Below are 53600 nucleotides of genomic sequence, written 5' to 3' on the forward strand. Positions count from 1 at the left end.
TACGTCACTGCAATCGGTGGAGGCAAAGAATCCAATTTTAGCAGAGGTGTCCCTACAGCTCCGCTCGCTTCCCAGTTACCAACAGCTTTGAAAGAACAATTGTATATGGAGAAATTAAAGAATATAGATGTTCTTCCTCAGAAAACAACAGTTGAGTACAATGACGGCTCTCTAGCCCGTGAAACCATTGTTTATGATACCGAAAGCGTAGAGATTTCGGAGTTCAATGAAACGAATATTCCTTTTCATGTTAAAGGAACGGCTCTGAAAAGCTACGTGCGCGTAGAGAATGTAACTCAAGCAGATTTGGAAAAACTTGCTCAGCAAACCGTAGCCGAGTCCAGCAACGGACTGGTGGAACCGAAGAATGATACACCTTACGTCCCTGCACCTGATGTGCCAACGATCATCAACAATCATGATGCACCTGAGTCTGCAACGGAAACAGAAGAAGCACCAGCTTCGGAAACTCCAACTACAGAGTCCACAACCGATACGGGAACGTCAGAAGATTTAACTGATCCTCTATCTACTGAGGCTTCTAATGATACTTCTGATAATTCTTCAGATATGGCTTCTGAAGAAACTTCTACCGAAACACCTGCTCCAGCTCCCGAAGCTGAAGAAAACAATCTAGTAGATGAGCAGAAATCGAATACACAGCAAAATGTAGAACAAGGTAATCAGGAAACCGTGCCTCAGCCTGCTACAGGCGATGCAATGATCAATGCAGATTCCGCATTGGAAGAAGTTTTAGCCAAAAACATGATTGCGGCACAAGATAAAATTTCGTTAAAAGCTTTCCCCGAAGCTCAAAATTTCACGACACTCTCGGATGTTGTTCTGAAAGTGATGTACCAGAATCCCTTGATTCTTGGTGTGGAAGGTTTTGAATACAACTATGGTACGCTTACCCTTTCGATTCATTATAATGAATCGGCTAGTGGTATCCAGAAGAAGCAAGATGAGATTATTGCCAAAGCAAACGAAGTGGTGGCTTCCATTATCAAGAATGGCATGAACGAAGACGAGAAACGGAAAGCCATCTACGATTATCTGAACGATAACGCGAAGTATGATGATGCAGCGCTGGAAAATGCGGAGCAAAACAACTTCAAAAATGTCGATCCGCAGTTCAATGACTCGTTTACCACATACGGTATTCTGGTCAAAGGAGTTGGGGTATGTGCCAGCTATGCCTCCGTCTACAAATTGCTCTCCGATCTCTCGGGACTGGAAAGCATCGTTGTAACGGGCGCTTCCAGCGGTGTACCACATGCATGGAACAAGGTCAAAATCGGGAACGAATGGTTCCATGTGGATGCCACCAACAACCTGACAAACTCCGGCATCCCCTACTTCTTGTACAATGCCAACGATGAGACTGCTGCAAGTCAGAAAACAATAGCGGATAAGGATTACTGGCTTGATTCCGAGCTCGCGATGTTTAATGGCGAGAGCGATGCCAATGATTATTATGTGCAGAATGATCTCGAAGTCGCATCCCTTAATGAGTACAAAACCAAGGCTGAGAGTGAACTTAAAAAGGGAGAAAACCGGGTCATTCTCCGTTTTGCCTCACCTGTTGACTCTGATGAGCTGATGACAGCTGCCGGTGAAGCCCTTGCTGCAGTGGATGAAGCGCTTCTGAATACAGCACAATTAGCCACGCTAGGCAGTTATGCCATTCTGGACCCGAAACCAGAGCAGAAGTAACTTTATAATTTTAAAAAAATAGCATAACAACAAAGAACACCATTCACCTGCACAGGGAATGGTGTTCTTTATTTAACTGGCCTATGATCACTGACCTAGGATTCATAAGCCTTTTTATATCCAACGTTTACGGACTAACCGTACCACCATTCGCATTCAATGTCTCGCCGCTCACATAGCTGGATTCCTGGCTTGCCAGGAACACAAATGCCGGAGCCATCTCGGCAGGTTGTCCTGCTCGACCAAGCGGTGTGTTGGAGCCAAAATCAGCCAGCTTCTCGACTGGTTGTCCACCCACGACCTGAAGTGGTGTCCATACCGGTCCTGGTGCAACAACATTGACACGAATCCCTTTGCTACCCACCTGTTGTGCTAACGCTTTGCTGAACGTGTTAATGGATGCCTTCGTTGTCGCATAATCCAGCAGGATTGGCGAAGGTTTATACGCCTGAATCGATGATGTGTTGATAATGGAGCTGCCCGGCTTCATGTGTTTCACAGCTGCTTTGCAGAGCCAGAACATGGAATAGACATTTGTTTTGAACGTAGCATCGAATTGCTCGGTGGTCAGATCTGCAATCTGCTCTACAAACTGCTGCTTACCTGCCACGTTAGCGAGGATATCAATCCCACCAAGCTCTTTTACAGCAGATTCAATGAGTTCCTCACAGTATTTCTCATCCTTCAAGTCACCTGGCATTGTGATTGCTTTGCGACCGGCTTCCTCAATCAGCTTCACAACTTCCTGCGCATCTGCTTCCTCTTCCGGCAGATAAGCCAGAACGACATCTGCGCCTTCACGAGCAAACGCAATCGCTGCCGCTCGGCCTATTCCACTGTCTGCTCCGGTCACAACTGCTTTGCGTCCTGTTAAACGTCCGCTACCTTTATAACTTTTCTCACCCGCATCAGGAACAGGAGTCATCTCACGCTGAAGCCCCGGCTCATCCTGTTGCTGCTTCCACTCCGGTGTAGCCTTCGGATATTGTGTCGTTGGATCTTGCATGGTGTGCTGGTCTTGATTAGCCATGTTCAATTTCCTCCTTGGTTATTTACATTGATCAATACGATCACAGAAGTTTGTTTTATAAAAGTTGCACTCTTTCCTTTGTAACCGAGTTGGGCGTTATTTAAACTAAGCTAACCAGATTCCATGACAACCGTCTAACATTGAATCTCCCCTAACCCCATGCCATTTTCCGAAAAAAAATGCATTCCCTGAATAACGCTGAATCACCTTCAGGTTCTCCAATCGTTTCAAGGAATGCATGTATGATATTACGATATAAGTTGATTTTTGAATATTAGACTAGCGATCTTCGCCACCATCTATGCGTTGTCTTTTGCCGATGCCAAATGCGAAATATCCAGCCACCACGATGGCCATGAACGTAGCTCCAACAATCAGAGGCAAGCGCGTATCCGGGTTAAACGCCATACCGATAATGACGAGGATCAGATACACAATAATAATGTAATTGCTGATCGGGAACCATTTGGACTTGAAGTTATGATCCGCCATTTCGTTGCCCCAACGCTTTCTGAATCGGAACTGGCTGAACGCCAGTGCGAACCATGGAACCATACCCGGAAGAACACTTGCACTGTAGATGTACAGGAACAATTTGGAGTCCGGCATCAGGTAGTTCAGCACAACCCCAATCAGCAGCAAGGAGATTGTGATGACGATACTATTGCGGGGAACCCCGCCTTTGGACAGCTTTTTGAAAAAGGCAGGTGCCTGCCCATTCTCAGCCAGCGTGTATAACATCCGTCCTGCACTGTAGATCCCGCTGTTACATCCCGACATGGCCGCTGTGAGCACCACAAAGTTAATGATCCCCGCTGCAGCCACAATACCGACCTTGGCAAAGGTGAGCACAAACGGGCTGCCCGTCTCGCCTACTTCGTTCCAAGGGTACAAGGTTACAATAACAAATATGGCACCAACGTAGAAAATAAGAATACGCCACACGATATTTTTGATCGCTTTACGCAAGGTATATTTCGGATTCTCCGCTTCGCCTGCTGTAATACCGACCATCTCCACCCCTTGATACGCAGCCGTTACGATACACAGTGCAAAGAGGAAACCTTTGATCCCTCCAGGGAAGAATCCGCCATGACTAAACAGATTCGACAGCCCGATTGGCTGTCCTCCGTTCCCCCAGCCGAAGAAGATGAGCCCGGTTCCGATCACGATCATGGCTACAATAGCCGTCACTTTAATCATCGCAAACCAGAATTCAAACTCCCCATAGAACTTCACCGCCGCCAGATTTGCCGCCGCAATGATGAGCACCCCAGCAAGTGCTGGTAGCCACTGTGGAATATCCGGGAACCAATACCCGACATAGATACCAATCGCCGTAACTTCCGCCATACCAACCGTAACCCACAAGAACCAATAACTCCAGGCGGTCAGGAATCCGGCAAGCGGACTAATATATTTGTGAGCAAATGTAGCAAACGAACCTGTGACCGGCTCCTGAATCAACATTTCCCCCATAATTCGCATGACAAAAAAGATAACGATACCGGCCAATAAATAGGCCAGCAGCACGGATGGTCCTGCCCATTTGATCGTACTTGCCGATCCCATGAACAAACCAACGCCGATTGTACCTCCGAGTGCAATCAGCTCTACATGGCGGGGCTTTAGCCCTCTAGATAGTTGCTTTGATTCCAAACGATTCTCCCCTTTTCTTGTGTACAGCTTCCTGATGTAATTTTAATTTTTACATTCACATTAACGCAATGCAGAATTACTTCACCAAATTGTACGAGATGTGCCGCAGAAATACAACAAGGAATGTGAGGAAACGGATTCACTACACATATAGGTATAGGATAACCGCTTAATGAATATGGCAGACAGTTCAATAAACAATTCACTGCAGCGTTGTGTAAACAAAGTGACAGAGACTTCTAATACATGACTCGACAGGGAGGTTGCTGGAACCCCCAAAGGACAACTCACGTATTGTATATGTGGGTCGCAATACCGTAAGTGACTTGTTCGCTATTGACCTGCTTGTATAAAATTGAAAAATGGGAGACTTTACATGCCTGACTTTTTACTGGTTTTATTTTTGTTTAACCTGTCTCTCTTTCTGCTTCACGAAATGGATGCCATCAGGCGGTCCGAGTGGAAATTGTTTATAGTGTTAAAAGATATGGAAGATGATAAAGCGTATAGGTATTTCACTTGGATTCACCTGCCAATGTATACCATCATCCTCTCTCTTCTTTTTAGCTCGTATCAGACCATTACATTTTGGGTGCTGGATATCTTTTTCATCATACATACCGTATTACACTTCTTTTTCGAAAAACATCCTCGAAATGAATTTAAAACCGGGTTCTCCAGATCATTGATCTACCCTATGGGAATAATCGCTTTAATTCATTTAATATTCCTAATCATCTAATCTGTTTACATAGACGGAATGAAGGAAGCTGGAAGGGTATTGTTGAATAACATTGAATATGGAGGTGTGCCTATGCAACAACATCATGCAGAACGAGTTGAATTATTCGTTTCCAACACTCAGATCATCAAGAAGTCGTTCAAATGGCAACATGGGATGATTCATCGTCTGGCCGCCTTGCTCTATGCAGCAGAGAATAAAGTTGCTGATGCGGAAGCCATTCGCCAAAGCCAAGAGTTGATTAAGCAAAACACAAAACTCTTCTCTGCATTCAGAGGTAATTCGGCCATTAGCATTGCTGCCATGCTCTCCCTTACAACAGATGAAGAGACGAGATTGGTAGATACCCTGCATGTCTATGACTTGATGAAAGAGATCAAATTCCGCAACTCTGATTATCTGGTTATTGCCGCCTATCAGATCGCTACTCAGGTATCACCTGAGCAGTTTCAACCTACGGTGGAGCGAGCCAAATCATTCTATGACAGTATGAAAGCAGAGCATCGCTTCCTTACTGGTCAGGATGACTACATTTTCGCTGCCATGTTAGCCCTTTCCGATCTCGATGTGGATACTGGTGTGGCACGTATGGAACAACTCTATAGGGAATTAAAACCAGAGTTTTCTTCCAGAAACAGTGTGCAGGCGTTAACACAGGTACTGGTTCTTGGAGAGGATAACCCGGATGCAGGTGCTCGTGTGATTGCCTTAAATGAAGCTTTTCGTAAAAGGGATCTCCGAATGGACAAAACATACACATTACCCTCTCTCGGGATACTTTCCCTACTGCCTTCGGACAGAGACGCGTTAGTGGATGAAGTCGCGGAAACAAATGACTGGTTACGGACTCAAAAAGGCTTCGGGGCTTGGTCGATCGATAAACAGGAGTTGCTCCTGTTCTCATCCGCGTTGATAGCCATTCAACATGTGGAGAATCTGCGAAACGGTGTGCTTACGACAACGATCTCAACCAGTATCACAAATATTATCATCGCTCAACAAGCAGCCATGGCCGCAGCTGCCGCAGCATCGGCTGCTGCCGCTTCTTCATCATCATCCAACTAATAAGTGACCCTGTTACCTTCAATATAAGATGAAAAAGACCCTCCCGAGTTTAAGTTGACTCGGAAGGGTCTTAAAACATTCAAACCTACACCTAAATAATGTTCATCATTTGCTAGGATATAATCCCCGTATCCCGGAATTCTTCCACGAAACTGTCCAGCCAATCCGAACCATAGTCCAGCGCACCCGTATCACTCTCAATAAAAGCAACATCCAGACCCATCACCCAGAATCGACGAGCAACAATAAAGAGATCAACAGCCTGCTCATCTTCCGAGGAAAAACTTCTGACTGAACGATAACCTGCCATGAGTGCTTTCCATAATACTGCCTTTCGATCTTCAGACTGTCTCTTTCGCACCTTCACTTGAGCCAGATCGTAAGCACGCCAGCTTTTGGCTGCCCACTCGAAGTCATAATGGATGAACTGATGCTCCTGTTGAAACGCATTGTTATTCCCATGCATATCGCCATGGCACAGACCAAAATCCAGATCTTGTCTGGAAGCGGCAACGATGCGTTCTTTTAACGTTGTGGCAAACGTATGGAGAAATGCTGCTGCTTCATTGTTCTCACCAATATAGTGGATAATTCGCTCAAGGGGTTCGTCAATAAGTAACTTCAGATCCAGCTCATATCGTGGCAGCTCCATGTTCACCTGATCCATAGCCTCATGCAATTCAGCCGCAGATTGGCCAAAGGCGTAACAAGACTCCTCATCCTCCAGGTTGTTCTCCGTACCCTCAATATACCGAAACATTACAGCAACCCGCTTGCCTTCCGCAGCCTCCAACACCGTATATTCCGTATGATCTTTCTTCTCGATGTATTCTCCAATGTCGGTATGTTCCGCAGAACCTAGAACGTTCTTGAGTTGAGACAATAATGAAAGCTCATACTGAACATCTGCCTCCGTGATTTCAGTGCGGTAGATGCGGAGAATATACATGCCACTGGATGTGCGAACCCGGTAGGTATCATTCAATCCTCTAAGCCAAAACAAACATTCTTCCCATGTTCCAATGTCATATTGATTACTCAATGCAGACTCCAGGTACCTGGGGTTAAGCACTGAACGTAAAGCAGTCGGTTGAATGGACATATGTATACTCCTTCGGTTTAATATGATTATTTCTCATCTGATGAACGATATAATCCTTTCACCTATCAACCTATAACATAGTATATTTTTCGTTTATTTTCCAGAATATATATTTTGATGAGTAAATACTCTTTAGACTCCTATAGTTCCATCTCTCATCAGCAGGTTAGAAAGGGGTATTTGAATTGACTCGCTTTCCAGGTTTCAGCAGGTTATTACGCGCTGGATCGCCGCCAGTGCTCGACAATGCAGCACATTCACGAAAGGCAAAATGTTTGCACCCCCTGCATTTCTGAACATCCAGATGCTGCAATGCATAATTGATAGCTTCACCCGTGTGCTCAAACATATGATCCGAACCAATCCGTTCAATCAAACCTGTTCTCTTCAGCATTTCCAACGGTTGCGCCTGAATGCCTGAAAGTAAAACCCTGCCCCCGGATCTCTCCATATGTTTGACAACACGGGCCAGATTGGATTCACCTGTTGTATCCATAAAAGGCACCTTGCCCATGCGCAACAGCAGAGTGCCTGGTCGCCGATGAATCGAATCCATGACCGACTTCTCGAACATATCCGCTGCGCCGAAAAAAAGTGGCCCTTCAATTGTATACAAGCTTATTTGCGGACAGTCATGTCCTTCCCGAACCATGTGGGCCATGACTTTCTCATGTTTATGCTCGGGATCGGGCAGTACTTTGGCAACCTTTAACATCTCACTCATGCGTTTAACAAATAAAAGAACAGCCAGAATCAACCCAACCTCTACAGCCGTTGTTAAACTTGTAAATACGGTCAGCAAAAAGGTAATCAGCAGAACGAGTGAATCGCTCGTTTTGGTTTTCATGACATGCATGAAGGATCTCCGTTCACTCATATTCCAGGCAACCAGCATGAGAACGGGAGCCATACTGGCAAGAGGAATGTGAGATGCATATGGCGCAAAGAGAACAAGTACCAGCAAAACCACTACACCGTGAATCACGCCAGACCATGGCGATACTGCGCCGGATTTGATATTTGTTGCTGTACGTGCAATCGCTCCTGTTGCAGGAATACCACCAAATAACGGCGTCACCATATTAGCAATCCCCTGCCCAATCAACTCTCGATTGCTGTTATGCCGACTTCCGGTCATGCCATCGGCAACAACTGCGGATAACAGCGATTCAATTCCACCCAGCATGGCGATGACAAAAGCGGGTTGCAGCAAGTTCATGATTCGCTCCCAAGTGATCTCAGGCACATGAAACTGAGGCAAAGAGTTAGGTATCGCGCCAAAGGACGAACCGATCGTAGCCACCTGCCCTTCAAAAAAGAACGCCGCGACTACCGTCGAAAGAACCAGCCCCACCAGTGATGCAGGCACCTTTGGTGCAAACTTGGGCACAAGCAGAAGAACAGCCAGACAGATTCCAGCTGTAAGCACACTGTATATATTAATCGTTGAGATATGCATCCCGATTTCTTTCATATTAGACCAGAAATCCTCGTGTTTCTCGATGCCCCGAAGTCCAAGGAAGTTCGTAATTTGTCCGCTAAAAATAATGACGGCGATCCCTGCCGTAAAACCGATAGTCACCGGCCTTGGAATAAACTTGATTAACGCCCCAAGCTTGAATACGCCCATAAGTACAAGCATCAAGCCGGCCATCATTCCGGCGATCAGCAGATTCTCATATCCATACTGCATCACAATGGCAAAGAGGATTGGAATGAATGCCCCCGTTGGCCCGCCAATCTGGAACTTGGACCCACCCAGCAAGGAAATGAGAACCCCTGCGATTACAGTGGTGTACAATCCATACTCCGGTTTGACCCCGGAAGCGATGGCAAACGCCATACCGAGTGGAATCGCAATGATACCTACAATCAGCCCTGATAACAGATCCTTGCGAAAAGCGGCAGCATTATACCCTGCATATCTCCCCATCCATCTCATGTACAAAAACCTTCTTTTTTTCATATATTTGAATATTTGAATATATTTAAAACACTACTCCCCTGCATACGTCCTGTCAATCGGATTACGCACAATTCCAACGGGAACCTAACACAAAAAACAAGAACCTCCGGTGATTACATCCAGTTGCTCTTGTTTATTGTGTCAGGACTCTTTACGAATATCTTCCAGCATGGAAATGGCATCAACCAGATGATTGTCAAAAATCTGTTTGGTGACTGCCAGCAGGTCCTTAATCAGCGGATCACGCAGCGAATAAGTGACGGTTGTCCCTTCTTTGATTCCGTGGACAACGTTTTTGCTGCGCAATACAGCCAGTTGCTGTGAAACGGCAGAGCCTTCCGATCCCAGAATGCTTTGCAGTTCATTCACATTCTTGGCTCCTTCACTCAGCAGCTCCAGAATCTGAATTCGCATCGGGTGTGCCAACGCTTTGAAAAAATCCGCTTTAAACTGTTGTATGCTCTGATTCATACGCTATGCCCCTTCAATCGAACTTTTGAAGATGCAAATATCATAACATAGAACGGGTACCATGCTTTACTCTAACCATAACGGTTTGATGGAAAAATTAAGATTGACCTTGAAGTACACTTCAACCTTTATACTTTACTTATAGTCTCCACAGATCGTATATCTGAACTCCATCAGGAAGGGTGATTCCTCAATGAACATGTATATCCATAATCACAAACGCTCGTTGACGAGCTTTCTATTCGAGAAATATATCGGAACGTTAGATACCAAGAAAATTTTTTCAACACGCGAGCTTACCCGCAAACACCTGGATCATATGGGCTTGGAAAACATTAAACCTTATATCTTGGGTAAAACAAAACTGTCATCTTCCATCAAAGAGCGCTCCCATGAAGACATGCAGGTGTTCACCTTAAACGATCAGCATTCCCGTGAACAGAGGGTCATTCTCTACATTCATGGCGGGGCCCATACACACCAGCCGCTGTCTTTACACTGGAAATTCATGGACCGCATAGCTCAGGCTCTGAATGCCAAAGTTGTTGCTCCCATCTATCCAAAGGTTCCGCATTTTAATTATCAGCACACGTATCCGAAGTTGCTCAATCTATACCGGGATCTCCTTGCCTCCGTGGACGACCCGGCACAACTCACCATTATGGGGGATTCCGCAGGCGGGAACATCTCCCTTGCCTTGGCCCATTATCTGAAGATGCATAATCTCCCGCAGCCCAAAGATATCATCTTGTTATCACCTTGTGTGGATATGGTGTTGGACAATCCGGTCATATTCGATTACGAGACACGCGACCCTATGCTCGCTGTGGAAGGGTATGATGTCATCCGGCGGATCTGGGCAGCTGACAAACCGTTGAACGATCCGTTAATTAGTCCAATCTACGGAGATTTCACCGGTCTGGGCAAAATCAGCATCTTTATCGGGACTCACGAGGGCTTGTTTCCTGATAATATGAAGCTCGACAAACTGCTGACGGATCAAAGAATCGATCATCAAACATACGTTTACCCCAAAATGAACCATGTCTTTGTCCTCTATCCAATTCCGGAGGCCAAGGATGCTCAGCGTAAAATAGTTAACATCATTAAAAACTCAACATATGAAACTAATCAATAAGCTGTAACGCGTCCCCTACTCTCCCACAGTTTTCCCTTTAGCAAAAAAAACGAAAAAAAGCTCAATCCCTGGACTACCGCCACCGGATTGAGCTTTCTTGCTGTTATTCTGTCATCTAAATATTATTTATATGAACCATATTCAAACCAGTCAAAGTCAGCCACCTGATCAGATGAAGTACCGTTGCTGCTGCTAAACATTCCGATACAGCAGCCAACAAAGCCGCCGGCTACTTCGGTGCTCAAGCTGCTTGTATCCACCTGTTCAGCCACCAGATGATACTTACTTCCATCCCTGCTGTAGTAGAAGCTTAGTTGCTGACCTGTCGCGGCCATTTTGATATACACTCGCGATACTTCATCATCCAGCGCGACTTGCGCAATGTGGGTATCCTGACCATCTATAACGGTCACCACACGCAGCACTTGCTGGTTCTCGGTCAGAGCACGCTCAATCCGTATGTGATACAGATCGTTCTGAATGACGACAAGACCAGCAGTTTCGTTTGCATTCCCGGGCACAAATTCCATCGCTGTAGCTGCGACATAATCCATATGCCTTTGACGCAGACAAACAAAGCTGGAGTTTTCTTTTTCCTTCAATGTTTGCGGTTTCAACTTCAGCCGCAAGTATCCTTTTCGTTCGGTTAATGAATAGAGATCCTCCTGAGGATTGCGCAGGAACATCCATTGCAAGCCCAGTTTATCACTGTCAAAATGGTCAAAACGCAGTTGCGGCTCTACCGGAACAGGCTTCAAATCCAACGTGCCCTGCTCCTCCAGGATTCCGCGGCCCTCATTGACAACAGGCCATCCGTCCTCCCAAACGACAGAAGCAAGGAACGTCTCCCGCCCCAGATTACTAAAGCTCCCTCCATATGGACGCGAAGCCAGCATGACCATGAACCATTGACCGTTCTCAGCCTGCACCAAGTCGGTATGTCCTACATTAACAACAGGGTAACGTTTACCCAAATGGCGATGTGTAATGATTGGATTATTCGGATTCCCGACGTATCCTTCGGTCAAACTTTTGCTACGAGCAATGGTCACGGCATGGTTTGGTCCTGTGCCTCCCTCTGCAATCAATAAATAGTAATATTCATCGATCTTATACAGATGCGGGCCTTCCGGCCAGATGACATCCACCATCGCCCCGCGCCACAGAACGTAACTGTCTCCCACCAGCTTCATACTGCCCAGATCCAACTCCCGCAGCCACACTTCCCAGTTCCCATTATAACGAACTCCCTCGGAGCAAGGACGTGTACCAAGGTAATACGCTTTGCCGTCATCAAAGAAAATCGTAGGGTCTATGCCTTCTGCACCTTCAATAAAATAAGGATCAGACCATGGCCCAGCCGGGTCGGTAGCGGTTACAACAAAATTACCGCCATGCGATACATTGGTTGTAATCATATAGAAAGTGCCTTCATGATACCGAAGCGTTGGAGCGAATATCCCCTGTGAATGGCCTGCTCCCTGAAGATTTAATTGCGAAGGGCGGTCTAGCACATTGCCAATCTGTTTCCAATTTACAAGATCACGGCTCTGAAAGATTGGAACGCCAGGAAAATAAGCAAATGTTGATGTCACCAGATAAAAATCTTCACCCACCCGGCATACGGATGGATCTGGATAAAACCCGGGCATAATCGGATTGTTAAACGTGCATTGTTCGCTTTGATTTGCATTTTTCATTCTTTTACCCCTCCAATGGTTAGTCCAGTCACAAAGTATTTTTGCAAGAACGGATACAGTAAAACGATCGGCATTGCCGTCACAACCGTGATCGCTGCACGAATGGATACAGGCGTCACCATGTTGGTTACATTTTTGAATGAATCCACGTTGACGGTTCCCCCCTGTGAGGTCGCAGAGGATAACAATTTCATCAACTCATACTGCAAGGTAGTCAAATTCCGATTTCCCGCCGTGTACAACATGGAGTCAAACCAGGAGTTCCACTGACCTACAGCAATAAACAGTGCAACCGTAGCCAGAACCGGCTTGGATAAGGGAAGCACGATACGCATGAAAATCCGAAAATCTCCGGCTCCATCCATCTTCGCGGATTCAATCAATCCCTCCGACAGTCCCTGAATGTAGGTACGAATGACGATCATGTTGAACACCCCGATCAACCCGGGAATAATGTATACCCAGAAGCTGTTCAGCAGCCCCACTTGTTTGATCAGCATGTATCCCGGAATTAAGCCGCCGCTGAAATACATCGTCATGACAAACAGCGTCGTGACCAATTTGTTGAACATATACTCCTTGCGGCTCAGCACATAGGCCAGCATGGCTGTACAGAACAGCTGTACAACCGTTCCCACTACAGTTCTGGCAACCGAAATAAATGCGGCTTGTGTCAGATTCGGATTCTGGAATACGGAGACGTAATTTTGCAGTGTCCATTCCCTCGGCCAGAGATAGATCCCCCCGCGGATCGTATCCAGCCCGTTATTGAAAGATACGGCAATAGTGTTTAAAAAAGGATATAACGTAACCACCATGACAAACAACATAAATATGCCATTGGTGATGGAAAAAATAGAATCTCCCAAGTTTTGTTTTCTACTAAATCGCTTCACAGCTCTCCCCCCTTATCATATCAATCGCTCTTCACCAAGAGACTTGGCAATCCCGTTGGCGATAAATATGAGCACCAGACTGACCACACTTTTGAAAATGCCTGCTGCGGTGGCAAGTGAGTAGTTACCAAGATTAATCCCGTATTTCAAAACAAAAATGTCGATTGTCTCGGATACATCCTGCACAAGTCCGTTCCCCAGCAAGTATTGAATCTCAAAACCTGCGTTCAGTACGTTACCAACGTTGATGATGAGCAGGATAATGATCGTTGGTTTGATGCTTGGAAGCGTGACATTGAACATTTTGCGAAACCGCCCGGCTCCGTCGATGGAAGCTGCCTCGTACAAGCTCGGATTAATCGACGCCATGGCCGCCAGATAAATAATCGTGCCCCAGCCAATTTCCTTCCACATGCTGGACAGACCCACAATCCCCCAGAAGTATTTGGGTTCAGCAAAAAAATTGATCGGTGCATCAATCAGGCCCAATTTCGTCAGCAGTACATTCACAATTCCTGTTTCCGTTGATAATACATTCGCAACAATACCTGTTACGATGATCCACGACAGGAAATGTGGAAGGTAGGAAACCGTCTGTACCACACGTTTGAACAATACCATTCGCAGTTCATTTAATAACAGCGCCAGACCAATCGAGCCGACAAATCCCAGAAACAGACTGATCAGGCTCATCGCCAGCGTATTGCGAATGACACGTAAAAATGTAGGGTCCGTGAATAACGTTCGAAAATGATCCAGCCCCACCCAGTCCTGCTCCGTAAAACCAATGCCAGGTCTATAATTCTGAAACGCCATCAACCAGCCCCATAATGGTCCATACGCAAAAATAGCGATAAACGCAATAAACGGAAACGACATCCACATTAATTGTCGCTGACTTTTCATTCTGGACAGGTTGTACCCGATCCAGCTTGTTCCCGCTGGGATATGGCTGGTTTTTAACGAAGGCTGCAACTCCTTTTTGGCCATGTTTTTTCTCTCCTTGCTTACGAGTTATCTATATCACCCAGTCTGGGTGAATCGATTCCATTCCTATCCAATCTCCAAATCTAGCGTGTAAGAAAGGCTACGGGGTTCCCCATAGCCATTCTGTGTGACAGGACTTTACCCCCACAGTTCCATACGTCTGCGGACTTCTTCCGTCAGCGCATCTTCATACGCTTTAATATCTGCACTTTCCTTGAGTGTGGCTTGATACTCTTCCCAGGCTTTATCAAATTCGGCTGGTGAAGTCATAATCACTTTTGGCAGCCATTTTCGTTTTACATCGTCCATCTTCTGTCTGGCGATGGTCTCCGGTTTATTTGGTTCGAAATTATAGGTATAGATTGGGAACCACGGTTCATTTTCCTCCGCAGGCTCAAGGAAGTCAGTAAACTTCGTATATCCATAAGCCTTCAGCACTTTTTTGTCGATGTCATTTAATGTGGCAAGATACTCCTCCGGCTGCTCCTTAGGGTCAAGAGCATTCTTCCCGTCAGCGGTCATGCCCTCATGATGCGGGAAATAGACCAATGGGCTTCCCGTGTTCGCCAGTACCCAGTCCGGATCTTTGGAATTCGCACGTTGCTCCTCATTTCTGGAGAACACGCCTTTGTCATCGACTTGATAATCCACGCCTTCCTGTCCCCAGGTTCTCAATACCTCCATCTCAGGGTCCAGCAAATCATTAATATATTGAAGTGCTCCCTCGATATCCTCGCAGCTCTTTGTAATGGCCAAGCCGCCATTCACGTTAAGGATTGGATTGTTCTGATAACGCCCTTTAACATCCTCGGAAAGTGTAATGGACAACGGTACATAGGTTTTGTCATACAATTTTTGCTTCACGAGTGATGCCTCGGCGTCAAGGAACTGCCATCCTTGATCCACCATACCCAGCACACGTCCGGTAGAAATTTTGGATATATATTGATCATAGTTTGCTGTAAAGGTTTCGTTATCGACCAGGCCTTGATGATATACCTCATTGATCTTCTTGAAATATGCTTTCGCTTCAGGAATGGTATTGTAGTTTTTGGCCGTCAGCGTTTCTTTATCAACGATGGCTGCGCCTTCGTTCGGATAACCAGCCATGAAGAGCGGAGGGTTCTCCAGTGCGAAATAACGCCAGTCATAGGAGATAATTTCAAATCCAATTGTTGGCTGACCATCAACGGTCGGGTGAGCTGCTTTGTACCGTTCAATCAAGTCAAAGTATTGGTCAAGTGTTTTGATTGTCGGATAATTATCCCACTCCAGTACGGCCTTCTGAATCCAGAATGCTTCTCCGTCATGGGATACTTTCATCGATTTCTCTTGTATATTGCCGAATTGAGGAATGAAGTAGATATGTCCATCCGTCGTATTTTTCATCTTCTTCCAGTCTTCGCCCAGGTAATTTTTGATGTTTGGATATTTATCGATGTAATCCTCAAGTGGTACTAACGCTCCTGCTGCTACCAGTTGCTGAGTACCATCACTCCCATCGATAAAATCGGGATATTCGCCGCCTGCAATGAGTACACCAATCCGCTCTTTGGCTGTTTGGCCCGTAAGCCAGTCCATCGTGACTCTGACGCCTGTTTTCTCCTCAATAGCCTTTAACACCCGATTATCGTCAGGCGCAATTTTTCCCGGTACGGCAAAAAATGCGGAAAATTGTTTCAATTCCCTTCCATCTGCTGTCTTTTCCCCTTTCGAGGACGATCCCGGTGTACATCCAGCGAGTGCGATGACCAGTATTAAAGCGAGCAGAGCACTATACTTGATTCTTTTTCTAACATCCTTTTTCATCATGACCCCTCCATCGATTATATTGATAGAAGCTTTTTGGAAAGCGCTTTCCAAAGGCTGACTTAAAATTATCATGCTTCCATGCCCCTCTCAACGGGATAAACTATAGATGGAATCCCACTAATTCCAGCATCTGCGAAAAAAAATATCCCGCCGCTCCGTCAAGGAGTGCAGGATGTTAATCAAGAGAGTACGCAGCATGGGCACTTTTACGATATTGTGCAGGAGTCTCCCCCATGAGTTTCTCGAACCGGCTAATAAAGTAATCGGAATCCCGATATCCCACCATTGTTGCGATTTCGTATACTCTTTGATCTGTTCTGCGCAACAGCCGGGCGGCTTCCTCAATACGCAATTGATTCAAATAATCACTGAAGCTGATTGAGAAATGCTTTTTGAAAATCTGACCCAGATATGCACTATTCATGTAAAACTGCTCCCCGAGCAATTTCAGGCTGATATTTTCTCTGTAATGCTCGTGAATGAAAGCCTCAATTTTGGCTAATACGCCCATTGCATTCGACTTTTGCTGCTCCTTCAGTTTCTCTGCGCACATGAGCGAAAATTCGCATAAATGTTCAATGTTTTCCTCCATGGATAACATCGCGTAGTTCACCTTCAGAAAAGTCGATTCCATCAGCGTGGAATCTGGAGTAACCGTATCGTTATTCACGAGATCCAGCAATGTGTATGCCAAATAATGCAAGTGGATGCGGACAATACCAGGCTCGATTCGCTCATCCAGAAAAAATTGAAAAATCGCCGTTGCATGACTGTATAACTCATCCGTCTGCTGTTCCTCAATAGACTTAACTAGCCCATCAAACAATTGTTTTTCGAACTGTCCCGGCCGATTAACAAATAAAGTCGTATCCATAAGTTCGAAGTAATAGATGGACCTGCAAGTGGTGAAGAAACGTAAGCTTTTCATTATGCCGCAGGATTGATAAGACTCTTGCAGCGCCTCCAACTCATGTACTTCCTTCCCGACATAACAAGCAATAGCCGCCTCTTGACCATGGCTCAGATCGGCATGTAACCGGGTCAAATATTGCTCCAAGGTCACTGCCTCACGGCTCACCATCAGGTCTGTAACAATGAGCAGAACCGCATTTTTATCGCCTGTAAATGGCTTCAAAATTTGTCCCGGAAAGGGCTTGCCCACCCATGCCTCAACCCGAGCACACCAATCCGTTCCCTGTTCTGGACCAGCTTCCGCCTCAATCAGGATGCAACGCAGTATGCCGGCATCTTGATAGTGGGGCTGCAGACTCGTAACAGCATCCTCCTCAGCCACCCCAAGCAAGATTGACTGCATATGCTGAGCCATAATAATCCGATCTTTTTTTTGCTGATATCGCTTCTCTTCCGTCCGCGCATTAAATGCGACCCTGAACTCCTCAAGCACCTGAACCAGTTCGGTCTTCACAATAGGCTTGAGAATATAGTCATCTACCTGGTATTTAATTGCCTGCTTGGCATATCCGAACTCATAGAATCCACTTAGAAGAATCAGCTTGATGTCACCGCTATATTGCTCGTACAAGGTTTGGGCAAGCTGCATTCCGTCCATTTCCGGCATCTTGATGTCGGAAATAACCAGATCAGGCTGTACAGCGCGTATGCACTCCAATGCCTGTATGCCATTGGAAGCCTGACCGCAAATCTGAAATCCGTAAGACTCCCAATCAATTAACAAGAGAAGTCCTTGGCGAATAAATGGCTCATCGTCCACAATCAGCACGTTGATCATATCCTCGCTCCTTATTCTTGAGATGCCTGCATAAGAGGAATTCGAATACCAATCGTTGTTCCCTTCCCCTTCTCACTGAATATGTGCACCTGAACGAAATCATCAAAATACATCCGCAACCGAATATATGCATTCATCATGCCAATGCTACTAAGCTCGCTCATCCGATCCATACTCGGGTCTAGCATCATTTTGCGGAGCGAGGCGAGCTTGTCCTGCTCCATACCAACTCCGGTGTCTTGAATGGAAATGTACAGCTCCTTGCTTCGAATTTCAAATAATACCTCCACGACCCCATCATTCGACGTCCCCTCAATGCCATGGATGCAAGCATTCTCCACAAAGGTGAGAACGGTTAGCTTGGGTATCATCATCGCAGCAATGGATTCGTCTGTCATCCTGATTGCGAATTGCAGCTTTTCGCCAAAGCGATACCGCTGGATACTCAGATAACTCTCCACAAAATTGATCTCTTCTGCGATTGTAATCAGATCATCGCCCCAATTGATCGTCTGACGCAGCAGCAGCGCCAGTCTATGAATGACATCGGAGGTCTCATGCTCGTGCTTGATCAAACTCCGCATACGGATCGTTTCAAGTGTGTTGAACATGAAATGGGGATTCACCTGACTCTGAAGGGCTTTCAACTCCGCCTGCTTCTTAGAGAGTTCAAGGGCTTGCCGCTCCACCTGACCCTTAAACACAATCTCAATCAGATTCTTGATCTTGATGACCATCATATTATAACTATGGGTCAGGCTGCCTATCTCGTCCTTGCCCACAGATCCCGATATGACCTCAAATTTCTCATGCTTCACTTGATCAAGGTGCTTTGCTATCCGATCAACTCTGATGACCAATGATCTGGATATCAACCAGATTAGCAGTGTCGGAACCAACAGATTAAGAATTATTAGTAAAGTTAAATTAAGCTTGGAATTAACAATCTCCGACAGAACGTCCAATTTCTCCGTGCTGACGACAATCTGCCAATCCTCGGATACGACGGGAATCGATTGCATGGATTGAACAGGGTCAATTGGACTGTCGGCAATCAGATGAAATGGCTGGCGCGTCTGATTCATTTTTGAATCGTTCGAGAAAATGACCCTGCCATCCGAAACGACATACACCTTCCCATTTGCTCCCTCATTTTTAAGTGATTTGTTGATGAAAGCGTAGTCCAGATCAACCTTTAACACCTTTTCCACCTGCTGCTCCCCAAAGTAATCCAGCTTACGAATAATGCTTACTTTGCGTCCTCCCTGACTTTGCGACATCTCCGCCTGTTGTTTGTCAAAATACGAATAGATCATGATATGGTCGCTTGTGTTCATCAGCGCTTGATACCAATCACTTTTCTTCACCTCATCATCCAGCTTAATGAAGTTTCCTCCATTGACGAAGGTATCATTGCCAACATAAAACGTAATTTGATTCACCTGCTGGTAGCTGTAGTAGTACCTGACCAGATTGTTGTTGCTAAGCATATCATAGTAGGCAGAGTAATAGTCTTCCTGATCGCGATACTTGAACTCCATGAACCGGTTCAGCGTTCCATCGGTATAGAGAAAATTGGACACATACAAGCTATTGTCTATACTGTTCCGCAGGTTGAACTTGATCCTTTGCTGCATTTCATTGAATCGGCTATGCTCCTTCTCTTCAATGTTACCTTTGATGCTTAGGTAAAACACGGTATTTGTGACCAGGACCGGGACCAGCACACAAAAAATGAACAATATGTACAACTTGGTTTTGAGACTCCAATCATCCAGAAACTGAATGCGCTTACAGTAAGTCTTGCGGCTCATGTCTTATCGTTGTCTCCTCTAACAATTACATAACATCAACGTTATTACTCAAAGTCATCATGGATGAACTGATTCCCCTGTTGAAAAGCATTATTGTTCCCATGCATATCGCCATGGCACAGCCCCTCCAGATATTTAGGGTTGAGCACTGAACGTACCCCTTCATCATATCCACCTATAACATAGTATATTTTAAATTTATTTTCCAGAATATATATTTAATGAAGTGAAATACTTCATCGGAACTCATTAAGGTTTATTTCCCTACAATATGAAGCCGACAAACTGCTTACCGACTAGGGCATTGACCATAATACCTATGTTTACCCCAAAAAATCCTATAATCCACTTGTAAATTATATTATTCCGGGTATAATACTTGGTATATAGAAAAGTGAAGCCGACTGGAGTGAATAACGCCATGAGTTCTTGGACACAAGCTTGGGTTAACGATTATTTGGATTTATATAATTATGCCCGTACCATAGGAGACTCGGAATGGGCTGAAGATATTCTCGAAAAGCTTCAAGAGCAGAAGGATGAATTGCTACAGAAAGAACGAAAGGTTGTTATGCTGCGTGAATTGCTTGCCAACTATGACCGGATTAACAACCAGCTATTGGAAATATTTAATAAACTGCGGGTCGCTTCCGAAGGTTCTCAGACCGATTCCCTACAGGAGCAATGGTTCAAATTAAAGCTTATGCGTATCGATGTGTCGAGGAAAATTCTTCAATATAAATAAAGAAAAAAGCCGGTCTGCAGTTCGTCTGCTTAACCCGCCTTGATTAAGGCTTACTACGCTTTTGATGTGATGCGTACAGTCAACTGTTCCGCGCATTATGTAAAGCCCGCCAGCTTTACATTAAATAAATTATCGATAATTACATGGATGCTTTCTTCATGTTGCTCATCATGCCCATCATTGTAGTCATCATTTCGTCACATTCTTGCATACAGGACATCATTTTATTCATATCCATGCCTTCCATCATGCTTTTGTCTTCCATGCATTCCATCATCATCTTCATGGATTTCATCTTGCACATCATTTCTTCCATACACATGTTCATCATCATGTTCATCATCATCATATTTTCCATCATCCATACCTCCTATTAAAATGTAGTAGACTTCCTTTTTTTAGCATAAACGATAGCCTACATAAAAGCAATCTCTTTCCTCTTGCATTTCCATAAAATTTCTTGTATAATACGCATTTAACTTATCAATCCAGTCGGGAATACAGCCTTTAAACAGATACTGAATACAACAAAAGCTCAAGCATTGGCTGATTGCCGCAGCTTGAGCTTTTTTCGTTATGAAATAGAACCTATATCTGCTTCTTACACCGATTTGTTTAAACCAATTTTGGTGATCACCGTATCATACGGATCTAATTCTACGGTTTGTTTTCCATGCTCCGTATCAATCGTCGTGGACTGAACCTGATCGCTGTTATTGATCACTACCAATATGTTGCTCTCAGGGTAGTAGGCACATTCGGTATACAAGTTATCCGTGATATATTTCGCGTTACCCACTTCATTGCCCGCAAAACGAATCAGATTTTGCAGTAATCTTGTATTTTCCCAGTTAAATTCGAATGAAGACAGATAGATTCCTTGGCCTTTTCCGAAGGCATGTGTAGACAACGTGATGTTGCCATCTGTCTCGTGCAATACCTTAGCAGTCCCATCCGTTAGATAAATGTCACCTTTACCTTTTGACGTGATATTTGCAGTTTCCGGCACCAAACCATGCTCATCGTAAGCCTCATACGACCATTTTCCATGAACAACTCTTGCACCTGTATCTTCATCTACCCCAAGCACATGCGCCATTCTGAAAAAGCTGTCGTACCCTTCAGCCGCTGAAGGCTGATTGATACCCATAAATGTTCCGCCTTCGTACACCCATTGGGTCAGGATGTCTACACATTGGTGGTCATTCCAGTGCGCTCCACCACTCCAGGCAGAGCCAGCGGAACCGGCATTAATGACAACATTCACATCCTTCAATATACCCTGACGAATATCCTCAAAATCAATGAATTTGACCTCGATCGGCAACCCGGCTAATGCCTCATTCACATGGATCAGATCATGCATATGCGTTTCATGAAAATGACCGGACAAGGTCCACGATCTTAACTTGCCCCAGCTATGCAGCACGGCTACCTTTGTTTTGATCTGATACGGTTTTCCCTCTTGATGCAGCTCTTTCATTTCCCTGAATTCATGGGCAATCTTCTCGATATAATCCACAAAGTCCGGGTAAGGCTCAACAAGATGCAAATATCCACCCAGTCCAATCCGGTCTATCGACTCACGCAGCAGCGCACGCCGGATATTAATCCAATATTTCTTCGCATCCAGGGTAGGATCTCCGCCCTCCTTGAAGGTAGGAAGCCCACCTAAGCCAACTGGGAACAAGTAGGGATGCAAGCGAATCTCATGGGTATCAGCCTTAACACCTGAGCACATTCTAGCCTCATAACCGGAGAACACACATTTGATCATGCCGTCGAATCCAAATTCCTCAAAGCGATCATTGTACGGCTCCATGCCTACCCAGCTGTCATCATAGAAGACATACGCCAGCTTGTCATGTTTGTGCACAATATCAATCAACTTTTTACCGAATTCAATGACAAAATCATTGATAAATGCCATCCAGTCCAGTTTGCGCTGATCCGCAGGCATATGAGTGACCTGATATTTACCGCCATTTACAAAGTCTTCGGCGGAGAGTGAATACCCATATTTTTGAGCAAACAGATCCAGCGCTCTCGAACTTACTGTGAAATCGTATGAACCCCAATCCGAGAACAGATGGCGATTCCGCTCATCACTGCCCCAGATCCAGGCGAAGTTATAAAATAGGGACGTAAAACGTACAACCGTTGTTTCCGGGTGTTCTTGGCACCACTTTTCCATCCAATCCAGCAGATAGGTTTGTGTGTCCGTATAGATCGGGTCAATCTGCATCAGATGCTCTTTGTCCCAATTATTCGTCGTGTGATTGTACATGGAGATCTCTTCCCAGATCCGATAAACCATGAAACTCACAGTGTATTTATGCCAAGGAGCAACGCCAGTAATGACAACATTGCCAGATTCCCTTTCATAATTCCACTGTCCTCTAGGTACCTCTTCCCCAGTCGTTCGATCATAAACTTGCCAATATTTAAACGCTTCTTTGGAATCATTCACCCTGAATTGTTCAGCGAAGAAATCCTCCATCAGATAGATGGATACATAATCTTGTACAGCGACCTTCGGATTCGTAATGAGAAAACATTGCTGCAGTTTATCCAGATTACGGGATGCCCACTCATTATGATCCCGAATAATGCAAATGGTTGAATAGATGCCATATCCGGCATTGATAATCTCATCGGACAACTTTGTACCGTCACTGTCTCGAATCACATCGGCACCCCAGCGGTTGGCAAGTTCAAGCGTCAGTGCTTCATAACCGGATTCTCCCGGTAGTGTAAAGGAGCCTTTGGTTAATTTGGACAATTGGGTTCCCTCCCTATCTCAACATATCGGACAGAAAAGCGAGTGCCAGGCCCTGACCCCAGCCTTGAATCCAGTCTTTTGGAATATTGCGATAGCCATCCCGATCCTTCATTACCGCCGTACCGCCAGATACACCAAGCACACGCCCATCTTCGCTAATGTTGTTCAGGATGCCTTCCAAAGCTTTTTGCACATATTTGGTATGCAGTGGATTACCGTTATTGATCATCGCTGCTGCAATACCAGCGGAAGCTGATACCTCTTCATACGAATCTTCGTCATCCAACACCGTACGCCACAAGCCGTTCTCGGTCTGCACGAGCTTGAGAGCCGCCAATTGATCACGAAGGGCACACTCTACATCCATACATTGCGGATACAAATACCAGTCGTTGAGCTGAGGTTTTACTTGAGACATCGTATAGGCTCCCCAAGCGTTTGCTCTTCCCCAATAAAATCCGGACATATGGTCCTTGTTGATATTGTTATAACCGTGATACCACAGACTGCTGCTCGGATCTTGAAGGTATTTGATATGCCAGTAATACTGATTCAGCGCATCCTGAATCATGGCTTCATCTTTTAATTTGCTACCTACGCGAAGCAGGAAAAATGCCGCCATAAACAAGGTATCCGCCCAAGCCTGTTCCGGAAAATCATTGGAAACGGATACCGTATGCTGAAGCACATTGTCTCCAAAGCGCAGCGCATGGTTCTGGAGATAATCGACTTTGCTGAGGACAATATCCCAATATTTCTGATCTCCGGTTTCTTCATATAAAGTGATGAGCACATGACCCATGGCACATGTATTTACCGTCCAACTTGGCAGACCCAGCTCGATATATTCGTCCGCCCATTTCACCAGCCTGTCCAGAATCTCTTGGTTGCCTGTTGTTTGATAGGCTCTGGATACGCCATAATAAGCCACTCCACCGGGCCAATCCCATGTCAGATCCATATCCAGTGTTTTCTTGGTAACGCTCTCGATTACGTTTAGAATCTGTTCCCTGTCATATTTCACTTGAAGCATTGTTATTCCCCTCTCCCTTCGCACACGCCCCCAAGTGCGTCCTGAGAGGTGTCCGTCCATTTTTGTAAACGCTTTACTTATTCCATTGTACGCAGTAAAATAGTCTCAATCTAAGCATATTCGCAACAAAACTGTGCAATTTCAATCATTTATACATAGGAGTCCTCGAAAATGTCCAAACCGAAGAAACCGGTCATTGAATATCGTCACTACAGCCTGCCCATTGATTTCCCTGTCCTGTTACTCAGTGGAGACCGCTGGAGAATATCCGATATCAAGAGTGAGCATCTTCATTTCCATAACCACATGGAGATTGGCATCTGTTATTCCGATGGAGGAATCATGGAGATTAAGGGAGAATCTGTGCCTTTTCGGGCAGGCGACATCACCTTCATTCCCCGATACCTTCCGCATACCACATACAGTTCACCTAATAACGCCAGCCTGTGGGCTTATATCTTTTTTTCACCGGAAGAACTCTTCCATCATTCGCTCAAAACAGCACAAACTCACATTGAACCGAATTTATGGGCGATTCAGGGAGCCAATTGTATTCTGAATAAGGAAAAGTATCCCAAAATTCACATGCTCGCAACATCAGTGGTAGAAGAGATCAAGCAGCAGTCTCCCTATTATCGGGAGAGCGCGTACGGCTTGTTGATGTCTCTATATATCGAACTGCTTCGAATTCATGCGAGCAGCGAGCGCTTGTCATCTCAGGATCAGGAACGGGAACGAGACCTCCAAGGGGACTTGGTCATCTCACCCGTGCTGGAGTTTATCACCAAAAACTATATGATGCCCGTGACCATCGACTACCTCGCTGATCTTTGTCATCTGAGTACAACGCATTTTCGCCGCAAGTTCCATGAAATTATGGGAACCACACCGCTCGATTTTCTGAATAGTACCCGGGTCGAAGAAGCCTGCAAGCGATTGAAAAGCACGGAGGCCTCCATTCTATCTATCTCTGAGCAGGTCGGCTTCCGATCCATCTCCAGCTTTAACCGTTGCTTCGCTAAACTGATGGGAGAATCACCCAAAGCCTGGCGCAAAGGGGCTCATACCGAAGCACAGTCTGCAAAAGCGTCGATATTGGAATTCACGGGTTGGGTATGAATTCACGTACAACATATTGAAATAACCTTTCTCATAAAAAAGGTACAAAAAAGCCCAAAAGTCGTGATGACTTTCGGGCTTTTTCCTCACAATAAACAAATAATAAACAGAAAAAAATGTCGAAATTTGATTGCGCCCCCTAGAGATATTCGCTACAATGCCGATAGAATACAAGAGATTTTGTCCGAATCTACCAAAGGTTTTGAACAAACTCTAAAGGAGCAGCATTTCGTGTTATTAAAAATTTCAGGCGTTGTCCTGACTGTTGTACTCGCTATTACCGTACTGCTCCTGTCAACGATCAGAGAACCCCAATCTGCGGCTCTTCATGCCCGTCAAGGTGTTATGGACCTATCGGACTGGAACCCAGAACAGGACAAGCGGATCAAGCTGGACGGGGAGTGGGAATTTTACTGGGAGCGATTGCTTCCTGACGAATCTGCAACTCCGAATCAGGCTGGTCCAACGAAAGCACCCGATACCTATGCAACCGTTCCCGGCTCCTGGAATCGACTTAAAGTGGATGGCGAACGACTGCCAACCCACGGCTTTGCCACGTATCGACTGGTGCTGCGTAATGCACCTGTTGAAGGAACACTGGCGATCAAAAAAATGAACATTCGTTTTGCCAGCGAAATCTACATCAATGGCAACAAGCTGCTGGAAGACGGGCATGCCGTGGCAAAATCCGCAGGTTACCGACCAGGAAACTCCCCCCAGATTGGCTTTTTCCCCTATCATGGCGGTGACATTGAGATTTTGATCCGGGTGGCTAATTACGATTACACGGACTCTGGCATTCCGGGTCCACTCTTTTTTGGCGAACAAGCAGCCATGCTGAAAAAACATCAATTCAACACAGCTATCGAATTTGGCACGCTTGCTGTACTGGGTACCATTTCGATCATATTCCTCATCAGTTACCTAGGGTCTGCACTCTACCGAAACAGGGACGATTCCCTGCTGCTGATTGGTCTAATCTGTCTGTTATATGCACTCTATAACGGCATGATCAGCGAACGTGTGTTATCCATGGCGGGCACGGAAATTTCCTTTAGCACACTCTATAAATTAAAAGATTTCTGCTCCGTGGCATGTCTGGGTCTGCTAACCTTTTACTTCTACCGATTCAAAACAGGCATTCTGTCCAGTATGCTCACAGCGGTGATCCTCATCATCTTCGGAGCATACTTATGCATGGTCGCGCTCCTGCCTATTTCCATCTATGGGCTGGCTGCACCTTACGTCGTCGTTATGTACACGTTGCTGCTGCTCTGGTTGCTGTATCAATGTGCAAAACAGTTCCTAACCAGTGAGAAGGGCGAACGGCTGTCTACTTTTCTGTGGTACGCAGCTCTCTTAAGCATCATGCTGTACTGTCTGGACATTAATCTCTTCTCGATCTCGCTCAAGGAAAACATGAATATCGGGCAGGCTTCCATTGTCCTGTTCAGCATCCTGATGCTGTTTCTGGCGGTGCTTCGGTTCTTCGAGGCCTATCGTACGGTTCGCACCCTCAAAGATCAGTTGCTCTTACTCGACAAAGTGAAGGATGACTTCTTGTCCAATACTTCGCATGAGCTCAAAACACCGCTGAACGCGATTGTCAACATCAGTGAAAGCCTGCTTAAAGGCGCAGAAGGTCCCCTTACCGATGAGCAAGCGCACAATCTGGCGATCGTGACGGGAAGTGGAAGACGATTAACCTATCTGGTCGATGAATTGCTGGATTATTCGAAAATGAAACATGGCGACATCCCGCTCCACCGGTCTTCGACCGATCTGTACTCGTTTGTAGAATCGGTCATGCGTATGCACTCCTTCCTGCTTGGCACGAAAAAGGTGGAGCTTATCAACCGCATCCCGGCGCATTTCCCGCCGATCTATGCAGACGGCAACCGACTGATTCAGATTTTGCATAATCTGATCGGCAATGCAGTTAAGTTCACGGAACGGGGCACGGTAAGCATCAAAGCCACAGTTGTGCAAGGCAAAGCGGAAATGCGCATTGTGGATACTGGTCGTGGCATCGGCAAGGACAAGCTGGAGCACATCTTCCTGCCATTCGAGCAGGAAGCAGATACCGGTCCAGCCGTTGCTGGAGGCACCGGTCTTGGACTAAGCATTACGCGCAAGTTGGTCGAACTGCACGGAGGAACCATTCATGCGGAATCGGCACCCGGCATGGGGGCCACGTTCATCCTGACCTTTCCTCTCGCAGATGGCAAAGGAGAGAAACGATCCAACGCCATGCCACTTACCATAGCTCCTACAAGTCATGGTAATCAGCTACTAAGGTTCGAAGAACCAACGATTGTACAAGGGAATAAAGACGAATGGATCATCGTTGTGGATGATGACTCGGCTAATTTGCAGACAATCGTGAATCTCTTGAAGTTGGAAGGGTACAGTTATGCGGTAACCTCACGTTCCCCTTCTGTACTGGAACTGCTCGACCAGCTTCCTGCTGTACATCTGGTCATTGCCGACATTATGATGCCGGACATGTCGGGTTACGAATTGCTGGAACGGATCAGGGAGCGCTTCTCTCCTTCCGAGTTGCCTGTACTCATGCTGACAGCGAGTAATAAAGCTAATCAATTGAAGTTGGCCTTGGAGAAAGGCGCCAATGATTTTGTATCCAAGCCGTTCGAATCGGAGGAACTGCTGGCACGGATCGGCGGTTTGACTCGGATGAAAACATCCGTCCAAGCTGCGCGAGATGCGGAAATATCTTTTTTGCGGTCACAGATGAACCCACACTTTCTGTATAACGCTCTGAACGCCATTGCCGAATTGTGCATGGATGCGCCGAATCGGGCAGAACAATTGATTTTGCAATTATCGAGTTATTTAAGACGCAGTGTGCACTTCAAACATCTGGACTCAAAAACCAGCCTGATGAACGAATTGGAGATGATCGAGGCATACGTAGCGATTGAGCAAGCCCGCTTTGGGTCAAGGTTGGAGGTCATTATTGATGTGGATGCGGATGTGAACCGGAACATGGACATTCCGCCCCTCACGTTGCAGCCCCTGATTGAAAACGCCATTCGGCATGGGCTGATGTCCAGCATTCGCGGTGGTCGGGTCATGTTGTCTATACGTAATCTGAATGATACGGAAACACGCTTCTCCATCGAGGACAACGGAATCGGCATAACCAAGCAACGGATGGACGAAATTCGGCAATCCACGGACGGCAGTAACGGCGTTGGACTATGGAATATTTCCAGCCGGTTGAACCTGCTGTATGGCAGACACCTTCAGATGGAAAGTCTGGACGGCGAGGGAACGCGGATTACATTTGATCTTCCAAATCAACGTCAAAGCATAGATGGGAATGGGGGTTATGAAACATGATAAAAGTCATCATCGTGGATGATGAGGATTTGTCGCTGAAGCGACTGAATCGCATTTTGACAGAAAGCGGAGAAGTTGAGGTGTCTCGCGCATTTCACGACCCGGAGGAAGCCAGTGAATATGCAGCAGAGAATAGCTTCGATGCGGCATTTCTGGACATTACGATGCCTCGCATCTCGGGTATGCAACTCATTGGTGAATTGCGTAAACATCATCCTTCACTTCCAATCGTGCTGGTGACTGGATATGAGGAATATGCGGTGCAGGCCTTCGACAAAGAGGTGATTGATTACGTCATCAAGCCTGTCACGGCAGAGCGACTGAACCGCAGCATCAAGCGGTTGCAGGAAAAGCTTCACGAGTCCATGCCAACACCTGAACCAGCGGTGCCGGAACCCAAACTGAACGTTCGTCTGTTCGGTGAATTCACCGTGTTTGGTGGAGCCGGAGCAGACAGTCCCATCAAGCTTAGAACGCCCAAGACGGAAGAATTGCTGGCATTCTTGCTGTATACCAAATCGACCACCCGCGATGCCTTGGCCGATACGTTGTGGAAAGACCTCAGTCCGCAGAAAGCCTGGACCAACATCAACTCCACACTGTACTACGTGCGACGTGCCATCGGTGATAACAGTGACGTGCCGATCATTCTCAAGGACAGAAACGGTATCCGTATCGACCGGGAAGCCATTAACTGTGATCTGTACGAGTTCGAGGCTTTGTTCCGGCAGATGCGTCAGGCATCGGCACATCGCCCCGAGCTCTTTGAGCGGATGGACACGTTGTATACGGGTGAACTCCTGAGAGGAAGGCATTATGAGTGGGCTTTCGCGTGGTCCAGACAGCTGGAGCTGGATTTCATCATGACGATGGAAACCGCGGCGCACTATCACGCGAAGGCAGGCGAGCCGTTACGGGCGCTGTATTATTTTGAACGTATCCTCCAGATTGATTCGATTCGGGAAGATATTCATCGCGAGATCATCCTCTTGTATCTGTCGCTTGGACGAAGAACCGAAGCGCAGCGCCAGTATCTGGTACTGGAGGAATTGCTCCAAGAGGAGCTTGGCTCCAGTCCGGCAGCGGATATCAAACAATTGTTGCGTCAATCATGAAATATCAAGAAAGCCCAAGCTTTGGCATAATGCCTAGGCTTGGGCTTTTTTTCAACATATATGGACGTTCATTCGTCATGGTCTGATGATTTTACATCATCATGGTCTACAATCAATCCTCATTTATAAGTTTTTCGGTATTGAGCGTAAACCCTTCAATCACGACATCTTCATCCACTTCAATCATGATGCAACGTCTGCCTTGATAGTTCACCTGTTTTACATATCGCAGGTCTTGTGGGCTAACCGAAATCGTAGCAACCTTGGTTTCGATTTTAATAGACTTGGACGTGAACTTCGGCATAACACTGGTTGCCTTCATCTCATAGTTCTTGTTATCAACGATCGTTTCGAAGGCACGTTCTACTTTCTCCGTTGTCAGATCCTCTATACCGCTTGCGGTCAGTACACGTTCCAGATCTTTATAATCCAGCTTCGGAGGTTCTTCCTCATGGGACTCTTCGTTAATCTCGATGACTCGGTTGATCTCCTCATATACATGTGCAATAGTGGCTGAGTCAAGCTGTTCACCGGCCACTTCCTTGACGATATCTTCGAAGATCGCCCGTTCTTCCAGTGCGGTTACGGATCTTTCTCCATTCAATACATTTTCAACAAAATGCGGGTCCGGGAAATTCGATTTCCCTGTACAATATAGAACACGATTCACATCGGAGTAGTTGTCCGTTACGCTAGGGTACAGGAATCCTTGCTCTGGCGTGCTTAATTTGATAATCGGATCGACAATAATGTTGTATTTGAATTCTCTCTCCACGTAATCAAACAAGAGTGTCTTCCGCTGCTTCTCCGTGGAATTTACGCTGCACAGAATGAACGGATGGGCGAACACCTCATTCTTCTCACTCTCTTCCGTAGCTTCGTTTCTAGCTTTGGTTGGCAGATAATACTGTCCACGCACGAACGTAGCTACCATGTCCCGCTCAAACTTTGTATCTACCAGCATTCGATCCACGAGCAGCAGCATCAGATCCTGCCATTCATCCGGATCACCTGTTACCAGCGCCTGGTGAAGCAGTACCTGAGCCGGGTCCTCCGCCGCTTCCTGGAACTTCAATTCAAACAACTTCTGATCCAAATCACCTGTCAGCAATTTTTTGAAATTGCCCATGTACAGCTCCTGCTTCTCTCTGTCCACCAGTTCGAACGGGTGACGCTCCCAGTGATAGACCTCATTGGTTTCCTTCGTAATATACACGTTGAGAATATCGTAAATATTCAGTAGATCGTGATCGAGTTTAAATTGCTTGCGTATATGCGCGACTTCTTTTTTATTCATATTGGATTCGGCAACTCCTTAGATATGTTTCTGGCTTTATTAGTATAAAGGATCGACAGAAAATTTGTTGACTAACTTGTAGCTTGACGGTTACTAGATTTCAGTTACCCAAGTACGTGATACTCACAACAACACAAAAAGGGAGACACTCTCTACGTTCATACGAGCACCTCCTGCATGTGTTACATCTCCTGATGTTCTAGTCTATTACAGTGATTCCCATTAACATCTTACATATTTACGCTTGAAGCCCGTCCGCCCTTTTTCCACTGCCTTTTGGATATTCTCAGAGGCATTCAGCAGCTTGCTCTTGGGCATGTCCTTGTTCACTTCGACAGGTCCCACAGTCTTGGCTATCTCCACTGCCTGATCGTGCAACGGTTGATAGGATGTTGCAACGGTATACAGGAAGTTGTTCATCGAATATTTCGTTCGTTCCGGGGATTCGTGAATCGTCTTTTTCACCTGTTCCAGCATCTCCATCAGTTTATTCTCCGAAAACTCAGCATCCTTTCGACTGCCGAGCAACCAACAGTAACAGCTCCATCCTGCTGACATTTTCAGCTCATCACCGCTCGCGATCCACTTATCCGAAACTTCTTGAGCAATATCCGTCTCTGCCAATGTGACGGCAACGATGAAGTCAGAGATCATGTAAAAATAAGCAGCATCAATCCAACGGTCAAAATCTGCTTCCGTCATCGCTTGAGGATCGGCAATCACACCAGCAAAGTACATCGCATCATAATTCCCCGTTGCGTATAGTTGCTCTGCCAAAGGTTGATCCTTTTTGATCCGCTTCGCCATTGGTTTCATCGCCCCGGTTGCCACGCCAAATAACGGTTCATGCGCACCATTGGAGATATAGATTTTTTTCGTTCGTTCTTTGCCCAGCGCTTCTAGCTCTTGCATCACTTCGTCTAGATTCATTTGGCAACACTCCCAATCCTATAAATTATATATCTGATCATATCAAACGGACACTTATGTTTAACGAAAAACCGATGGAAAATCGCACATTATCCAATTGGAACCCTTCTGCCATATGCATAATCGTCCCGGCGGGATTGTTACCATTCGTATGAGGGATTCCCCACTGGGGTATTTTTCCTGAAAGAACTGAATACTATTCAGATTTCCCTGTTGCTCTGACATCCTGTTCGAGCATTATCACCGATCATAACATCTATACCATTGTTTCGCACAGATCCCTGAAAAGATAGATATAACTTCTTCGCAGACAGACATTTTTCCTTTCTTATGCTTCTACCGGCAACTTCTGAATACCTGCCGAGAGCCTGATTGGAAGAGCTAATTCTCCCAGCACAGTAGAGCAACATATGTCCATATCCAAGCAACGTTAAGCTATGGCAGGAAACGTCGCTCATCGTTTATGTTCAGTTTAGTATTGTTAACAAAACCGAGATGAGGAAGGATGCGTGAGCATGAGCAACAATCAAGTGTTAGGCTTTGCCCCTGCCCTGGGCTGGAATTCGTGGAATACCTTTACGTGGGATATTAACGAACAATTAATTCGTGATGTCGCTGATGTGTTTGTATCGGAAGGTTATCTGGCCGCTGGTTACGAGTATATTGTCATTGATGATTGCTGGAGCCTGAAAGAACGTGATGCGAGCGGCAATCTGGTGGCTGACCCGGATAAATTCCCGAGTGGAATGAGAGCGCTTTCCGATTATATCCATAGCAAAGGACTAAAATTCGGCATGTATTCATGCGTAGGTACGCATACATGTGCCGGGTATCCAGGCAGCTTCGAGCATGAATTCCAGGATGCTGCCCTTTTTGCCGAATGGGGCGTTGATTATTTGAAGTATGATTACTGCTTCAAGCCGCGCCATATCTCAGGAGAGCTGCTATACAAACGGATGAGCCTTGCGCTCAAAAACTGCGGACGCGATATCCTGTTCTCCGCCTGCAACTGGGGAGCCGACGATGTATACGATTGGATTCGGGAATCGGGCGCTCATATGTACCGCTCCACCGGCGATATCCGTGACAATTGGGATTCAGTGAAGGAACTTGCCCTGTCTCAATTGGGAAAACAAAGCTACACCGGCTCCTTCTGCCATAACGACATGGATATGCTGATTGTAGGTATGTACGGTGGAAGCAACAATGATTATATTGGCAGCATCGGTGGATGCAACGACATCGAATATAAAACCCACTACTCACTCTGGTCCATGATGGGGTCCCCATTAATGATCGGATGTGACGTGCGCAAGGCTAACCAGATTACAAAGGATATTCTCCTGAATCCTGACCTGATTGCCATTAATCAGGATGTAGAAGCGCGCGGAGCTTACCGCATTAAACCAGAGCCGCAATGGTTTCACACAGACGATGTATTTATGCTAGTGAAGGTACTCACAGATGGTGATCTAGCTATTGGCTTCTTCAACCTGAGTGACAGCCAGCGGGAATTGTCTTTGCAATTTTGGGATATGGGTCTGCCTTACGCTGCCGGTTATGCGCTGTCCCTGTATGATTGCTGGGAACATAAAGAGCTTGGCGTATTCCGCGAACGCTTCGCTCCCGTTGTCGCAGCACATGACTGTTTAGTTGTGCGTGCCAAACTGGTGAAATAGATGGCTCAACATCGCCTGTGCACCTCGTGTCAGGTTCCGCTCTCTTCAGACGATGTGGGCATCTACCTCAAATTGATCTCGCGCTCTGCCCAGCAATTTCTGTGCATCGATTGTATAGGAGTGAAGCTGAACTGTGGACGCGAGCCTATTGAGAAGCTGATCCGTTATTTCCGAGAGTCCGGGAACTGCGCCCTGTTCCGTTAACCGTTATGCCTTGGTCCGATGCAGCGTCATGTACGCTGTTGGCGTGTGTGAAGTTGCTTTCTTGAATACTTTGGAAAAATATAACGGATCATTGTAGCCGACAGAATAAGCTACCGATTGAATCGGCAGGCCCGACGTTTTCAGCAGTTCACAGGCGCGCTCGATTCGGCAGGATGTAATATACTCCAAAACAGACTTGCCGGTTGCTGCCTTAAACAGACGAAACAAATAACTGCGCTCCAGATTAACTGCCTTTACGATCTCGGTGACGGTCAATGTCGGTTTCCAGTAGTTCTGCTCGATGTACTTTCTCGCCAGCCAGACATAATCCTTGGCGTACACCTGCGGCTCCTTCGGATAATGTTCCATATAGTAAGAGAGCAGCAGACGCAAACGGGCATCCGCCCGCAGTAATTCATAAGATGATGCACCCGCGTTCCAGGCAAGGTGGAAAAAAGGCTGCAATGTCTCCGGAGAGACCGTCACCACGGGTTGTACCTCTGAGAGCTGTGTCAGCCCCAGCAACCGCCCGGCATCCTCACCGCTAAACTCCACCCAGACGTACTCCCATGGATCTTGCGGGTCTGGATAATAGTAAATCTCCTTTTGCGGAAATATGATAAAGCTTTCCCCCGTAACGAGCCGAAAAACGCGGCCGCCCGTCTCCAGCGTCCCTTGACCGCGGATAATATAGTGCAGCGCATAAACGTCACGCACGCCTGGCCCCCATTGATGAGCGTTGGCCGGCTTGTGACCACCGCTGATAAAATACAAATTACTGGCTCTACTGCTCTCATGCCAAATCGGATTCAACCTTGATTCCCCCTTTCTAATGCCACGTTGATCAGATGTTCGGTAACGCTTACACGCTAAATCCAGAGAGGAGAATGTTGTATGCTTAGAATGGTTACGGTAGAACATGGACAAGTGCAAGGACTGCCCGCGGCGGACCCGCGGATTACCAGCTTCAAGGGAATTCCTTTTGCCGCACCTCCTGTAGGTGAGAACCGCTGGCGCGCTCCGCAACCGCAGTCGAACTGGGAAGGTGTACTGCAAGCTTTTGATTTTGCCCCCATCTCCATGCAAGCCCCAACAGTCATCGATGATAACAATATCTATACCCGCGAATGGGCCGTTGATCCCGACCTGCCCATGGACGAGGATTGTCTGTATCTGAATGTCTGGACACCCGCCAAGCGTACGGACGAGAAGTTGCCTGTCTTTGTCTGGTATTTTGGCGGGGGCCTGCAAGTCGGCCATACGGCCGAAATGGAATTTGATGGCGAGCGAATCGCTCGTAGAGGTATTGTCGTTGTGACGATTAATTATCGACTGAATGCCTTTGGCTTCCTGTGCCATCCTGAGATTAGTGCTGAATCCCCCCATGCACCCGCCAACTTCGGTCATCTCGATCAGCAAGCAGGTACCCAGTGGGTCAAACGCAACATTGCCGCCTTTGGCGGTGATCCAGACCAGATCACCATCGGCGGACAGTCGGCAGGCGGAGGAAGTGTACTCAGCCAGATGACCTCTCCTCAAAATAAAGGCTTGTTCCAGCGAGCCGTCATCATGAGCGGTATAGCTACCGAGTTGTACCCGAAGGTCCGCGTGCCTTCTGTCCGCTCCACACTAAGGGATGCAGAGCAAGCAGGGGTTGAATTTTTCGGCTTCCTGGGCGTATCTTCCCTGGCTGAGGCGAGACAACTGGATGCTGAATATCTCCGTGACAAAGCACTCGAATACAAAAGCTTCTGGGGAACCGTCATCGACGAACAATTCTGCGCAGGCGATCCGTTTACTCGTTTTGTTCAGCAGGAGCGCGAGGCGATCCCCGTAATGCTGGGGCATACGTCTTCCGAATTTTGGACCCGTCCCGCCGCAGCCAATCTGGAAGAACTGAAGCAGATGGCTGTGGAGCTGTTTGGCGAGGATGCTCCTGCCTTTTTGCAGCTATGTGAGGCTGATTCCGGCCAAATCGAACATGCTCTGCAACAAGCATCGGTCCGCATGATCCAACATGCCATTCTGCTCGCCATCCGTGCGAACAGCGGTCATCTGTCCGAAACGCCTCTCTACTATTATAACTTCGACGCCGAGATTCCGGGCTGGGACCAGCCAGGCACTTTTCACTCCGTTGATCTGTGGTTTTTCTTCGAAACACTCGCCAAATGCTGGCGGCCTTTCACAGGCAAGCATTATGATCTGGCTCGCCAGATGTGTAATTATTTATCCAACTTTATTGCTACAGGTGATCCGAACGGCTCGGACTCCACCGGAAAGCTAATGCCTCATTGGACTCCTTGTACTACGGAACAGCCGTATCTCATGGAATTTGGCGATCAGGCTCAATTACAGCAGGCTGAGCCCGGACCGATGCTCGCGTTTTTAATTGAACAATATTTCAAGAAACAGAATGCACCTGTTGTTTAAAACATAAGGCTTGCCCTCTCGCGATATATGTAAGAGCCATGCTGTCGCATGGCTCTTTTTGTATAGTGTGAATGGCAGAGCGATGTTCATTCGCCTATGCCTATTTAGCGCATCATTTCAAGAGATCCGTTTTTGTTGCAAGCAATAATCATAACGTCTCTCTCCCTTCCGTTATATATGAGTCTGAGTTGGTTTGTTGATGATAACAGGTAGCTTAATCTGTAGTGAAAAGATATCTTCTTCCTGCGACACCGTCAACGTCCCGTTATGCTGCTGAATCATTTTCTGACAACTAACGAGCCCAATTTCGTTGCTATCTTTCTTTTTGCCAACACGTTTAATCTTATTCTCCACCTCAAGAATGACCCATTGTTGCCTCAAAGAAATCTGGATATGAACGGGATGCCCTGGATCGGCGTATTTTCGAATATTTGAAAATATGTTATCCATTACGCGACGCATAGCGACCAGATTAATTTCCAGTAAAAACTCCTCATGATGTGAATCTGTCTGAACCTGCACATCTATATCGTCCAAAACTACTAATTGCTCATCTATAAGTTGATCGATAAGCGCTCTACCCTCATACATTTCAAATTCTACTTCCTCTTCTTCAGCGGCAGAGGATACCGTAAAATATTCGAATAGTTTGTCCGACAGCACTTTGATCTGATAGGCCTTCTCCCGGCTATTATGAATATACTGCAACAGATCCTCATGTGTCTTATATTTGTTGAGCTCTATGATATCCATATATCCTAATAGAATCGTGAGTGGCGTTCGCAAATCATGGGAAATCGCCGTGATCAATTCACGGTTGGCCATCCTGACCCTCTCCTCGCTGCCCAGCCGCTCCACAAATGATTTCCTCATCTCATCAATACTCTGAGCCAGAGATGACAGTTCATCCTTTCCCGATATCGTAATCGAATAATCCAAATTTCCACCTTCGAGTATTTTGATCTCTTGTTCAAGCACGCCAATATAAGATGTTTTCTTATTAATCATCAGTAGAAAGGAAACAATGAACACAATGGCCGCTATGAAAACACCAATAATCAGAATGAGGTTGTAATATTGATACTCATAAAAGCTAACCAAGTATATCTGGGCATCCTGATCCGCAAAATGGATGGTGGTGATGGGTATTTTTGAGGGCACGATTTGAGTTAACAACTCTTCATTAATGGCAGGATCAATTTCCGTGTTGGAGGAAAATATCAATTTGTCTTTTGCAAAAATATACAGATTTAAGTAGCGCTCGTGTCTTATCCAAGCAGACAATTGCTCATGATCACGGGTTGACACGTTCTGGTTATCCACAAATGCTTCGAATCGATCGAGCGCATCTTGCTGCCTGTTCTCTACAAAAGTGGATTTGCTTAAATAACTATCTAATACAGTCTCGCCAACAACTTGTAAAATAACGAGTGCACTTATGGAAATGACCAAAGAAATGATAACCGCCAGAACCAGTTTAATCTTCAGCTTTTTTCCGATTAATAATCTATTCAATTTTGTACCCCTTCCCCCAAACAGTCTTCACATATTTAGGGTTCTGCGGGTCATCCTCCAGTTTGCCTCTCAAGTTACGAATATGAACCATGACCGTGTTATTACACGTATAAAAGTAGGGTTGCCCCCAAACACTCTCATATATATTTTCTGCCGAGAACACCTTTCGTCGCTTCTTAGCCAACAGCAGCAAGATCTGGTATTCAATTTCAGTTAGAGCAATCTCCTTCTCTCCAACAAACACGGCTTTTGAATCCTGATGGACGGTAAGATCCTTAACGATAATCTGGTCCTTTTCTTCGGACTTCTCCTTGCCCCGATAAACATAATACCTCCGCAGTAAAGCCTTCACCCTCGAAACAAGTTCTGTATAGGAAAATGGTTTGGACAAAAAGTCATCACTGCCTGAGGAAAAGGCCAATTGTTTGTCAGAATCCTGCGTTTTCGCCGTGAGAAACAGGATCGGTGCACTTGTTTTTTCACGAATCTCCAGACACGCCTTCAGCCCCGATTTATTGGGCATCATCATATCCAAAATAATGAGATCCGTCTCTTCGTTCACTTTATCAATCGCATCTTGGCCATCTATCGCTTCAATCACTTCATAATTTTCACTCTCTAACAGAATCCTTACAATTTCACGAATCTCACTGTTATCATCAGCAATTAGAATTTTCTTGCTCATCTGATCCCTCCGTCTAATTTCAGTATAATATGCGCTATTAGCGACTACCAGCAAATACAATCGACTTAAGAATTCTTCAGAAGTTATGTAGGTATCTCTTAATAATTTCGTCTTATACTGTAAATATGTAGAAGTTATTACACAAAGGGGTCGTCAGGAATGCCACAAACTTCGAAAAAAGTAATGATTAACATATTGTTGGGTCTGTTCATCATGTTGTCCATTGGTCTACTGGTGTATTATTCTCCTGCCATTATTAAAATCATGTCTTCCATGGACAATTTCAGAGCGTATATTCATTCAACAGGCCATTGGGGTCCGGTCATGTTTATTTTATTCCAGATTCTTCAGATCGTGGTTGCACCTATTCCAGGAGAAGTGGTACAGGTCGCAGGCGGTTATATCTATGGGGTTACACTTGGGTCCTTGTATACTACAATAGGCTTGATTATAGGCTCAGCGATCGCCTTTTATTTCACCCGTTATATCGGTCGCGCCTATATTTCACGACTAATGCAAAAGAAAAATAATAAGTGGATGTCGTTAATTCATGATGAGAAGAAGTTCTCCGCTTTTTTATTTATCTTTTTCGTGATTCCCGGCTTGCCCAAAGACATGCTTGTATTTGTCGCCGCACTTACATCGATTAGTTCGTTTAGGTTCTTCACGATCCTTATCGTCGGTCGTCTGCCGTGGATCATCGCATCTACCGTTATAGGGTCCACGATTCATATGCAACAATACACGATCGCCATTATTATTTCTGTTATCGCTGTGATCGGGTTTGTACTCGGTTATATCTATAGGGAGAAATTGGTGGGATTGTTCTCCCGGTCAGACAGTACCAAAGCCAAACCCAAGGCTATACCGAGTTATAGTAAGAATAGGGAGTCTCGTAAAATAAAAAGAGATACAACATGAACAAAACCAATCTATTGATATGAAAACCGGAGGTATATCATCTTATGCAAATACTTAAAACCAATCGATTAATCCTGCGAAATTTCACCGTAACGGACGCAGCCGGACTGTTGGAATACACAGCAAATCCCAGAGTGAATTGTTTTATGGATCAACAAATTTCAACATTGGAAGATGCGGCGGCAGAGGTCGCAAAAAGAAGCACTGACGATTCCCACATCGCGGTTTGCCTAAAAGACAGTAACGAGCTGATCGGTGAGCTGTTTGGTATGAGGGAAGATCGGGATTCCGATACGGATAAAGATTCGAATTCAGATACGTATAGTATAGGTTGGAATTTTAATGGCAGATTTGAAGGGAAAGGGTACGCCAGTGAGAGCGCCAATGCTTTCATCGAAAATCTCTTTATGGAACAGGGAATAAGAAGACTGTACGCCTATGTCGAGGATGATAACTTCCGTTCTCAGAAACTGTGTGAGAAGCTGGGCATGCGCCGGGAAGGTCTTTTTTTGGAGTTCATTTCTTTTGTCAAAAATGAGGACGGCACACCGAAATACGAGAATACGTATCAATATGCTTTGTTGAAAAAGGAATGGCTGGCACATCGTGAATCGAAGTAATAAAGAAAGACATGCCTGCCTCATCATTAGTTTAAAAAAGTTATAGAAATGAGCACGTACCCATGTGTACGTTCCACAACAAATACGGCGGCTTTTCCCTGGATAGATTCCAGAGGAAAAGTCGCCGTTTCATTATCGCACAGAACACTATTGATCGAGCAATGTGTTTATAAGGTCACAATATATTCAGCTTGAATTCTAGACGGTGCTGCCCCAATATTGCTTTGCAATCTTCTGCCCTTGATCAATCTTCGCCCATTGCTGAGCTTCGCTTAATTCGTTACCGCCATCACAAGATGCAAAGCCGCATTGGTGAGACAACAGCAGCCGATCCTTATCAATGATTTTGGAAGCTTCGTCCAGCAAACGGACAACACGTGCTTCATCATCGAGTGTACTCGTTTTGGATGACAACAGACCCAGTACAATTTCCGTTTCAGGTCTGTCCTTGAACACTTCCAGAGCTTCAATTGAACCCGCACGATCATCATCCCACTCCAGGAAGAAACGGTCATATTTCAATTGCTTCAGGAACAGATTCGCAATTTTGGCATACGATCCACCACCCATGTTGCGGGAATCATAATTGCCGCGGCAGTTATGTGTCCACATTTTCAAGCCAAGGCTATGACCAAAGTCAATCACGGTATTATTAATATCAATGAATTCGGTAGCGAGACCCTTTACTTCATCTTGATTAATATTTTCCCCTGTAAAAGGAGAGTTCGGGTTGTCGTCTGCAAACAGTTCCCACAAGCAATCATCGAATTGCAGAATTTTACCGCCCACTGCAGCGAATTCCTCCACGAATTCCTTATACGCGATCACAAGACCCTCTTTGAGCTCCTGTATGTTTTGATATACAGCATCCGTTCCACCAATGTTATCCGACCAGGAAAGCTCACCGAAAATATGTGAAGGCGATGGTACACAAAGCTTCGTTTGTTGCTCGCCAGCCGTGTCTTGCAGTTGTTGGAACAGTTGAATGAAATGATGGTTCTTTCCACTCAATTTATCAGTGATGCGCAGTCCGATATCTTTGCGTGTTTCATACTTCGAAGTTCCATCCACATCTCTGAAAAAATAGCCATGATCCGCGATGTAACGCTTCACTCCGCCAAATCCCCATACAAAGTCCAGATGCCACATCGATTTGGAGAATTCGCCATCTGTAACCACGGACAAGTTATGTTCGATTTCCTTTGCGACAACTTGTTTGATTGCCTCTGTCTCACACTTCTCATATCCTTCGTAGTTTTCATAGAACGGATATTGGATATCATCATTATGTTCAATTTGTGTTTTATATTTCAGCAGCTCATCTGGCCGCAATAAACTTCCTACGATCTGGAACTTATCAGTCATGTAAAAAACCCCCTCGTTGTATACAATGATCATATCACGCTGAGAGCAGTTAGAAGGGATACTTAAAAACCATAACTGGTTATAGTTAAAAGCTATATCAAAAGTTATTAAATTTCACACCGTACGACGACGCAGTTCATAAAAATATTGTACCGCTGGATGCTTTAATTTGACCTGCTCCGACATGTTTAGAATTCGCTTTTTGCCAACTCGTCTGTCCATTAAAGCCAGAATATTAAACAAGATATCCTTGCTCTCCAGATTATCCTCTATAGAAGTGGATAGATACGTCGTAGCTGCAACAGTAAAATTTGATTTACTGAGTGCGGTCTGAGCCAACAAAAGCTCTTTGGCATGTACGGAGATTTTTCTGCTTCTTGCCATGACATGAAGACGATCCTCGGGAATGGGTCCTTTGGAATCTTTTCGAATAGCTTCAATCTCTGCATCGCTCACAGGAATCATGATTTCCGGGTCGCTCTTGATCTCCTGCTCTGACTGATACCATCGAATTGGGGTTGTAGTATCACTCATGTTGAGTACATTCTTTTTATCTACAGTAATATAACAATTGCCTGATTTATCAGGTGAATAGCTATAGCTGGTGGCACGGTACTCCACCCTTCCAACTAACGCAGGACTAAGAAAACTCTCCAGTTGTTGCTTCAATTTACTCCAGGACATATATCCTCCTATTATCAAAAGCCTACCGCATGAATTGCGGCGATCATTTCAAATATTTTTCAATCCGTCTCCAGTATCAACATTCATCTAAATTATAACATAGCAAACCAAATTGATGATGGAAGAAACCCAGTTATTGGTTTTAAAATTCCCTATGTGATAAAATTGCAGAAAATTATCTACTTACTATTAAATCGTCATAGCCTACCATTGGAACATACGGCGTTATTCACAAAGGAGAGGAAGAGTGTAATGGCTACGAAGAAAGCAACCTTACCTGCTCATATGGAAAAACTCGTTAAAGATAATGATATCGCTACCGTAAAAGAAATTTTCGAGCAATGCGAATGGGATGCGCGTGGGGGCTACAGCAAAGGTACGGCCCTCAGCTTTCGGCATATTTCGGATGAATTGGTCCGCTGGCTGGTAGCACAAGGAGCAGACATTAATGCACGCGACAAATATCAACGCACGCCTTTACATGCCCATGCCTCACACTGGTCAGGAAATGTACCCCTGTTCCTTGAATTAGGTGCGGATCTGGACGCTGTGGATTACCAAAATGAAACACCATTACATGCAGCGGTCAATGGGTATCGAACCAAAGTGGTTCAAGAGTTGGTAAACCAAGGCGCTACGATTAACGTAGAAAATAAACAGGGAAATACGCCATTAGCTAAGGGGTTAGCCAATTGCAGGAATAGCGATATAGTCAGTATGTCGAAAATTTCAGCAATTCTGCTGGATGCTGGTGCAGCAGTCACCTCGGAAATGAAAGAGTCTGTGAAGCGGATCGGTAAGGATTTTGAATTCGTCCGTGAGAAGTTCAATAAGGACAAGGTCGATGAAGTTTCAAACGCGCTGATCAAACTGTACCAGTTATTTGATATCGAGCCGGTAGCGAATCGGATCATGCATGACGGGACTTCACCCATTCAGGTAAAGGCAACCTCTTGGACCAAACAGCACCAAGAGCTGTGGGAATCTCTCATCCCGGCCCAGGGCCATGCTCAAACGGTGCAGGGAGAGGTCATCCGCATCACAGGACGTGTATCCCATGAAGTATTAGATAATGGCGGTGGAAACTGGGATGCGGAGTATCGTAAGATGCTGGATTCTCTGATTCGTTACCTAGGCACTGGTGCGCCACTCGCCCCCGCACTTCTCCAAGAGGCAGCAGACTTGGTCAGCAGGCTTCGCAATGGATACGATTTTGATGCGCCTGCCAGATTATCCGAGTTGGCTGTGTTATGGGTGCTTGCCAATCCTCAACCGGTCGCGATGGAGAAGCCTGAGTATACGCGTTAAACAGCAAAGCAAAAAAAAGAAGCGGTAAATCCTCCGCTTCTTTTTTTTGCTTTTAAATCTATCTGAATCATACTCCGTATCCATGATTACGTCTTACTCTATTCCACCTGTTCATTACTTTCAAACTCATTGAGCAATTCGCGTACTTTAGAAGTGGTTTTGGCGTTCATCAAGCTGTTTCTCAGCTCACTAGCACCGCGGAAGCCACGAACATAGATTTTGAAAAAACGGGCCAGCGGGCTGAACGAACGTGGTTCAAGCTCGGAATATTGATCATGGAGATCCAAATGCAGCCGTAGCAAATCAAGCAATTCCTTACTGCTGTGTTCCTTCGGCTCCTTCTCAAAAGCAAACGGATTCTGGAAGATACCGCGTCCAATCATAATACCATCCACACCATATTGCTCCGCGAGTCTCAGGCCTGTCTCACGGTCAGGAATATCCCCATTAATCGTCAGAAGAGTATTAGGCGCTATCTCGTCACGCAGTTTCTTAATCTCCGGAATAAGTTCCCAGTGAGCGTCTACTTTGCTCATTTCCTCTCTCGTACGCAGGTGAATAGACAGATTCACGATGTCCTGTTGCAAAATATGAGTCAACCAGTCGCGCCATTCATCGACCTCAGTAAATCCGAGACGCGTTTTCACACTGACCGGCAGCCCTCCGGCTTTCGCCGCCTGAATAATCTCCGCCGCAAGGGCTGGCCGGCAGATCAAGCCACTTCCTTTTCCATTCTCCGCAACATTCGCTACAGGACAGCCCATATTAATATCGATGCCTTTAAATCCTTCTTTCGCCATACCGATACTCATCTCACGAAAGAATTCCGGTTTATCTCCCCAGATATGAGCCACAATCGGCTGTTCATCCGCTGTAAACGTCAACCGTCCACGCACACTATGGTGCCCCTCCGGGTGACAATAACTCTCTGTGTTCGCAAACTCCGTAAAAAACACATCCGGTCTGCCCGCTTCACTTACGACATGCCGGAACACAACATCTGTCACATCTTCCATAGGTGCCAGTATAAAAAATGGTCGTGGCAATTCACGCCAAAAGTTTTCCTTTGTCATCTCAAAAGCTCCTCTATACATTCCAGGACAGTCCATGTCCTCATTAATAATAATAAAACGTAACTCTTTGCATCTGCTTGCCTATCATTTACATGATCATTCGCAGTTTCGTTGCGATTCACATTATGGTGTCCTAGCTTCTTCTTCACTTATACCATGCAAATGTAACTTTGTTCAAACAGCAGTATCTGTTATAACTTCCATTAGATCTTCAGATTAATGAAAGTTCGATGATCTTAAAATTGCCCTTTCCCGATTTTATCACGTCTTTATTAGATTTTCAGCCCGATTGCTCTTGCCGAACTGGAAAAGCTCCTCTAAAATGAAGCTCGACAGGCTTTTAACCTGCAAATCGAGATTTAAGGAGGCCTGAATTATATATGGAAATTTCACTGGATATGATCAAAGACAAAGTCGAATGCTTGCAGGCTTATGACTTCCGTGAACTGGAACGAGCGATCGAAGACCGAATCGGAATGAACAAAGCATTAATGCTGCGCGTGAAGCAAGTTCAACATCAAGTAACATTTGACCCTTTTCGCAACAAGATGTTATATAGTGCAATCGTGCATTTTAACGTAGATTGATGGAGTATAGGTAAGTCGATGTGAAGAGCAAAAACCGGATTGATCTATGCTCAATCCGGTTTTTGCTCTGTTTCGTGAATAAGTATTTTTTCAAACTGTGCATTATAAAATTGATTCACTTAACTCAACTATATAAGTTCAACTAAAGAATACCGGATAGACAACCGTCTTCAAGACGCAGGCAGATTTCGGCAACGGTCGAATAGAACACATTGTTAATGACATCTGCCTTGAGCCATTTCCACAGAGCTTCGACCAGATTGAATTGTGGGCTATACGCAGGTAAGAACACCAGAACCAACCGATCCCGGTTCTCCTCCAGAAATGGCTGCAGCAATCGGGCATGATGAATCCTTGCGTTATCCAACACCATAGTAATTTTGCCGCTTGGATAGGCCGAAAGAATCTGCTGAAGAAAGGCCAGAAACGTCTCGGAATTGTATTGCTCATCTTCCGTCCAATGAATCTGTCCCGTTTCATAGTTGAGAGTCGCGTCGCGAGTAGCTTCACGCCCCGATGTTTGCCTGTCGTGGTAATGATCCGCTGTTTTCCTTTCAGAAACCAAGTGTGCTGCAAGGCCTGGTAGTCAGTGATCATGAACTCATCTTCAAACAGAAGGTGGTCGATTTCCCCGATTTCGAGTTTTTTTATTCGGGAAATGTCTCTTCCTGAAATCGTTGCTGTTTGATCGGGTCGGCAGCAGCCTGCGTGTAGGTCGGCTTCGCAACTTTCGCAGCTATAAATCATCATGGCGGCTTGGTTTTACAGCATCGTTGGACGTTCCGAATTGCACATCTGAACTAACCTTCAGCGCATTCGGTGCCACATTGTACTGCTGCCGTCAGTTCGAGTCGCTCATTATTGTCCGGCTGTATCCAGCTTTCGTTTGTGAAGCATGAACAAAAACAACATAGTAAGCATGGCACCATATAATAATGATGCTCCTATTACTGATAGTTTGCTGAACAGCGTTTGTGATTCGTAATCAACTAGCACATTTATAGTACTGTTTAGAGGAGGCAGTAATACAATTGCTTTTTTCAACCCATCAGGTAAAAAATTTTCAATTCCCTGTACAGAAAGCGTAATAACAATGAGAACACTTAACATTAAAAAAGACATTACGCGGGAACGAATAAATTTAGAACTGAACCAACAAGCTAAAGCGATTCCCAACCAAGATGAAGCAACATGGTAGAGGAGGGACATGCTTAGTTCTTCGAGGCTAGGATTTCTATCGAATTTTTGGAATATGGCTGGAAAAAAAACAGCATATAGAGCCAGGGGAACGGAAAAAATCCAGCTATACAACAATTTTGAAATATAAAGTTTTAGTAAACTTCCACTATGCAGCATAGTTACCGATTCCTGATTCGCCGTTTCGATATCAATAAGCGTATAACAAATAACTGCAGAAACAATAAATAAAAATGTTGTGGAAAAGGCATAACTGGCCATCACGGGGTTTGGAACTACACTATATACAAAAATGATACCTAGAAAAAAAACAAACGTAGCTGGCCCATAGCGATAAGAACGCATGAAACAAGTATGTAGAAATGATATTAATGAAGTCATTATCTCAGCTCCTTTCTTGTTAGGCTGATAATCTCTCCACCTTTATGTACAAATTCAGGTAAAAATTCACGATAATCTTTATGCATAAAGGTAAACAACATATAGCCGCTATCACCTGTTTTATACGTAATATCTGGAAACAAGTTGGGAAGGATATCCACTACGTCCTGATTTAAAACACCTTCCAGTTCAAAATAGGCAGCCTTCTGGTCTGAAGAACTATCTACATCCTCCTTCGTTAATCTCCTTTGCCGAATCCAGTACGTGCTACTCTCCAATTGACTTGCCAACAACGGATCGTGAACAGCTGCCAAAATTGATGTTCCTTGAGATTTTATTTTCTTCAGTGAATGAAGCAAATGTCCGGTTGATTCTTTGTCCAATCCTGAAAAGGGCTCATCCAATACAAGGACATCAGGCGTTTTAATCATAGCTTGCATTAAATTGGTTTTTTGCAACATTCCTTTTGAGAAATGAGTCATCTTCAAACTATCACTTTGTTCAAGATTAAAAAACTCATGCAACTCCCTAATGCGGTCTTTAAGATTTCTTTTAGGAATATCCGATATTCTTCCCATATGTGTCAGATACTCAGTTGAAGTCATCCTTAGTTTTGATAGTCGGTCAGGTGTATATCCAATTACTAAATTAGAGTGCTTAAGCAACCTTTGTCCCGAAGTTATTGGGATTAATCCACTCACGATCCGGAGCATCGTACTTTTTCCAGATCCATTACTTCCTCTTAAAATAATACAGTCTCCTTGACTAATCGTTATTGAGATATCTGATAACACCTCTCGATTACCGTATTTCTTGGTAACTTCTTTTAAAGTCAACAGCGCCTCAGTTGTCATTTTTCCACCGCCTTAAAAAAATCATTACAACTTTAGATTAACACAATAATACAAAAAGAGGTATATAATGTATTTTAATGATATATTATTTATTTCGAAACAATTCATGGATAATACATTAAACTACAGGTCTGATTTACGATATGTGTAATCTCTTTAATATGCTGGTCAATGAAAAAATGTCCTCCATCATACATATGAAGCTGGAAATAGTCACCGTAAAGCCGCCATTCTTCTAACTCTTCCCTAGAGATTTCATCTTCAAGCCCACCAAAAACTGTAATTCCACAGTTTAATTTTTGTATGGGTCCTTCAAACAGGTAAGTATCACATATCTGAAAATCAGCTCGTAAAATCGGCTCAAACAGCTCAAATAAGCTATCTTCCTTTATCATCTCAATGGGCATCCCGCCTAAACGAGCTACCGAATTCTTAAAGGCTTGTCGACCTAAACGATGAGTCTGTATCTCCTCTCTTACTCTTAAATGTGGCGGCTTCATACCAGAAAGAAAGAGATGATAGGGACTTATACCTTCCTTTGCCTTGATATAGTTAGCCAACTCCCATGCGATTAAGCTTCCCATGCTATGTCCCAAAAGGACAAATGGTTCGTCTCTTAATTCTGTTCTTATTCGCTCGTAAATATCTGCAACCATATCATCCATATTTGTAAAACAACGACTTCCCAAAAGTGAACCGTGTCCTTTCAACTCCACAGGGCGAAGTTCAAGGAGGGGTGAAAAATATTTTTTCCATTTTAAATATACCGTAGCAGAACCGCCTGCATGAGGAAATGAATATATTCTCATAGATCATGTCTCTTCCTTTCAAACCACTTGTAAAAAAATTAAGAAGTGTGATAGACGTTATACAACGAACGATATTTCCCCTTTTGTTTCATCAACGTTTCTGGAGAACCGTATTGTATCAGTTCGCCTCCGTCAAAAACGAGAACCAGATCTGATTTCACTGTCTCATCAATCTTATGTGTTACCGAGATCGTTGTCCTATCCTTCATGAATTGATCCAATGCCCGGCTGACTATCCTGGAGGATTCTTCATCTAAAGCTGATGTAGCTTCATCTAATATAAGAATTGGTGCTGCTTTAAGGATTGCCCGAGCAATAGCGATACGTTGTTTTTGCCCGCCTGATAGACTGGCTCCTCCATTGCCAAGGAGAGTCTGGTATCCATGCGGCAGCTCCATAATGAATTGGTGAGCATTAGCTTTCTTGGCTGCTTCATATATTTGGTTAATATCTTCCTGCATGTTACCCAAACGAATGTTCTCTTCGACAGTGCCAGGAAAAATGTAAGGATCTTGGGAAACAAACGCCATCAGGTCATTGCGGATGGAAGGCTGGACTTCTTCTAAATCCATATCGCCAAGTGTAATGTTTCCGGCTGTAGGACGATAAAAACCGAGTAATAGTTTCAGAATCGTGCTTTTGCCGCTGCCACTGGCACCAACAATAGAAACGTTTTGTCCCGTTGATATAGTGAAGCTGGCCTCCTTAATGCCTTGGCTGCTATTTTCAAACTGAAAGGATACTTGATGAAAAGATATTTGCTTTTGTGTAGCTACAAGCGCCCCTTTTCCGTGGTCCTTTTCCGGTACTTCAGACAGAAAGTCTCTGATTCGCTTTGCGCCGGAAATTCCTTGAATCACCTGGGAGTATTGAGTACCTAACTGCACAAGAACAAAGCTGATGTTAAATTGCAATTGAATAAATGCCATGAGTGTCCCCAGATCAAGTCTACCGTCAGCAATCAGAAAAACGCCAGCCACTAGTAATCCGCCAAAGCCAATGAAACCGGAGAGAACATTAATACCATCCCTGATAGCTGCCAGTCCACTAAATATCGTCGTATCCGAAACCAATTCAGATGCACCTTGCTCATACCTTCTTCGCAAATATTGGCTTTTCGGAAACATTTTGATAAGGATGGTCCCATGAAAAATATCGATATATCGTTCAGAAAGAATGGCTTTCGAAGCCTGTATTTTATCACTTTGCACCTTTATACGCCGATTTAAAAGAACGTTAATACATTGCAAGCCTCCGTTAACTAAAATCAATATGGTGGCCAATCGCATATCGAGCCACATCATGGCACCAATCGTCACTATGCCTAAAACAAGATAGTAAACATAGTTGCGCAATCGATCTGTCAGTGTTTTTTCAACAATAACCAAGTCGTTTGTAAATAACGAGAGCACGCTCTCACCATGATTCCGATCATAATAAAGAAGTGGCAAACGCATCAGATGAGCAACCAAATGATTACGCATCTCGTAAGACCAATGTTTAATCGTTTTCCATGTTAAATAAGCAAAGAAAGGGGAAACTAGGATAGCTACACAAAAACCAAATGTAATGATAGATAGTCCCGACCAGAAACGTGCTGTTTGTTCATTAACAATGGCATCAACAATCGCTTGCAGCCCAAATGCCATGGATACTGTTACAGCCGAAGTAAGCAAGCAATCTATAATAATTCCTATGGCGTAGGGGACAACTGTTTTTTTTCTAATCTGTAGGAGAACGATTAAATCATGGAATTGTCGAAAGTATCTTCTCATGTATTCATTCCCTCACCAGAATGCAGTATCATTGTTCCGTTGACTTCCTTCATCTTCAAACCTTCCAAATCTTTAACCTGATGCAATTTTCCTTTGTTTAGATAGAGCACTTGGTCTACATGACGAAGCATGGACAAATGGTGAGTAATGACGATAATTGCCATTCTTTCTTTCATTTTAGCGAGTGCAGCCCATAAGCTGGCTTCTGATTGCGCATCAAGGGCGGAAGATGGTTCATCCAGCAATAAAACCGGAGCCTTTTTTAGATATGCACGGGCGATGGCTAATCGCTGCATTTGTCCCCCTGATAAGTTTTTTCCTCTTTCCTGAATCTGTGTATCATAGCTGTACGGCAAAGATTGAATAAATTCATCTGCTCCGGCAATGATTGCAGCTTCTATAATTTCTTTGTCGCTAGCGTCAGGATCACCCAAGGCGATGTTATCTTTTATCGTCCCGGGAATCAGGAATTGCTCTTGTGTAACGATGGCAATGGAATTGCGGTAGTCTTCAATACTTGTCTCCGTTATGCTCCTACCTGCAATTTGTATCTTGCCAGATTGCGGTTGAATAAACCCGCATAATAAATTAAATATAGAGCTTTTGCCGCTTCCGCTAGCTCCGCAAAGAGCAGTGATGCTTCCTTTATTAGCTATAAAAGTTCCTGATTTTGTCACTTCTGCTCCATTCTCATAACTGAAAGTCACATTATTAAAATTGACAGTCGGCTTACTCTCAATCGCTTTTCTCACCTGTTTGTTTCCGTGCTCTGGTACAGTAGAAATCATGTCAAAGATACGTGTTACAGCTGCTCTTGTTATCTGAATCTGGGCCGCTGCTGATTGTATCACTGTTATAGGTTGAACTAGGTAGTTCAGCAAGTAGATAAAGATTAGGAGGTCTTCCACACGCATCTCCCCTTGCAGCACTCTTTGTCCCCCAAAAAACAAACAGATAATAAAAGGTATACTCTGCACCGCAACCGTCACTCCACGTATCCATGAGCGGGATCTTGAAACAGCAAGCTGCTTTATCAGCACTTTCTCTGCTAAGTGTTTATACCGTTCAATCCAGTAGCTTGCCAGATTATAGTTTTTAATTTCTTTGACTCCGTAATACAGGTCTCCAACCATACTATTTGCTGATCCGAAGACTCTTTGAGATACCTTGGTACCTCGTTCTATTGGCTTCGATATTTTTTGTACTGCATATGAAGAAAGAGGAACAATAAAGGCAACTAGCAGGAGAAATTGCCAATCAATCAGACTTAAGTACACTAGTGAAGAGATAAAGATTAAGGGTTGATATATCAGATTCGGCAGATGAATTTCCAAAAACTCTTGTACGTCAGAAGTATCTGATGACAAGACCGTAGAACAGTGCCCCGAAGTGTAGTTCCCTTTTCGAGAAATAGACATATCAGCAGCAGAAGCAACCAGTTCATCACGTATTTTTGTTGTACATTTGACAGCGTACATTGTACTGGAGTATCTGCCTATCATGATTGAGACAACTCCTATGAATGCACATAAAAAAATAATAATTGCCAAAGGCGCTAATGAGTTGTTGTCTTTATTCAAAAGTGCCGTCACGATCCTATTCAGATAATAGACCAATGTCATATCGCTAACCGTTCGCAAGATTAATGTGCATACAGCAAGACCAAACCAGCCTTTCCAGCGAAGGATATAGGGAAACAGTTTAGTTATCAGTGATGCTCACCCCGTTTAAGATGGATGACCGAAGAAAATTTAGCATTCTCTTCGGTCAATATGGTTAAAAAACAAAATCAATGTCCTCCATATTAGATACAGCCAATTCATGAGCAGCATGACCGAGGCTTATATCTTCAATGGACAGGTCGCTATCCTTCAGTAATACAGTAAGAATTTCCAAATACTGATCGAGAAGTCTTTTGATCGTGGAAGACTTGAAAACATCCCTATCATACTTAATACGGAGAGATAATGTGTCTTGATAGTCTTCTACAGAAAAGGTCAATTTAAACTTGCTGGACGTCCCGTCAAAAGGAATCGGTGTTACTTCAAAGTCCGTAACTCCTTTTCCTCCGAAGCTGGTTTCCAGTTGGAACATGGTTTGAAACAGCTGGACTTTTTTCTGATGAACTTCGGAGAGTCTGTCTACAAGTCTATCGAATGGATAGTCCTGATTTTGATAGGCATTTAGACATAACTCTCTTACCTCTGTCAGAAGCTGTTTAATGGTTTGCTTAGGTTGAACGGACAGACGCATAGCCAGCGTATTGACGAATAACCCTGGAACCTTCTCCATATCCGGATGTGTCCGGCCGGCAATAGGTGTGCCAATGATCAAATCTCTTTGTCCGATCCATTTATGGAGCAAGATATAGTAAGTAGTCATCATAGACATGAATAAGGTGACATTCTCGTTCTTGCAAAACTCTTTGATTTCACTGCTTAACATTGAATCTAATTTTAATCTTTCGGTACCACCAGAGGTCTGATGCTTGTTCTGATCCGGATAATCAACCGGCAAATGTAACTCTGGTAACTGTCCCTGCATGTTCTTAATCCAATAGTTCTCCTGATCTGACAATGTGCCAGAAGTTAGCCTGTCTTCCTGCCATGCCGCTATATCTTTATAATGCAGTTGAATTGGAGCTAAGCTTTCCCCATTGTACAACCGCAAGAGATCTTCAACTAAAATCGGCATGGAGAACCCGTCACCAATGATATGATGCATATCGAACAAAAACAGATACTTATTTTCTGACTGCTCGACGATCAAAGTTCTAAATAGAGGCGTTCGTCCAAGATCAAAAGGCCGAATATACGAGCGTATTAATTCAGACGGTTGATCGTTGGATTTCAGGAACTCAAAATGAATCTCTGGATTTGACTGTACAACCTGTGTATACTCGCCTTCATGTAAATGAAAGGAAGTACGTAGGATTTCATGCCTGTCTGTCAGTAATGTGAGAGCCTGTTCAAGGCGCTGTATGTCTACATGGCCTTTAATCTGAAAAACGCCTGACATATTATAACTAATATCCTCAGGTGATTGCTGATGAATAAACAACATCCTGCGTTGTGCTGCTGAAAGAGGATAGCGCTCCAGGCTTTTTACAGGTCGAATCTCGCTGACGACGCCTCTGTCCAGATGCTCCATTTTTTTTGCTATCCCAGCGATATAAGGCTCCTTAATAAAACTTTCCAACCTAATATTCACTTCATACAGCTTTGAAATTCTGGATGTAAGGATGGTTGCGTTCAGAGAATGACCTCCAAGATCAAAGAAGT

43 protein-coding genes and 1 pseudogene (1 of these 44 running past the window's edge) are annotated in these 53600 nt (G+C 44.9%); 15 read left to right on the forward strand and 29 right to left on the reverse strand.

The window, feature by feature from the left end; translation table 11 throughout:
* Nucleotides 1-1716, forward strand: partial view of a transglutaminase domain-containing protein gene (locus tag MHI14_RS26850; RefSeq protein WP_341131645.1) — the 3' portion only. Its footprint begins 807 nt before the window's first position; the window shows 1716 of its 2523 coding nt (coding positions 808-2523); its start codon lies off the left edge, out of view; its stop codon occupies nt 1714-1716.
* Nucleotides 1717-1843: 127 nt separating this feature from the next.
* On the opposite strand, the gene MHI14_RS26855 is transcribed toward MHI14_RS26850, so the two are convergent.
* On the reverse strand, nt 1844-2746 hold the full coding sequence (locus tag MHI14_RS26855) for an SDR family oxidoreductase (protein ID WP_017690578.1): 903 nt from the start codon (nt 2744-2746) through the stop codon (nt 1844-1846).
* Nucleotides 2747-3025: 279 nt separating this feature from the next.
* Entirely contained in the window at nt 3026-4405 is a 1380-nt protein-coding gene (locus tag MHI14_RS26860) for an amino acid permease (protein WP_091019689.1), read from the reverse strand.
* A gap of 376 nt (nt 4406-4781) precedes the next feature.
* Here MHI14_RS26860 and MHI14_RS26865 point away from each other — a divergent pair, with 376 nt between their 5' ends.
* Entirely contained in the window at nt 4782-5147 is a 366-nt protein-coding gene (locus MHI14_RS26865; RefSeq protein WP_341131646.1) for a DUF6713 family protein, read from the forward strand.
* Nucleotides 5148-5219: 72 nt separating this feature from the next.
* Complete coding sequence (locus MHI14_RS26870) at nt 5220-6212, forward strand: DUF4003 family protein (RefSeq protein ID WP_341131647.1); 993 nt, start codon at nt 5220-5222, stop codon at nt 6210-6212.
* A gap of 112 nt (nt 6213-6324) precedes the next feature.
* On the opposite strand, the gene MHI14_RS26875 is transcribed toward MHI14_RS26870, so the two are convergent.
* From MHI14_RS26875 to MHI14_RS26885, 3 genes are all read right to left on the reverse strand, one after another.
* Complete coding sequence (locus MHI14_RS26875) at nt 6325-7314, reverse strand: phosphotransferase (RefSeq protein ID WP_289391172.1); 990 nt, start codon at nt 7312-7314, stop codon at nt 6325-6327.
* 166 nt (nt 7315-7480) lie between these two features.
* Nucleotides 7481-9256: a SulP family inorganic anion transporter gene (locus tag MHI14_RS26880; protein ID WP_341131766.1), complete on the reverse strand. Its 1776-nt coding sequence runs from the start codon at nt 9254-9256 to the stop codon at nt 7481-7483.
* 165 nt (nt 9257-9421) lie between these two features.
* Entirely contained in the window at nt 9422-9751 is a 330-nt protein-coding gene (locus MHI14_RS26885; protein WP_017690603.1) for an ArsR/SmtB family transcription factor, read from the reverse strand.
* 193 nt (nt 9752-9944) lie between these two features.
* Between MHI14_RS26885 and MHI14_RS26890 the strand changes: the two genes are divergently transcribed.
* On the forward strand, nt 9945-10889 hold the full coding sequence (locus MHI14_RS26890) for an alpha/beta hydrolase (protein WP_341131648.1): 945 nt from the start codon (nt 9945-9947) through the stop codon (nt 10887-10889).
* A 122-nt stretch (nt 10890-11011) separates the two neighbouring features.
* On the opposite strand, the gene MHI14_RS26895 is transcribed toward MHI14_RS26890, so the two are convergent.
* The 6 genes from MHI14_RS26895 to MHI14_RS26920 all read right to left on the reverse strand — a co-directional run bounded on the left by MHI14_RS26895 (nt 11012) and on the right by MHI14_RS26920 (nt 19848).
* Entirely contained in the window at nt 11012-12589 is a 1578-nt protein-coding gene (locus MHI14_RS26895; RefSeq protein ID WP_341131649.1) for a glycoside hydrolase family 43 protein, read from the reverse strand.
* A complete protein-coding gene (locus MHI14_RS26900) occupies nt 12586-13485 on the reverse strand; it encodes a carbohydrate ABC transporter permease (RefSeq protein WP_289391168.1) in 900 nt (299 codons plus the stop codon). Before MHI14_RS26900 ends, MHI14_RS26895 begins: the two co-directional genes overlap by 4 nt.
* A gap of 15 nt (nt 13486-13500) precedes the next feature.
* Nucleotides 13501-14475 (reverse strand): ABC transporter permease, encoded by a 975-nt coding sequence (locus tag MHI14_RS26905; protein WP_289391167.1) that lies wholly within the window; start codon nt 14473-14475, stop codon nt 13501-13503.
* Between the two features lie 135 nt (nt 14476-14610).
* Nucleotides 14611-16281 (reverse strand): extracellular solute-binding protein, encoded by a 1671-nt coding sequence (locus MHI14_RS26910; protein ID WP_133387342.1) that lies wholly within the window; start codon nt 16279-16281, stop codon nt 14611-14613.
* A gap of 178 nt (nt 16282-16459) precedes the next feature.
* A complete protein-coding gene (locus MHI14_RS26915; protein ID WP_289391166.1) occupies nt 16460-18034 on the reverse strand; it encodes a response regulator in 1575 nt (524 codons plus the stop codon).
* An 11-nt stretch (nt 18035-18045) separates the two neighbouring features.
* Nucleotides 18046-19848, reverse strand: a complete 1803-nt coding sequence (locus MHI14_RS26920; RefSeq protein ID WP_133387344.1) for a cache domain-containing sensor histidine kinase — start codon at nt 19846-19848, stop codon at nt 18046-18048.
* Nucleotides 19849-20269: 421 nt separating this feature from the next.
* Here MHI14_RS26920 and MHI14_RS26925 point away from each other — a divergent pair, with 421 nt between their 5' ends.
* Nucleotides 20270-20593 (forward strand): hypothetical protein, encoded by a 324-nt coding sequence (locus MHI14_RS26925; RefSeq protein WP_133387345.1) that lies wholly within the window; start codon nt 20270-20272, stop codon nt 20591-20593.
* A gap of 139 nt (nt 20594-20732) precedes the next feature.
* Here MHI14_RS26925 and MHI14_RS26930 read toward each other — a convergent pair whose 3' ends face one another.
* The 3 genes from MHI14_RS26930 to MHI14_RS26940 all read right to left on the reverse strand — a co-directional run bounded on the left by MHI14_RS26930 (nt 20733) and on the right by MHI14_RS26940 (nt 24408).
* Nucleotides 20733-20951, reverse strand: a complete 219-nt coding sequence (locus tag MHI14_RS26930; RefSeq protein ID WP_056692804.1) for a hypothetical protein — start codon at nt 20949-20951, stop codon at nt 20733-20735.
* A gap of 243 nt (nt 20952-21194) precedes the next feature.
* Entirely contained in the window at nt 21195-23375 is a 2181-nt protein-coding gene (gene gnpA, locus MHI14_RS26935) for a 1,3-beta-galactosyl-N-acetylhexosamine phosphorylase (protein ID WP_341131650.1), read from the reverse strand.
* 13 nt (nt 23376-23388) lie between these two features.
* Entirely contained in the window at nt 23389-24408 is a 1020-nt protein-coding gene (locus MHI14_RS26940) for a glycoside hydrolase family 88/105 protein (RefSeq protein ID WP_341131651.1), read from the reverse strand.
* A gap of 171 nt (nt 24409-24579) precedes the next feature.
* On the opposite strand from MHI14_RS26940, the gene MHI14_RS26945 reads away from it, so the two are divergent.
* From MHI14_RS26945 to MHI14_RS26955, 3 genes are all read left to right on the forward strand, one after another.
* Nucleotides 24580-25527, forward strand: coding sequence for an AraC family transcriptional regulator (locus MHI14_RS26945; protein ID WP_341131652.1), 948 nt, complete (start codon nt 24580-24582; stop codon nt 25525-25527).
* Between the two features lie 231 nt (nt 25528-25758).
* Nucleotides 25759-28890 carry an ATP-binding protein gene (locus tag MHI14_RS26950; RefSeq protein ID WP_341131653.1) on the forward strand — a complete coding sequence of 1044 codons (3132 nt, stop codon included), beginning with the start codon at nt 25759-25761 and terminating at the stop codon, nt 28888-28890.
* Entirely contained in the window at nt 28887-30005 is a 1119-nt protein-coding gene (locus tag MHI14_RS26955; protein WP_133387350.1) for a response regulator, read from the forward strand. The genes MHI14_RS26950 and MHI14_RS26955 overlap by 4 nt, the downstream gene beginning before the upstream one ends.
* Nucleotides 30006-30117: 112 nt before the next feature.
* Here the strand turns inward: MHI14_RS26955 and MHI14_RS26960 are convergent, their stop codons facing one another.
* Together MHI14_RS26960 and MHI14_RS26965 are read right to left on the reverse strand one after the other, a co-directional pair.
* Complete coding sequence (locus MHI14_RS26960; RefSeq protein ID WP_091038856.1) at nt 30118-31302, reverse strand: DUF4317 domain-containing protein; 1185 nt, start codon at nt 31300-31302, stop codon at nt 30118-30120.
* Nucleotides 31303-31524: 222 nt separating this feature from the next.
* Nucleotides 31525-32232, reverse strand: coding sequence for a DNA alkylation repair protein (locus MHI14_RS26965; protein WP_133387351.1), 708 nt, complete (start codon nt 32230-32232; stop codon nt 31525-31527).
* Nucleotides 32233-32747: 515 nt separating this feature from the next.
* On the opposite strand from MHI14_RS26965, the gene MHI14_RS26970 reads away from it, so the two are divergent.
* Nucleotides 32748-33911 (forward strand): glycoside hydrolase family 27 protein, encoded by a 1164-nt coding sequence (locus MHI14_RS26970; protein WP_133387352.1) that lies wholly within the window; start codon nt 32748-32750, stop codon nt 33909-33911.
* Nucleotides 33912-34115 carry a hypothetical protein gene (locus MHI14_RS26975; protein WP_074093540.1) on the forward strand — a complete coding sequence of 68 codons (204 nt, stop codon included), beginning with the start codon at nt 33912-33914 and terminating at the stop codon, nt 34113-34115.
* Nucleotides 34116-34118: 3 nt separating this feature from the next.
* Here the strand turns inward: MHI14_RS26975 and MHI14_RS26980 are convergent, their stop codons facing one another.
* Entirely contained in the window at nt 34119-34928 is an 810-nt protein-coding gene (locus tag MHI14_RS26980) for a helix-turn-helix domain-containing protein (RefSeq protein WP_133387353.1), read from the reverse strand.
* Between the two features lie 81 nt (nt 34929-35009).
* On the opposite strand from MHI14_RS26980, the gene MHI14_RS26985 reads away from it, so the two are divergent.
* The gene (locus MHI14_RS26985; RefSeq protein ID WP_133387354.1) at nt 35010-36545 is read left to right on the forward strand and encodes a carboxylesterase/lipase family protein; all 1536 of its coding nucleotides are present in this window, start codon (nt 35010-35012) and stop codon (nt 36543-36545) included.
* Nucleotides 36546-36716: 171 nt separating this feature from the next.
* Here the strand turns inward: MHI14_RS26985 and MHI14_RS26990 are convergent, their stop codons facing one another.
* Complete coding sequence (locus MHI14_RS26990; RefSeq protein WP_341131654.1) at nt 36717-38060, reverse strand: sensor histidine kinase; 1344 nt, start codon at nt 38058-38060, stop codon at nt 36717-36719.
* Nucleotides 38053-38745, reverse strand: coding sequence for a response regulator transcription factor (locus tag MHI14_RS26995; RefSeq protein WP_339312159.1), 693 nt, complete (start codon nt 38743-38745; stop codon nt 38053-38055). The genes MHI14_RS26990 and MHI14_RS26995 overlap by 8 nt, the downstream gene beginning before the upstream one ends.
* Nucleotides 38746-38904: 159 nt before the next feature.
* Here MHI14_RS26995 and MHI14_RS27000 point away from each other — a divergent pair, with 159 nt between their 5' ends.
* Both MHI14_RS27000 and MHI14_RS27005 read left to right on the forward strand, forming a co-directional pair.
* Complete coding sequence (locus MHI14_RS27000; RefSeq protein WP_289391154.1) at nt 38905-39666, forward strand: TVP38/TMEM64 family protein; 762 nt, start codon at nt 38905-38907, stop codon at nt 39664-39666.
* 44 nt (nt 39667-39710) lie between these two features.
* A complete protein-coding gene (locus MHI14_RS27005; RefSeq protein ID WP_341131655.1) occupies nt 39711-40286 on the forward strand; it encodes a GNAT family N-acetyltransferase in 576 nt (191 codons plus the stop codon).
* 198 nt (nt 40287-40484) lie between these two features.
* Here MHI14_RS27005 and MHI14_RS27010 read toward each other — a convergent pair whose 3' ends face one another.
* Both MHI14_RS27010 and MHI14_RS27015 read right to left on the reverse strand, forming a co-directional pair.
* The gene (locus MHI14_RS27010) at nt 40485-41651 is read right to left on the reverse strand and encodes a cobalamin-independent methionine synthase II family protein (protein ID WP_076253801.1); all 1167 of its coding nucleotides are present in this window, start codon (nt 41649-41651) and stop codon (nt 40485-40487) included.
* Between the two features lie 114 nt (nt 41652-41765).
* The gene (locus MHI14_RS27015; protein WP_341131656.1) at nt 41766-42335 is read right to left on the reverse strand and encodes an SF0329 family protein; all 570 of its coding nucleotides are present in this window, start codon (nt 42333-42335) and stop codon (nt 41766-41768) included.
* Nucleotides 42336-42587: 252 nt separating this feature from the next.
* Between MHI14_RS27015 and MHI14_RS27020 the strand changes: the two genes are divergently transcribed.
* A complete protein-coding gene (locus tag MHI14_RS27020) occupies nt 42588-43643 on the forward strand; it encodes an ankyrin repeat domain-containing protein (protein ID WP_341131657.1) in 1056 nt (351 codons plus the stop codon).
* A gap of 98 nt (nt 43644-43741) precedes the next feature.
* Here the strand turns inward: MHI14_RS27020 and MHI14_RS27025 are convergent, their stop codons facing one another.
* Nucleotides 43742-44716: a tRNA dihydrouridine synthase gene (locus MHI14_RS27025; protein ID WP_076329554.1), complete on the reverse strand. Its 975-nt coding sequence runs from the start codon at nt 44714-44716 to the stop codon at nt 43742-43744.
* A gap of 380 nt (nt 44717-45096) precedes the next feature.
* Here MHI14_RS27025 and MHI14_RS27030 point away from each other — a divergent pair, with 380 nt between their 5' ends.
* Nucleotides 45097-45303: a DUF2536 family protein gene (locus tag MHI14_RS27030; protein ID WP_047840531.1), complete on the forward strand. Its 207-nt coding sequence runs from the start codon at nt 45097-45099 to the stop codon at nt 45301-45303.
* A gap of 184 nt (nt 45304-45487) precedes the next feature.
* Here MHI14_RS27030 and MHI14_RS27035 read toward each other — a convergent pair.
* The 7 genes and pseudogenes from MHI14_RS27035 to MHI14_RS27065 all read right to left on the reverse strand — a co-directional run.
* Nucleotides 45488-46025, reverse strand: a pseudogene (locus MHI14_RS27035) (IS630 family transposase); the annotation flags it as partial.
* 136 nt (nt 46026-46161) lie between these two features.
* Nucleotides 46162-46881, reverse strand: coding sequence for a hypothetical protein (locus tag MHI14_RS27040; RefSeq protein WP_053779308.1), 720 nt, complete (start codon nt 46879-46881; stop codon nt 46162-46164).
* Nucleotides 46881-47735 (reverse strand): ATP-binding cassette domain-containing protein, encoded by an 855-nt coding sequence (locus MHI14_RS27045; protein ID WP_341131658.1) that lies wholly within the window; start codon nt 47733-47735, stop codon nt 46881-46883. Before MHI14_RS27045 ends, MHI14_RS27040 begins: the two co-directional genes overlap by 1 nt.
* 104 nt (nt 47736-47839) lie before the next feature.
* Nucleotides 47840-48544: a thioesterase II family protein gene (locus MHI14_RS27050; RefSeq protein WP_341131659.1), complete on the reverse strand. Its 705-nt coding sequence runs from the start codon at nt 48542-48544 to the stop codon at nt 47840-47842.
* A 38-nt stretch (nt 48545-48582) separates the two neighbouring features.
* Nucleotides 48583-50319, reverse strand: coding sequence for an ABC transporter ATP-binding protein (locus tag MHI14_RS27055; RefSeq protein ID WP_341131660.1), 1737 nt, complete (start codon nt 50317-50319; stop codon nt 48583-48585).
* Nucleotides 50316-52031, reverse strand: a complete 1716-nt coding sequence (locus tag MHI14_RS27060; protein ID WP_341131767.1) for an ABC transporter ATP-binding protein — start codon at nt 52029-52031, stop codon at nt 50316-50318. The genes MHI14_RS27055 and MHI14_RS27060 overlap by 4 nt, the downstream gene beginning before the upstream one ends.
* A gap of 64 nt (nt 52032-52095) precedes the next feature.
* The coding region (locus MHI14_RS27065; RefSeq protein WP_341131661.1) for a condensation domain-containing protein at nt 52096-53600 on the reverse strand (1505 nt) is incomplete at its 5' end.

The sequence above is a fragment of the Paenibacillus sp. FSL K6-2393 genome (genome assembly GCF_038002545.1).
Classification (GTDB): domain Bacteria; phylum Bacillota; class Bacilli; order Paenibacillales; family Paenibacillaceae; genus Paenibacillus.

Excerpts from the sequence above, each read along its gene's own strand:
- MHI14_RS26855 (WP_017690578.1), bottom strand. The coding sequence starts at position 2,746 with ATGGCTAATCAAGACCAGCACACCATGCAAGATCCAACGACACAATAT.
- MHI14_RS26865 (WP_341131646.1), top strand. The coding sequence starts at position 4,782 with ATGCCTGACTTTTTACTGGTTTTATTTTTGTTTAACCTGTCTCTCTTT.
- MHI14_RS26870 (WP_341131647.1), top strand. The coding sequence starts at position 5,220 with ATGCAACAACATCATGCAGAACGAGTTGAATTATTCGTTTCCAACACT.
- MHI14_RS26875 (WP_289391172.1), bottom strand. The coding sequence starts at position 7,314 with ATGTCCATTCAACCGACTGCTTTACGTTCAGTGCTTAACCCCAGGTAC.
- MHI14_RS26880 (WP_341131766.1), bottom strand. The coding sequence starts at position 9,256 with ATGAGATGGATGGGGAGATATGCAGGGTATAATGCTGCCGCTTTTCGC.
- MHI14_RS26885 (WP_017690603.1), bottom strand. The coding sequence starts at position 9,751 with ATGAATCAGAGCATACAACAGTTTAAAGCGGATTTTTTCAAAGCGTTG.
- MHI14_RS26890 (WP_341131648.1), top strand. The coding sequence starts at position 9,945 with ATGAACATGTATATCCATAATCACAAACGCTCGTTGACGAGCTTTCTA.
- MHI14_RS26895 (WP_341131649.1), bottom strand. The coding sequence starts at position 12,589 with ATGAAAAATGCAAATCAAAGCGAACAATGCACGTTTAACAATCCGATT.
- MHI14_RS26905 (WP_289391167.1), bottom strand. The coding sequence starts at position 14,475 with ATGGCCAAAAAGGAGTTGCAGCCTTCGTTAAAAACCAGCCATATCCCA.
- MHI14_RS26910 (WP_133387342.1), bottom strand. The coding sequence starts at position 16,281 with ATGAAAAAGGATGTTAGAAAAAGAATCAAGTATAGTGCTCTGCTCGCT.
- MHI14_RS26915 (WP_289391166.1), bottom strand. The coding sequence starts at position 18,034 with ATGATCAACGTGCTGATTGTGGACGATGAGCCATTTATTCGCCAAGGA.
- MHI14_RS26920 (WP_133387344.1), bottom strand. The coding sequence starts at position 19,848 with ATGAGCCGCAAGACTTACTGTAAGCGCATTCAGTTTCTGGATGATTGG.
- MHI14_RS26925 (WP_133387345.1), top strand. The coding sequence starts at position 20,270 with ATGAGTTCTTGGACACAAGCTTGGGTTAACGATTATTTGGATTTATAT.
- MHI14_RS26930 (WP_056692804.1), bottom strand. The coding sequence starts at position 20,951 with ATGGAAAATATGATGATGATGAACATGATGATGAACATGTGTATGGAA.
- MHI14_RS26940 (WP_341131651.1), bottom strand. The coding sequence starts at position 24,408 with ATGCTTCAAGTGAAATATGACAGGGAACAGATTCTAAACGTAATCGAG.
- MHI14_RS26945 (WP_341131652.1), top strand. The coding sequence starts at position 24,580 with ATGTCCAAACCGAAGAAACCGGTCATTGAATATCGTCACTACAGCCTG.
- MHI14_RS26955 (WP_133387350.1), top strand. The coding sequence starts at position 28,887 with ATGATAAAAGTCATCATCGTGGATGATGAGGATTTGTCGCTGAAGCGA.
- MHI14_RS26960 (WP_091038856.1), bottom strand. The coding sequence starts at position 31,302 with ATGAATAAAAAAGAAGTCGCGCATATACGCAAGCAATTTAAACTCGAT.
- MHI14_RS26965 (WP_133387351.1), bottom strand. The coding sequence starts at position 32,232 with ATGAATCTAGACGAAGTGATGCAAGAGCTAGAAGCGCTGGGCAAAGAA.
- MHI14_RS26970 (WP_133387352.1), top strand. The coding sequence starts at position 32,748 with ATGAGCAACAATCAAGTGTTAGGCTTTGCCCCTGCCCTGGGCTGGAAT.
- MHI14_RS26975 (WP_074093540.1), top strand. The coding sequence starts at position 33,912 with ATGGCTCAACATCGCCTGTGCACCTCGTGTCAGGTTCCGCTCTCTTCA.
- MHI14_RS26985 (WP_133387354.1), top strand. The coding sequence starts at position 35,010 with ATGCTTAGAATGGTTACGGTAGAACATGGACAAGTGCAAGGACTGCCC.
- MHI14_RS26995 (WP_339312159.1), bottom strand. The coding sequence starts at position 38,745 with ATGAGCAAGAAAATTCTAATTGCTGATGATAACAGTGAGATTCGTGAA.
- MHI14_RS27000 (WP_289391154.1), top strand. The coding sequence starts at position 38,905 with ATGCCACAAACTTCGAAAAAAGTAATGATTAACATATTGTTGGGTCTG.
- MHI14_RS27005 (WP_341131655.1), top strand. The coding sequence starts at position 39,711 with ATGCAAATACTTAAAACCAATCGATTAATCCTGCGAAATTTCACCGTA.
- MHI14_RS27010 (WP_076253801.1), bottom strand. The coding sequence starts at position 41,651 with ATGACTGATAAGTTCCAGATCGTAGGAAGTTTATTGCGGCCAGATGAG.
- MHI14_RS27015 (WP_341131656.1), bottom strand. The coding sequence starts at position 42,335 with ATGTCCTGGAGTAAATTGAAGCAACAACTGGAGAGTTTTCTTAGTCCT.
- MHI14_RS27020 (WP_341131657.1), top strand. The coding sequence starts at position 42,588 with ATGGCTACGAAGAAAGCAACCTTACCTGCTCATATGGAAAAACTCGTT.
- MHI14_RS27025 (WP_076329554.1), bottom strand. The coding sequence starts at position 44,716 with ATGACAAAGGAAAACTTTTGGCGTGAATTGCCACGACCATTTTTTATA.
- MHI14_RS27030 (WP_047840531.1), top strand. The coding sequence starts at position 45,097 with ATGGAAATTTCACTGGATATGATCAAAGACAAAGTCGAATGCTTGCAG.
- MHI14_RS27040 (WP_053779308.1), bottom strand. The coding sequence starts at position 46,881 with ATGACTTCATTAATATCATTTCTACATACTTGTTTCATGCGTTCTTAT.
- MHI14_RS27045 (WP_341131658.1), bottom strand. The coding sequence starts at position 47,735 with ATGACAACTGAGGCGCTGTTGACTTTAAAAGAAGTTACCAAGAAATAC.
- MHI14_RS27050 (WP_341131659.1), bottom strand. The coding sequence starts at position 48,544 with ATGAGAATATATTCATTTCCTCATGCAGGCGGTTCTGCTACGGTATAT.
- MHI14_RS27055 (WP_341131660.1), bottom strand. The coding sequence starts at position 50,319 with ATGAGAAGATACTTTCGACAATTCCATGATTTAATCGTTCTCCTACAG.